This window comes from Pseudonocardia adelaidensis, assembly GCF_039543345.1.
GTDB lineage: Bacteria > Actinomycetota > Actinomycetes > Mycobacteriales > Pseudonocardiaceae > Pseudonocardia > Pseudonocardia adelaidensis.
Window position 1 is genome coordinate 1 of record NZ_BAABJO010000044.1, and the last position, 55,719, is coordinate 55,719.

56 protein-coding genes and 1 pseudogene (1 of these 57 only partly in view) are annotated in these 55,719 nt (G+C 73.8%); 28 read left to right on the forward strand and 29 right to left on the reverse strand.

What is annotated here, in order from left to right; translation table 11 throughout:
- Nucleotides 1–131 precede the first annotated feature (131 nt).
- The 7 genes from ABEA81_RS37640 to ABEA81_RS37670 all read right to left on the reverse strand — a co-directional run bounded on the left by ABEA81_RS37640 (nt 132) and on the right by ABEA81_RS37670 (nt 6,308).
- Nucleotides 132–530, reverse strand: a complete 399-nt coding sequence (locus ABEA81_RS37640) for a VOC family protein (protein ID WP_345612065.1) — start codon at nt 528–530, stop codon at nt 132–134.
- Between the two features lie 188 nt (nt 531–718).
- Nucleotides 719–1,762: an NAD(P)/FAD-dependent oxidoreductase gene (locus ABEA81_RS37645; RefSeq protein ID WP_345612067.1), complete on the reverse strand. Its 1,044-nt coding sequence runs from the start codon at nt 1,760–1,762 to the stop codon at nt 719–721.
- On the reverse strand, nt 1,759–2,343 hold the full coding sequence (locus ABEA81_RS37650) for an LURP-one-related/scramblase family protein (RefSeq protein ID WP_345612069.1): 585 nt from the start codon (nt 2,341–2,343) through the stop codon (nt 1,759–1,761). Before ABEA81_RS37650 ends, ABEA81_RS37645 begins: the two co-directional genes overlap by 4 nt.
- Before the next feature lie 173 nt (nt 2,344–2,516).
- Nucleotides 2,517–3,107, reverse strand: a complete 591-nt coding sequence (locus ABEA81_RS37655) for a hypothetical protein (protein ID WP_345612070.1) — start codon at nt 3,105–3,107, stop codon at nt 2,517–2,519.
- On the reverse strand, nt 3,104–4,009 hold the full coding sequence (locus ABEA81_RS37660; protein ID WP_345612072.1) for a carbohydrate ABC transporter permease: 906 nt from the start codon (nt 4,007–4,009) through the stop codon (nt 3,104–3,106). Before ABEA81_RS37660 ends, ABEA81_RS37655 begins: the two co-directional genes overlap by 4 nt.
- On the reverse strand, nt 4,009–4,881 hold the full coding sequence (locus ABEA81_RS37665) for a carbohydrate ABC transporter permease (protein WP_345612074.1): 873 nt from the start codon (nt 4,879–4,881) through the stop codon (nt 4,009–4,011). The genes ABEA81_RS37660 and ABEA81_RS37665 overlap by 1 nt, the downstream gene beginning before the upstream one ends.
- A 95-nt stretch (nt 4,882–4,976) precedes the next feature.
- A complete protein-coding gene (locus tag ABEA81_RS37670) occupies nt 4,977–6,308 on the reverse strand; it encodes an ABC transporter substrate-binding protein (RefSeq protein ID WP_345612076.1) in 1,332 nt (443 codons plus the stop codon).
- Between the two features lie 249 nt (nt 6,309–6,557).
- On the opposite strand from ABEA81_RS37670, the gene ABEA81_RS37675 reads away from it, so the two are divergent.
- Together ABEA81_RS37675 and uxaC are read left to right on the forward strand one after the other, a co-directional pair.
- On the forward strand, nt 6,558–7,907 hold the full coding sequence (locus ABEA81_RS37675; RefSeq protein ID WP_345612078.1) for a Gfo/Idh/MocA family oxidoreductase: 1,350 nt from the start codon (nt 6,558–6,560) through the stop codon (nt 7,905–7,907).
- Between the two features lies 1 nt (nt 7,908).
- Nucleotides 7,909–9,330, forward strand: a complete 1,422-nt coding sequence (gene uxaC / locus ABEA81_RS37680) for a glucuronate isomerase (RefSeq protein ID WP_345612080.1) — start codon at nt 7,909–7,911, stop codon at nt 9,328–9,330.
- 75 nt (nt 9,331–9,405) lie between these two features.
- Here the strand turns inward: uxaC and ABEA81_RS37685 are convergent, their stop codons facing one another.
- From ABEA81_RS37685 to ABEA81_RS37700, 4 genes are read right to left on the reverse strand one after another with little or no spacing between them, the layout of a single operon-like run.
- Complete coding sequence (locus tag ABEA81_RS37685; RefSeq protein WP_345612082.1) at nt 9,406–9,912, reverse strand: hypothetical protein; 507 nt, start codon at nt 9,910–9,912, stop codon at nt 9,406–9,408.
- 40 nt (nt 9,913–9,952) lie between these two features.
- Nucleotides 9,953–11,410 (reverse strand): mannitol dehydrogenase family protein, encoded by a 1,458-nt coding sequence (locus ABEA81_RS37690; protein WP_345612085.1) that lies wholly within the window; start codon nt 11,408–11,410, stop codon nt 9,953–9,955.
- Nucleotides 11,410–12,429 carry a LacI family DNA-binding transcriptional regulator gene (locus tag ABEA81_RS37695; protein ID WP_345612087.1) on the reverse strand — a complete coding sequence of 340 codons (1,020 nt, stop codon included), beginning with the start codon at nt 12,427–12,429 and terminating at the stop codon, nt 11,410–11,412. The genes ABEA81_RS37690 and ABEA81_RS37695 overlap by 1 nt, the downstream gene beginning before the upstream one ends.
- 51 nt (nt 12,430–12,480) lie before the next feature.
- Entirely contained in the window at nt 12,481–14,241 is a 1,761-nt protein-coding gene (locus ABEA81_RS37700) for a choline dehydrogenase (RefSeq protein ID WP_345612089.1), read from the reverse strand.
- Nucleotides 14,242–14,483: 242 nt separating this feature from the next.
- Here ABEA81_RS37700 and ABEA81_RS37705 point away from each other — a divergent pair, with 242 nt between their 5' ends.
- Nucleotides 14,484–14,687, forward strand: a complete 204-nt coding sequence (locus ABEA81_RS37705; protein WP_345612090.1) for a hypothetical protein — start codon at nt 14,484–14,486, stop codon at nt 14,685–14,687.
- Nucleotides 14,688–14,849: 162 nt separating this feature from the next.
- Here the strand turns inward: ABEA81_RS37705 and ABEA81_RS37710 are convergent, their stop codons facing one another.
- A complete protein-coding gene (locus ABEA81_RS37710; RefSeq protein WP_345612091.1) occupies nt 14,850–15,038 on the reverse strand; it encodes a hypothetical protein in 189 nt (62 codons plus the stop codon).
- A 192-nt stretch (nt 15,039–15,230) separates the two neighbouring features.
- On the opposite strand from ABEA81_RS37710, the gene ABEA81_RS37715 reads away from it, so the two are divergent.
- Both ABEA81_RS37715 and ABEA81_RS37720 read left to right on the forward strand, forming a co-directional pair.
- Nucleotides 15,231–16,067: a sugar phosphate isomerase/epimerase family protein gene (locus ABEA81_RS37715; protein ID WP_345612093.1), complete on the forward strand. Its 837-nt coding sequence runs from the start codon at nt 15,231–15,233 to the stop codon at nt 16,065–16,067.
- Between the two features lie 297 nt (nt 16,068–16,364).
- Entirely contained in the window at nt 16,365–17,009 is a 645-nt protein-coding gene (locus ABEA81_RS37720) for a universal stress protein (RefSeq protein ID WP_345612094.1), read from the forward strand.
- Nucleotides 17,010–17,262: 253 nt separating this feature from the next.
- On the opposite strand, the gene ABEA81_RS37725 is transcribed toward ABEA81_RS37720, so the two are convergent.
- Nucleotides 17,263–17,403 carry a ribbon-helix-helix protein, CopG family gene (locus tag ABEA81_RS37725; RefSeq protein ID WP_345612096.1) on the reverse strand — a complete coding sequence of 47 codons (141 nt, stop codon included), beginning with the start codon at nt 17,401–17,403 and terminating at the stop codon, nt 17,263–17,265.
- A gap of 49 nt (nt 17,404–17,452) precedes the next feature.
- On the reverse strand, nt 17,453–18,322 hold the full coding sequence (locus ABEA81_RS37730) for a MurR/RpiR family transcriptional regulator (protein WP_345612098.1): 870 nt from the start codon (nt 18,320–18,322) through the stop codon (nt 17,453–17,455).
- A 183-nt stretch (nt 18,323–18,505) separates the two neighbouring features.
- Here ABEA81_RS37730 and ABEA81_RS37735 point away from each other — a divergent pair, with 183 nt between their 5' ends.
- From ABEA81_RS37735 to ABEA81_RS37770, 8 genes are read left to right on the forward strand one after another with little or no spacing between them, the layout of a single operon-like run.
- A complete protein-coding gene (locus ABEA81_RS37735; protein ID WP_345612099.1) occupies nt 18,506–20,029 on the forward strand; it encodes an ABC transporter substrate-binding protein in 1,524 nt (507 codons plus the stop codon).
- Nucleotides 20,026–20,988, forward strand: coding sequence for an ABC transporter permease (locus ABEA81_RS37740; protein ID WP_345612102.1), 963 nt, complete (start codon nt 20,026–20,028; stop codon nt 20,986–20,988). The genes ABEA81_RS37735 and ABEA81_RS37740 overlap by 4 nt, the downstream gene beginning before the upstream one ends.
- Nucleotides 20,985–21,863, forward strand: a complete 879-nt coding sequence (locus tag ABEA81_RS37745) for an ABC transporter permease (RefSeq protein WP_345612105.1) — start codon at nt 20,985–20,987, stop codon at nt 21,861–21,863. The genes ABEA81_RS37740 and ABEA81_RS37745 overlap by 4 nt, the downstream gene beginning before the upstream one ends.
- The gene (gene murQ / locus ABEA81_RS37750; protein WP_345612107.1) at nt 21,860–22,834 is read left to right on the forward strand and encodes an N-acetylmuramic acid 6-phosphate etherase; all 975 of its coding nucleotides are present in this window, start codon (nt 21,860–21,862) and stop codon (nt 22,832–22,834) included. Before ABEA81_RS37745 ends, murQ begins: the two co-directional genes overlap by 4 nt.
- Entirely contained in the window at nt 22,831–23,970 is a 1,140-nt protein-coding gene (locus ABEA81_RS37755) for an anhydro-N-acetylmuramic acid kinase (protein ID WP_345612108.1), read from the forward strand. The genes murQ and ABEA81_RS37755 overlap by 4 nt, the downstream gene beginning before the upstream one ends.
- Nucleotides 23,967–24,926 (forward strand): ABC transporter ATP-binding protein, encoded by a 960-nt coding sequence (locus ABEA81_RS37760; RefSeq protein ID WP_345612109.1) that lies wholly within the window; start codon nt 23,967–23,969, stop codon nt 24,924–24,926. The genes ABEA81_RS37755 and ABEA81_RS37760 overlap by 4 nt, the downstream gene beginning before the upstream one ends.
- Nucleotides 24,926–25,876: an ABC transporter ATP-binding protein gene (locus ABEA81_RS37765; RefSeq protein ID WP_345612112.1), complete on the forward strand. Its 951-nt coding sequence runs from the start codon at nt 24,926–24,928 to the stop codon at nt 25,874–25,876. The genes ABEA81_RS37760 and ABEA81_RS37765 overlap by 1 nt, the downstream gene beginning before the upstream one ends.
- Nucleotides 25,873–26,937: a serine hydrolase domain-containing protein gene (locus ABEA81_RS37770; protein ID WP_345612113.1), complete on the forward strand. Its 1,065-nt coding sequence runs from the start codon at nt 25,873–25,875 to the stop codon at nt 26,935–26,937. Before ABEA81_RS37765 ends, ABEA81_RS37770 begins: the two co-directional genes overlap by 4 nt.
- Before the next feature lie 102 nt (nt 26,938–27,039).
- Here the strand turns inward: ABEA81_RS37770 and paaE are convergent, their stop codons facing one another.
- From paaE to ABEA81_RS37805, 7 genes are all read right to left on the reverse strand, one after another.
- Nucleotides 27,040–28,131, reverse strand: coding sequence for a 1,2-phenylacetyl-CoA epoxidase subunit PaaE (paaE, locus tag ABEA81_RS37775; RefSeq protein ID WP_345612114.1), 1,092 nt, complete (start codon nt 28,129–28,131; stop codon nt 27,040–27,042).
- Nucleotides 28,131–28,661, reverse strand: coding sequence for a 1,2-phenylacetyl-CoA epoxidase subunit PaaD (paaD, locus tag ABEA81_RS37780; protein ID WP_425570831.1), 531 nt, complete (start codon nt 28,659–28,661; stop codon nt 28,131–28,133). Before paaD ends, paaE begins: the two co-directional genes overlap by 1 nt.
- Before the next feature lie 11 nt (nt 28,662–28,672).
- Complete coding sequence (paaC, locus tag ABEA81_RS37785) at nt 28,673–29,575, reverse strand: 1,2-phenylacetyl-CoA epoxidase subunit PaaC (RefSeq protein WP_345612116.1); 903 nt, start codon at nt 29,573–29,575, stop codon at nt 28,673–28,675.
- Entirely contained in the window at nt 29,572–29,877 is a 306-nt protein-coding gene (paaB, locus tag ABEA81_RS37790) for a 1,2-phenylacetyl-CoA epoxidase subunit PaaB (RefSeq protein ID WP_345612196.1), read from the reverse strand. Before paaB ends, paaC begins: the two co-directional genes overlap by 4 nt.
- Before the next feature lie 50 nt (nt 29,878–29,927).
- A complete protein-coding gene (paaA, locus tag ABEA81_RS37795; protein ID WP_345612118.1) occupies nt 29,928–30,869 on the reverse strand; it encodes a 1,2-phenylacetyl-CoA epoxidase subunit PaaA in 942 nt (313 codons plus the stop codon).
- Between the two features lie 70 nt (nt 30,870–30,939).
- Entirely contained in the window at nt 30,940–31,539 is a 600-nt protein-coding gene (locus ABEA81_RS37800; protein ID WP_345612120.1) for a TetR/AcrR family transcriptional regulator, read from the reverse strand.
- 5 nt (nt 31,540–31,544) lie between these two features.
- Nucleotides 31,545–32,339, reverse strand: coding sequence for an enoyl-CoA hydratase/isomerase family protein (locus ABEA81_RS37805; RefSeq protein WP_345612121.1), 795 nt, complete (start codon nt 32,337–32,339; stop codon nt 31,545–31,547).
- Nucleotides 32,340–32,535: 196 nt separating this feature from the next.
- On the opposite strand from ABEA81_RS37805, the gene paaZ reads away from it, so the two are divergent.
- The 8 genes from paaZ to ABEA81_RS37845 all read left to right on the forward strand — a co-directional run bounded on the left by paaZ (nt 32,536) and on the right by ABEA81_RS37845 (nt 40,423).
- Nucleotides 32,536–34,587, forward strand: a complete 2,052-nt coding sequence (paaZ, locus tag ABEA81_RS37810) for a phenylacetic acid degradation bifunctional protein PaaZ (RefSeq protein WP_345612123.1) — start codon at nt 32,536–32,538, stop codon at nt 34,585–34,587.
- A gap of 62 nt (nt 34,588–34,649) precedes the next feature.
- Complete coding sequence (gene paaK / locus ABEA81_RS37815; RefSeq protein ID WP_345612198.1) at nt 34,650–35,909, forward strand: phenylacetate--CoA ligase PaaK; 1,260 nt, start codon at nt 34,650–34,652, stop codon at nt 35,907–35,909.
- A 209-nt stretch (nt 35,910–36,118) separates the two neighbouring features.
- Nucleotides 36,119–36,322 carry a cold-shock protein gene (locus ABEA81_RS37820; RefSeq protein ID WP_075955100.1) on the forward strand — a complete coding sequence of 68 codons (204 nt, stop codon included), beginning with the start codon at nt 36,119–36,121 and terminating at the stop codon, nt 36,320–36,322.
- A 114-nt stretch (nt 36,323–36,436) separates the two neighbouring features.
- Entirely contained in the window at nt 36,437–37,414 is a 978-nt protein-coding gene (locus ABEA81_RS37825; protein WP_345612127.1) for an alpha/beta fold hydrolase, read from the forward strand.
- 33 nt (nt 37,415–37,447) lie between these two features.
- Nucleotides 37,448–37,762, forward strand: a complete 315-nt coding sequence (locus ABEA81_RS37830) for a hypothetical protein (protein WP_345612129.1) — start codon at nt 37,448–37,450, stop codon at nt 37,760–37,762.
- A gap of 39 nt (nt 37,763–37,801) precedes the next feature.
- The gene (locus ABEA81_RS37835) at nt 37,802–38,893 is read left to right on the forward strand and encodes an NYN domain-containing protein (protein ID WP_345612131.1); all 1,092 of its coding nucleotides are present in this window, start codon (nt 37,802–37,804) and stop codon (nt 38,891–38,893) included.
- Nucleotides 38,894–38,962: 69 nt separating this feature from the next.
- Nucleotides 38,963–39,814 (forward strand): hypothetical protein, encoded by an 852-nt coding sequence (locus ABEA81_RS37840; protein ID WP_345612133.1) that lies wholly within the window; start codon nt 38,963–38,965, stop codon nt 39,812–39,814.
- Between the two features lie 3 nt (nt 39,815–39,817).
- On the forward strand, nt 39,818–40,423 hold the full coding sequence (locus ABEA81_RS37845; RefSeq protein ID WP_345612135.1) for a hypothetical protein: 606 nt from the start codon (nt 39,818–39,820) through the stop codon (nt 40,421–40,423).
- A 4-nt stretch (nt 40,424–40,427) separates the two neighbouring features.
- On the opposite strand, the gene trxA is transcribed toward ABEA81_RS37845, so the two are convergent.
- Together trxA and ABEA81_RS37855 are read right to left on the reverse strand one after the other, a co-directional pair.
- Nucleotides 40,428–40,844, reverse strand: a complete 417-nt coding sequence (trxA, locus tag ABEA81_RS37850) for a thioredoxin (protein ID WP_345612137.1) — start codon at nt 40,842–40,844, stop codon at nt 40,428–40,430.
- Nucleotides 40,845–40,898: 54 nt separating this feature from the next.
- The gene (locus ABEA81_RS37855; RefSeq protein WP_345612139.1) at nt 40,899–41,606 is read right to left on the reverse strand and encodes an ornithine cyclodeaminase family protein; all 708 of its coding nucleotides are present in this window, start codon (nt 41,604–41,606) and stop codon (nt 40,899–40,901) included.
- Nucleotides 41,607–41,704: 98 nt separating this feature from the next.
- Between ABEA81_RS37855 and ABEA81_RS37860 the strand changes: the two genes are divergently transcribed.
- On the forward strand, nt 41,705–43,024 hold the full coding sequence (locus ABEA81_RS37860) for an IS481 family transposase (protein WP_345612140.1): 1,320 nt from the start codon (nt 41,705–41,707) through the stop codon (nt 43,022–43,024).
- A gap of 106 nt (nt 43,025–43,130) precedes the next feature.
- On the opposite strand, the pseudogene ABEA81_RS42840 reads toward ABEA81_RS37860, so the two are convergent.
- Nucleotides 43,131–43,409 (reverse strand): annotated as a pseudogene (locus tag ABEA81_RS42840) (hypothetical protein); the annotation flags it as partial.
- Between the two features lie 118 nt (nt 43,410–43,527).
- Nucleotides 43,528–44,175: a class I SAM-dependent methyltransferase gene (locus ABEA81_RS37865; RefSeq protein ID WP_345612142.1), complete on the reverse strand. Its 648-nt coding sequence runs from the start codon at nt 44,173–44,175 to the stop codon at nt 43,528–43,530.
- A gap of 108 nt (nt 44,176–44,283) precedes the next feature.
- Here ABEA81_RS37865 and ABEA81_RS37870 point away from each other — a divergent pair, with 108 nt between their 5' ends.
- A complete protein-coding gene (locus ABEA81_RS37870) occupies nt 44,284–45,834 on the forward strand; it encodes an FAD-dependent oxidoreductase (protein ID WP_345612144.1) in 1,551 nt (516 codons plus the stop codon).
- A gap of 28 nt (nt 45,835–45,862) precedes the next feature.
- Here the strand turns inward: ABEA81_RS37870 and ABEA81_RS37875 are convergent, their stop codons facing one another.
- Entirely contained in the window at nt 45,863–48,622 is a 2,760-nt protein-coding gene (locus ABEA81_RS37875) for an ATP-binding protein (protein WP_345612146.1), read from the reverse strand.
- A gap of 72 nt (nt 48,623–48,694) precedes the next feature.
- Here ABEA81_RS37875 and ABEA81_RS37880 point away from each other — a divergent pair, with 72 nt between their 5' ends.
- The gene (locus tag ABEA81_RS37880) at nt 48,695–49,762 is read left to right on the forward strand and encodes a zinc-binding dehydrogenase (RefSeq protein ID WP_345612148.1); all 1,068 of its coding nucleotides are present in this window, start codon (nt 48,695–48,697) and stop codon (nt 49,760–49,762) included.
- A gap of 7 nt (nt 49,763–49,769) precedes the next feature.
- Here the strand turns inward: ABEA81_RS37880 and ABEA81_RS37885 are convergent, their stop codons facing one another.
- From ABEA81_RS37885 to ABEA81_RS37895, 3 genes are all read right to left on the reverse strand, one after another.
- Entirely contained in the window at nt 49,770–50,804 is a 1,035-nt protein-coding gene (locus tag ABEA81_RS37885) for an arabinan endo-1,5-alpha-L-arabinosidase (protein ID WP_345612150.1), read from the reverse strand.
- A 185-nt stretch (nt 50,805–50,989) separates the two neighbouring features.
- Complete coding sequence (locus ABEA81_RS37890; protein ID WP_345612152.1) at nt 50,990–51,832, reverse strand: isocitrate lyase/PEP mutase family protein; 843 nt, start codon at nt 51,830–51,832, stop codon at nt 50,990–50,992.
- A gap of 47 nt (nt 51,833–51,879) precedes the next feature.
- Nucleotides 51,880–52,470 carry a sigma-70 family RNA polymerase sigma factor gene (locus ABEA81_RS37895; protein ID WP_345612154.1) on the reverse strand — a complete coding sequence of 197 codons (591 nt, stop codon included), beginning with the start codon at nt 52,468–52,470 and terminating at the stop codon, nt 51,880–51,882.
- Between the two features lie 77 nt (nt 52,471–52,547).
- On the opposite strand from ABEA81_RS37895, the gene ABEA81_RS37900 reads away from it, so the two are divergent.
- From ABEA81_RS37900 to ABEA81_RS37915, 4 genes are all read left to right on the forward strand, one after another.
- Entirely contained in the window at nt 52,548–53,288 is a 741-nt protein-coding gene (locus ABEA81_RS37900) for a zf-HC2 domain-containing protein (RefSeq protein WP_345612155.1), read from the forward strand.
- 202 nt (nt 53,289–53,490) lie between these two features.
- A complete protein-coding gene (locus tag ABEA81_RS37905) occupies nt 53,491–53,970 on the forward strand; it encodes a MauE/DoxX family redox-associated membrane protein (protein ID WP_345612157.1) in 480 nt (159 codons plus the stop codon).
- Nucleotides 53,970–54,632: a DsbA family protein gene (locus ABEA81_RS37910; protein WP_345612159.1), complete on the forward strand. Its 663-nt coding sequence runs from the start codon at nt 53,970–53,972 to the stop codon at nt 54,630–54,632. Before ABEA81_RS37905 ends, ABEA81_RS37910 begins: the two co-directional genes overlap by 1 nt.
- 35 nt (nt 54,633–54,667) lie before the next feature.
- Nucleotides 54,668–55,719 carry the 5' portion of an MFS transporter gene (locus tag ABEA81_RS37915; RefSeq protein ID WP_345612161.1) on the forward strand. Its footprint extends 175 nt past the window's final position, so 1,052 of the gene's 1,227 nt are visible here — the first part of the coding sequence; the start codon lies at nt 54,668–54,670; its stop codon lies off the right edge, out of view.

Genomic DNA, 55,719 nt, shown 5'->3' on the forward strand with positions numbered 1-55,719 from the left:
CCCTCCGGGCCGATCCCTGACCCCAACGCCTCACCCCGGCGCGCCCAAGAACAGGCGGAGGAACCGCAAGAAGAAAGATCACCAACAAGAACAGGGGTTGACCGGCCCCGCTCCTTCAGGGATGACTCCCGTCAGGCCGCGGTGGCGACCTTCCACAGATAGCCGTCCGGGTCGCTGAAGTAGCCGAAATACCCCCACTGCACGGCAGCCGCGGCCTTGACCACCGTGCCGCCCGCGGCCTCCGCGGCCCGCATGACCTCGTCCACCGCATCTCGCGAGTCCGCGATGAAGTGGAACGAGACGCCACGGAACCCGGAACCCTCCGCCGAGACGCCTGCGTCCCGTGCCGCCGCCTCCCGTTCGTAGAGCGCCAGCTTCGACGACCCGTCGCCCAGGCTGTACCTGACGAAGCCGCGATGGTCCTGGTCGATCTCGCAACCCAGGCCATCGGCGTAGAACTTCTTGGCGCGGTCCAGGTCCTCGACGCCCAGCATGATGGCGCTCACCTGCAATGACACGTTCGTAGCCATGGCGGTCACGCTACGAGTGGCCCGGACTCCGGCACTTCTCGATTCCTGACCGATCGGCCCCAGCGCGACGGCAGCGCGTTGATGATCGCCCCGCGCCTCGACCTACCTCGGGAACCGCTCCGGGCGGAAGTCGGCGAGCATCTCCTCCCCCTTCCCGCTGGCGATCTCCGTGGCGAGCAGCCTGCCGATCACCGGACCGAGCGTGATGCCGCTGTGCGTAACGGCCTCGTAGTAGCCCGGCACGGACGGCACCGCTCCCACCGAGGGGAATCCGTCGGCCGGGATGGGCCGTTCGGCCACCCGTGTCTCTGCGATGCCGGAATTGCCGAGCGCGGGAACGACGCGCCGCGCCGATTCGTGGAGCAGCCGTCCGAGTTCCGCCGGTTCTCGCCCGTGTCGATGAGTGCGTCGACGTCGCGGCTGTGGAGGACCACGGAGGTGTCCCCGTCGGGACGGATCTCGACGTGAGGCGCGTGCATGGCGCGGTGAACCGGGACCCGAGCGCAGTCGAGACGGGTGACGGCGCCGGGTTCCCGGCGCATCGGCAGGTGCCGTCCGACGAGCCCGGCGATGCGGGAGGCGCTGGGGCCTGCTGCGTTCACGACGGCGTCGACGTCGAGGCGGCTCCCGTCGGAGAGGGCAACCGTCCGGATGCTCCCGTCGGCACCGGTGCCGATGTCCCGGACCGCGGTGCCGGACCTGTGCTCGGCGCCGGATGCGACGGCCTGGCCGACCAGGCGGCCGACGAGATGGCGTCCGTGCACCCAGGCTTCGTCGGGGTAGAACACCACCGGAACCTCGCCGGGCACCGTGAGGGCGGGTTCGAGGCGGCGGCGCACCTCGGCACCCGTGGACACCTCGACCCGGTAGTCCCAGCCGGCCAGCAGTCCGGCCGTCTCCAGGAGCTTCGCCTCGGCCGCGGGATCATCGGCCCAGCGCAGGTGGCCGCTGGGATACCACCACGAGTCCGACCCGATGGTCCGGGCGAGCTCCCGGTACGCCGCCATGCCCGCGACGTTCAGGTCGAAGTAGGACTTGCGCGCCGTCTTGTTGCCGGCGTTGACCCACGAGAAGGACCAGTTGGTGACCCCTTCGCCCGGCCGGCCCGCGTCGACGAGAACCACGTCGGCGCCGTGCCGGACGAGGTTCCAGCCCACGCTGGCTCCGAGGATGCCGACTCCGATGACGGCAACACGTCCCGGCCGCTTCCCGGACCCGGTCCTCCCGGTCACCGCGACTGCAGCGCGTCGAGCGCCACCGCCATCGACGCGGCCACCCGGAAGTCGACGCGCGGGTCGGGCACGTCGATGACGTAGCGGTCGCGGATCGCCTTGCGCCGCTCGCTGGAGAGCACCGGCTGCCCGGTCGCGGTGTCCACGAAGTCGAAGTGGAAGACGAACGGCACCCAGATGTCGCCGAGGTACGGGATGAAGTCCCACACCCTGCGGACGACGGCCAGGACCGGCCTGCGCTCCTTGCCGACGGCTTCGTAGCCCGGGCCGGCCATGGTCCAGGTCGAGCGCAGGAGGCTCGCGCCGAACTCCTTGCGGAAGTTGCCGATCGCGGTGCCGTGCTCGTCGAGCACGTCGTGCTCGGCGTGCACGTCGAGCCGCTGGCGCGCCTTGAAGGAGAACACCGCCCGCGACCGGGACTCGTCGGCGTAGAAGACGACCTCCTCCCGCAGCTTCATGCGTTTCTGCTGCGCGAACGCGAGGAGCGGGCCCTCCCCGCCGTCCGGGCCCGCGCCCCGGATCTCGTAGCGGTTGACCATCATCGTGATCTTCTGGCGGATGAAGAAGCGCGGGACGTGCATGGGCGCGAGTCTGACACCTGGATCTTTCACCCCGCATCTCCCACTGACACTCTGTGACCATGGCGGTCCTCGCCGCGCGCTACATCCTCCCCGAGGTGTGCGCGGCCACGTGGAGTCCGAAGGTGCGCTCGTCGACGAGGAGGCTCGTCCCTCGCGCTGACGACGACGCAGAGCTACGGACGGGGCGGCACCAGCCTGCGGTGCACGGCATGGAGCGCGAGCACCAGCAGTGCGGGGAGCACCAGCACCACCCCGGGCAGGAGCACCGCCAGCAGCACGGCGACCGCCGTGACGGAGAGGGCTGCGAGTCCGGCGGCGGGGGCGCGCAGCAGGTCGGTCCAGCCGGCTGCCAGCGCGGCCCGCCACGTGCCCCGGCCGGCCAGCCGCGGCACGGCGAGCAGCGCCACGGCGGCCAGGCACGCGACGGCCACCCCGAACAACACCAGCACGCCGCCGCCACCGGGTACCACACCGGCGCGCAGCCAGGCGACCTGCTGGGAGACCACGAACACCGCGAGCACCGCGACCACGCCCACCGGCATCCCGGGCAGCAGCCGCCGCACGAACTCGGCGCCCATCGCCCGCCACGGCGGCAGGTCGTCGTGGTCGGCCCAGTGCCCGACGGCCGTGGACACGGTGGCCACCGCGGCGCCGAGCGTGAGCACCGGGAGGCTCACCAGGACGGCGACGATGCCGAGCAGGGCCAGCTCGCCGACCCGGCGCAGCTGTTCCTTCCAGCCCCCCGCGGACACCGCCGCGGTCATCCCTTGATGCCGCTCGTGTTGATCCCGTCCACGATGAGCCGCTGGAACACCAGGAAGAACAGGAACACCGGCACCAGCGACAGCACCGACATCGCGAACATCGGGGCCACCGCGGCCTGCCCGCTCGAGTCGAGGAACAGCCGCAGCCCGATCGGCACGGTGTAGGACTCGAGGTCGTTGAGGTAGACGAGCTGGGTGAAGAAGTCGTTCCAGGTCCAGATGAACGAGAACACAGCGGTGGTGACGAGCGCGGGCTTGGTGAGCGGCAGCACCACGAAGAAGAACCGCCGGTAGGGGCCGCACCCGTCGATCTCGGCCGCCTCGTCGAGGCTGCGCGGGATGCCGCGCATGAACTGCACCATGAGGAACACGAAGAACGCCTCGGTGGCGAGGAACTTCGGCACGATCAGCGGCAGCGGCGTGTTGATCCACTCCAGGCTGTTGAACAGCACGTACTGCGGCACGATCAGCACGTGGTGCGGCAGCAGCAGGGTGCCGATCATGAGTGTGAACCAGAGGCCGCGCAGCGGGAAACTGAGGCGCGCGAACGCGAACGCGGCGAGCGAGCAGGCCACCACGTTGCCGACGACGACGCCGATGGCGATCACGGCGCTGTTGAGGAAGAACCGGCCGAACGTGATGCCCGGGATGCCCGCCCAGCCGTCCGCGTAGTTGCCGGGGCTGAAATCGCCGGGGAACACGTTGACGTTGTTGAGGATCTCGTCCGGCGCCTTGAACGACGTACCGATCATGTAGGCGATCGGGTAGAGCGTGACGAGCAGGATCGCGATCAGCACGACGTGCGCGGTGGCGCCCTCGTACCAGGGGCCCCGCTTCCGCCCGACCGGGCCCGGCGCCGCCGGGGAGGAGCCGACCGGTGCGACGGCGGTGGTGGTGGCCATCAGCGGTCCCCCTCGTCGGCGTAGTGGACCCAGAGCGAGCCGCTGCGGAAGACGATCGCGGTGATGATCCCGAGCGCCACGAGGAACACCCAGGCCATCGCCGAGGCGTAGCCCATCTGGAAGTCGCCGAAGCCGCGCAGGTACAGGTAGAGCGTGTAGAGCAACGTGGAGTCGGCCGGGCCGCCGATGCCGCCGCTGATGACGAACGCCGCGGTGAAGCTCTGGAACCCGGCGATCGTCTCCAGCACCAGGTTGAAGAACAGCACCGGGGACAGCAGCGGCAGCGTGACGTGCCAGAACTGCGTGAACCGACCGGCGCCGTCGAGCGCGGCGGCCTCGAACATCTCCGCCGGGATCTGCTTGAGCCCGGCCAGGAAGATCACCATGGGGGCACCGAACTGCCAGGCCGCGAGGAGCACGAGCGTGCCCAGGGCGGTGGCCGGGTCGGCGATCCAGGCCCGGCCCTCGACGCCGAAGAAGGCGAGCACCGCGTTGATCGCGCCCTGGCCGCCGAACAGCGTCTGCCACACGATCGCGATCGCGACGCTGCCGCCCAGGAGCGACGGCACGTAGTACAGCGAGCGGTAGAGCCCGACGCCGCGGCGGCTGCGGTACAGCAGCAGCGCGACGCCGAGCGCGACGGCGAGCTTGAGCGGCACCGACGTGACCGCGAACAGCAGGGTGACCTTCACCGAGCTCCAGAACTGCGGGTCGCCGGTGAACATCCGCTCGTAGTTCTCCAGGCCCACCCACTCCGGGTCCTGCAGCAGGTCGTAGTCGGTGAAGCTCAGGTAGAGCGAGTAGAGCATCGGCAGCAGCGTGATGCCGAAGAGGCCGAGCAGCCACGGACCGAGGAAGACGTAGCCCGCCACGGCCTCCTTCCGACGTACCCGCCATCCACGGGGAGCGCTTTCCGGTCGGGCGGTGGACGTCTCGGATACTGCCGTCACCATCGGCGCAACTCCCGTCAGCTGGCCGCGCGCTCGAGCTCGGCCGTGGCCTGTGCGACGAACTCCGCGGCCCCGTCGGCCGGGGACTGGCGGCCGAACCCGACGTTCTCCGCCGAGGCCTGCAGCAGCCGGGTCATCTGCGAGTCGCCCTGGGCCGGCACCGGCGGGGTGGGACCGGCCTGGGCCGTGACCCGCTCGTCGAACGCGAGCACGCCCTTCAGCTGGTCGTCGAACTTCGGCGAGATCGCGTCGCGCACCTGCTTGTTGGGTGGCAGGCCGCGCTCGGTGCCGAGGATCGCGCCGGCCTCCGGGTCGCTGACGAAGAAGTTGATGACGTCGACGGCGGTGGCGGCGTTGTCGCCCTTCGCGTAGGCCGTGAAGAACTGCGACGGCCGGGCGTACGCGCCGGTCTGCGAGCCGGGCATCGGCACCAGCACCAGCTGGTGGTCGGTGCCCTTGGCGATCTCGGTGAGCTGGTTGTCGTAGCTGAACGTGCCCGCGGTCTGCTTGGTGAGGACGGTGTTCTTCGAGATGTCACCGCCGTTGGCGGGCTGGGCGACCTCGGCGGGCGACGCCCCGCCGCTCGCGCGGAACCCGGCCCACATCTCGAACCACTTCGTGACGTCCTCGGTGGTGAATCCGGGCTTCTGGCCGTCGTAGAGCTCCTTGCCCTGCTGGCGCAGCCAGAACTCGAACACCGACATGCTCGCGCTCTCGTCCCGGAAGGCCCACGGCGCCTGGCCGGTGGCCTGGGTGACCTTCGCGGCCCAGCTGCCGAACTCGTCCCACGACGCCCAGCCGGTCTCCGGGGGCAGCAGGCCGAGCGGTTCCACCACCGTCTTGTCCACGACGAAGGCGCCCGTGTTGGCGGCGAGCGGGACGGCGTAGAGCTTGCCGTCGACCTTGCCGGTGTCCATCAGCTTGGGGTCGATGCCGTCGACCTGCAGCGTGTTGCCGACCCACGCGTCGAGCGGAGCGATCAGCCCCTTGTTCGCGTACTCGCGCAGCACGCGGTTGTCGATCTGGATGATGTCGGCCGCGTTGCGGCCCGCAGCGGTGGTGTTGACCTTGTCGTAGTAGCCCGAGTAGCCCTGCCACTGCGTGGTGAACGTGACGTTCGGGTGCTTCTGCGTGTAGAGGTCGAGCACCTTCTGCGTGAGCTCTGCCCGCGCGGGGCCGCCCCACCAGGTGACCGCCAGCTGCACCGGCTGCTCGCGCTCGGGCGGGCCGCCCGCCTGCTGGTCGCTCGAACGCGACCCGCCGCCGCACGCCGCGGTGGCGAGGACCGTGAGCGCCGCGGCGCCCGCCAGCAGGGCGCGCAGGGATCGGGCGGACCCGATGATGGCCATGGGAGCTCCTTCGATCACACTGGCCCGGTTCGGCCACCCCTGTGGCGGCGAGCACAGGGCCTGGCTCGTCGGGCAATTAGTTCAGAGCCGGGGGCGCGACGTCAACAACGTCTTGCGGTTTTTTTCAGCCGTTTGCATCATGGGTCCGGCAGCCGCCTCGGCAGCGGTTCCCACAACGCCGTGAGCTGCCCGCTCAGCCGAACCGCCGCCTTGCAACCCTTTGCAGGCGGCTACCGCAAGGGAGTGTGCATGTCCCCCAGCGCCGCGAGCTCGCCGCGCCCCCGCTACGCGATCGTCGGCCTCGGCGGCCGCGCCCAGATGTTCGTCGACGCGCTCACCCGCGCGCACGTCGACACGGCGCAGCTCGTCGCATTCTGCGACGTCAACCAGACCCGCATGGACGTGCACAACCGCACCGTCGTCGAGCGCGGCCTGCCGGCCGTCGCGACCTACCGCGCCCAGGACTTCGGCCGGATGCTGGACGCGGAGCGCGTCGACACCGTGATCGTCACCTCGATCGACCGCACCCACGACGAGTACATCGTCGCCGCGCTGCGCGCCGGCCGGGACGTGATCACCGAGAAGCCGATGACCACCGACGCGCAGCGCTGCCGGCGGATCCTCGACGTGCAGGCCGAGACCGGCCGCAAGATCACCGTCACCTTCAACTACCGCTACAACCCGCTGCACGCGCGGGTCCGCGAGGTGATCGCGGCGGGCGCGATCGGCGAGATCGGCTCCGTGCACTTCGAGTGGCTGCTCGACACCCGCCACGGCGCCGACTACTTCCGCCGCTGGCACCGCGACAAGGCCAACTCCGGCGGGCTCATGGTCCACAAGGCCACCCACCACTTCGACCTGGTCAACTGGTGGATCGCCTCCTCCCCCGAGGTCGTCTACGGGCTCGGGCGGCTGTTCTTCTACGGCGACGAGAACGGCAACCGCCGCGGCATCGCCCGGCCCTACGCCCGCGCTCACGGCGCACCCGAGGCCGCCGACGACCCGTTCGCGCTGAAGCTCGCCGACAACCCGACGATGACCGCGCTCTACCTGGACGCCGAGCACGAGGACGGCTACCACCGCGACCAGAACGTCTTCGGGCCCGGCATCACGATCGAGGACGACATGGCCGTTGCCGTCCGCTACCGCAGCGGCGCCACGATGAGCTACCACCTCACGGCCTACTCGCCGTGGGAGGGCTACCGGGTGGGGTTCAACGGCAGCGCCGGACGCCTCGAGCTCGACGTCATGGAGAACTCGTTCGTCGACCCCGGCACCGCGGGCACGGTCGCGGGGGAGGCCCTGCACGGGCGGCCCGGCACGGAGGTCCGGCCCGAGCCGGAGCGCGGCGCCCGGCTCACCCTGCGCAAGCACTGGGAGAAGCCCGAGGACCTCGATCTGCCCGACACCAGCGGCGGCCACGGCGGCGGCGACGAGCGGATGCTGTCCGACATCTTCGGCGGGCAGCCCGTCGAGGACCCGCTCGGGCGCGCGTCCACCCACCGCGACGGCGCACTGTCGCTGCTCACCGGCCTCGCCGCCAACCGCTCGTTCGAGACCGGCCTGCCGGTCCGGGCCGATGACATCCTGGAGCTCTGACATGCCCGCTCGACCGCTGGAACTCGACGACGACCGCATCCTGCCCACCGACCCGGGCGTGCGGGCCGTCGCCCGCGAGATCTTCGCCGCCGTCCGCGACCTGCCGCTGATCAGCATGCACGGCCACGTCGAGGCGTCCGTGCTCGCCGACGACGAACCGTTCCCGGACCCCGCGCAGCTGCTCGTCGTGCCCGACCACTACGTCACCCGCATGCTCGTCTCCCAGGGCGTCCGGCCCGAGGAGCTCGGCGTGCCCCGTCGCGACGGCGGCCCCGTCGAGACCGACGGCCGGGCGATCTGGCGCCGGTTCTGCGCCGGGTGGCACCTGTTCCGCGGGACGCCGTCGCGGTTCTGGCTCGAGCAGGAGCTGCACGACGTGTTCGGGGTGGACGTGCAGCCGTCCGCCGAGACCGCCGACGCGATCTACGACCGGATCGCCTCCTGCATCGCCCGCCCCGAGTTCCGGCCCCGGTCGCTGTTCGACCGGTTCAACCTGGAGGTCCTCGCCACCACCGACGCGCCCGCCAGCAGCCTCGACGCGCACGCCGCGATCGCCGCGAGCGACTGGGACGGGCGCGTCGTGCCGACCTTCCGCCCCGACGCGCTGGTGCACCTGCACCGGCCCACCTGGAAGCGGGACGTCGAGGAGCTCGGGGAGGCCGCCGGCACCGCCGTCGACACCTACGCCGGCTACCTCGCGGCCCTGGAGCAGCGCCGCGAGCACTTCCGCAGGCTCGGGGCGCTCGCCACCGACCACGGCCACACCACCGCCGACACCACCCCGCTCGACCGCGCCGACGCCGAGCGGATCTACGCCGCGGCCCTCGCCGGGTCCGTGGAGCCCGCGGCCGCCGACGCGTTCGCCGCGCACATGCTCTTCGAGATGGCCCGGATGAGCCGCGACGACGGCCTCGTCATGCAAATCCACCCCGGCGTCCTGCGCAACCACCACCCGGACGTCCACGACCGCTTCGGCACGGACAAGGGCTTCGACATCCCGCTGCCCGTCGACTTCACCCGCGGGCTGCGCCCGATGCTCTCCGCCTTCGGCACCGACCCCGGCTTCCGGTGCGTCGTCTTCACCATCGACGAGACCACCTACTCCCGCGAGCTCGCGCCACTGGCCGGCGTGTACCCGTCGATGCGCCTGGGCGTGCCGTGGTGGTTCCTGGACAGCCCGCACGCCATGCGGCGCTTCCGCGAGGCCGTCACCGAGACCGCGGGCTTCTACAACACGGCCGGCTTCGTCGACGACACGCGAGCCTTCGCCTCCATCCCCGCGCGCCACGACCTGGCGAGGCGCGTCGACAGCGGCTACCTCGCCCAACTGGTGGCGAACGGCCAGCTCTCCCTGGACGAGGCCCTGGAAACAGCGGTGGACCTGAGCACGACGATCCCGAGGGAGGCCTACGCCCCCCGCTAACGCACTCCGCACATCCAGCACCGACTTCGCACAAGGCCGGCCTTGTGCGAAGTCGGCAGCGGGTGTGCGGAGTGGTCAGATCGGGCGGAAGCGGGAACGGATCCGCTTCGCCGTGGGACCGAAATTCGACAGGTCCGACCAGATCCAGCGGACCACGCCGAGGTCCTCGTCGCGCAGCGCGTCCTCCCGCATCTTCTCGGCGACCAGGACCTCGGCCACGTCCTGCCCGGGACGCAGCGTCCGCCCGTACTTGACGAGGCCGTCGAACTCGCCGACGGTGCGCAGCTCGGGCCGGCCGACGTCCACGCGTCCGATGAACGCGCCCGTGGCCGAGGCGCGGACCTCCCACTGCAGCACCGGCACGGGCAGGCCCGCGGCGGCGATCGCCACCCGGCTGCGGGACTCCCCGACGCTCTCACCGAGGCCGTTGGAGAACTCGATCGCGCGTCTCGCCGACCGCGTGCCCGGCCGGCGAGGGACGGCCTCCAGCACGTCGATGAGGTCACTCAGCTCCACGCGATCCGGGCGCTTGTAGAACATCGCGGAGTCGGCCACCACCACGGCCAGCTCGAACGGGAGCATCCGCGCGAGGTCGGCGGCCGTACATGCGAGCGGAGTGGGCTCAGAGGGCTGTCGCCGCGGGGACGCCGCCCTTCGTCAGGGCCTCCAGCGCGTCCGTCACCAGGGCGCGGAAGCGCTCGTTCGCCGGCAGCTCATCGCCGAAGACCTCCCTGAGCGACAGGAGGGCCTCCACCACCGCCTCCGGGGTCGCGGCGTGGCCAGTGAGCTCCTTCAGGCGGTGGGCCATGGGGTCGTCCACGGTGTCCGCGGTGCAGACGTAGCGCATCCAGGCCGCCACGCCCAGGCAGGCGAAGCGGGGCTCGGCGCCTGCCGCGAGTCGGTCGGCGATCGTGCCGAGCAGGCGCTGCGGGAGCTTCTGCGTGCCGTCCATCGCGATCTGGACGGTGCGGTGGCGCAGCGCCGGGTTGTGGAAGCGCTCGATCAGCTCCCGCTGGTAGGCGGCCACGTCGTACCCGTCGGGGACGGCGAGGGTGGGCTCGACGTCGTCGGCCATGAGGTGGGCGACGACGCCGGCGATGCACGGGTCGGCCATGGCGTCGGCGACGTGGGTATGCCCGGCCAGTGCGCCGAGGTAGGCGAGGGTGGAGTGGCTGCCGTTGAGCAGCCGCAGCTTCATCGCCTCGTACGGCGCGACGTCCGCGGTGAGCACGGCACCGGCGCGCTCCCACGCCGGGCGGCCCGCGGCGAACCGGTCCTCCACCACCCAGTGCCGGAACGGCTCGGTGACGACGACGCCCCGGTCCTCGTAACCGAGCAGGCGGGCGGCCTCGGCGCGGTCCTCGTCGGTGGTGGCCGGGACGATCCGGTCGACCATCGACGACGGGAACGCCACCGACTCGGCGACCCAGGCCGCGAGGGACCCGCCGTCGGGGAGCGCCTCGCAGAACTCCGTCACGAGCCCGCGCAGCACCTCGCCGTTGGCCGGCAGGTTGTCGCAGGACAGCAGCGTGATCGGGCCGGCGTCGGCGGCCCGGCGGGCCTGCAGGCCGCGCACCAGCTGCCCCACGACCGTGCGGGGCAGGCCCTGCCCGGCGAGGTCGGCGACGACGTCGGGATCGGCGCGGCGCAGCCTGCCGGTGGCCGGATCGTGCCGGTAGCCCTTCTCGGTGACGGTGAGCGTGACCAGACGCGTGGTCGGCGCGGCGAGCAGGGTCTGCAGCCGCTCCCCCTCCTCGGCGGCGAACAGCAGGTCGCGCACGGCGCCGGCCACCCGCAGCGAGGTGCTCTCACCCCGGACGAGCACCGAGTAGAGGCCGTCCTGGGGCTGCAGCTGGTCGAGCACGCCGCGGCTGCGCTGGGTGACCCCGCAGATCCCCCAGTCACCGCCCGCGGCCGCGACCGCCTCCTCGGTGAAGACCGCCTGGTGGGCACGGTGGAAGGCGCCGATGCCGAGGTGCACGACGCCGGTGCCGAGCGAGCGCGGGTCGACCAGCGGGCGCTGCGCGGCGGGCAGGTCGGAGAGCGCGGCGAACCCGAGACGATTCGAGCGACGCGCCATCACCGGCCCGCCAGCACGTGGGCGGAGCCGGAATCCTGCCGAGGTGGCGCCGTGGTGGACCGCACCATGAGCTGTGTGGGGAGCCACCGGTGCGTGGCCTGCTGCTCGTCCGGCGCGTCGAGCCCGTCGAGCAGCAGGTCGACGGCCGCGCGGCCGGCCGTCTCCACCGGCATCCGCACCGTGGTGAGCGGCTCGGTGGTCATGGACGACATCTCGATGTCGTCGAACCCGACCACGCTGAGGTCCCGCGGCACGGCCACACCGCGGGCGGCGAGCCGGTTGAGCACGCCCACCGCCATCAGGTCGTTGAAGGCGAGGATCGCGGTGACGCCGCGGGCCAGCGCGAGGTCGGCGGCCTGCACCCCGCCCTGGAACGTGGGCGGGAACGGGCCGAGCTCGACCACCTCGACATCGCACGCGGGGGCCGCGGCGCGCAGGCCGCGCAGCCGCTGCTGCCCCGCCCACGACGCCGGCGGCCCGCCGAGGTGGGCGACGCGCCGGTGGCCGAGCGCGGCGAGGTGTTCGACGGCCTGGCGCGCGCCGTCGGCGGAGTCCATGAGCACCGCGGGCAGGCCCGCCTCGTCGCTGTTGACCAGCACCAGCGGCGTGGACCCGACCAGCCGCTCGAGCTGGGAGGGCTGCATCCGCGGGGAGCAGAGCACGACCCCGTCCACCTGCTTCGCCATCGCGCCGACGACCTCGGCCTCCACGCGCGGGTCCTCCGCGGCGTCGGCGAGGAAGACCACGTGCCGCACCTCGCGCGCCCGTGCGGTGCAGCCCTTGAGCATGGCCGAGAAGAACGGGTTGGCGACGTCGGGCACGACCACCCCGATGTTGCCGGTCTTGCCGGTGACGAGCCCGCGCGCCGCGCGGTTGGGCTGGTAGCCGAGCTCCTCGGCCACCTGCAGCACCTTGCGGCGCGTCGCGGCGTTCACCATGTCGGGCATCGTGAACGCCCGGGACACGGTGGACACCGACACGTCGGCACGCCTCGCCACCTGGTGGATCGTGACCGCCATGCTGCTCCCGTTCGCCGGCTGACCACAGCCTGCAAACCATTGCAGCAAGTGTCAAGAACGGAAAGCGCTTACGTTCGCACCCGGGTCGGCGAAGAGCGACGCGCCGGACGGCAGCGCCGACGACGCAGGCGACGACGGCGGCACGATCGGCGTCTCGGGGCGCGGCACGAGGCGCGGGCGCTCCGGCAGCCGGGGCGGGAGCGGGGCCTTGCCCGCGATGATGTCGGCCGCCTTCTCGGCGATCATCATCGTGGGCGCGAGGGTGTTGGCGTTCGTCAGCGACGGCATGATCGACGCGTCGACCACCCGCAGCCCGTCCAGGCCGTGCACCCGCAGGGTGTCGGGGTCGACCACCGCCATCTCGCCGCGCCCCATCGCCGCGGTGCACGAGGGGTGGTAGCCCACGCGGCCGGTGCGCCGCACCCAGGCCATGACCTCCTCGCCGCTGCGCACGTGCGGCCCGGGGATCGTCTCGCCCCCGTCGAGGTCGCGGAACGCCGGCTGCCCGAGCAGGTGGCGGGCCCGCTCGATGGCGTTGATCCACCGGTCCCGGTCCTTCGGGTCGGACAGGAAGTTCACCAGGATCTTCGGGTGCACCGCCGGAATCGGCGAGGCGATCTTCACCGAGCCGCGAGCCTCCGACCGCATCACCCCGACGTGCATCTGGTAGCCGTGCGCGCTGACCTCGACGGACTCGTCGGAGCTGTTCATGGCGAGCGGCGCGAGCAGGAACATGAGGTCCGGCTCGCCGCCCTCGGCGAAGTCGCTGCAGACGAAGCCGCCCGCCTGCATCGGGTTGCGGGCGCCCGGCCCCTTGCCGAACACCAGCGCGTCGAGGACGACGCCCGGCCACTTCGACTTGTTGCGGATCGCCGACATCGAGACGGGCTGGGTGCACCGGTGCTGGACGTGCACGGCGAGGTGCTCCTGCAGCGACTCGCCCACCCCGGGCAGGTGGTGGACCACCGGGATGCCGAGGCCGCGCAGGTGCTCGCCGTCGCCGACGCCGGAGAGCTGCAGGATCTGCGGGGTGGCGATCGCGCCCGCGGACAGGATCGTCTCGGAGGCCCGGACATCGTGCGTCTGGCCGTTGCGGTCCCGGTAGCGGACGCCCACGGCCCGCGTGCCCTCGAAGAGGACCTTGCTGACCGTCGCGTGGCACTCCACGTCGACGTTCGGCCTGTTCTCCACCGGGTGCAGGTACGAGACCGCAGCCGACGCGCGCTTCCCGTTCCGGACCGCCTGGTCCAGCGCGGAGAACCCCTCCTGCGCGTCGTCGTTCACGTCGGGGACGACCTTGTAGCCCGCCTGCTGCGCCGCCTCGAAGAAGGCGTCGAAGATCGGGCCCTCCGCGGGGCCGCGGTTCAGCGCCTGCGGGCCGCTGCGGCCCCGGCCGGTGCCGCGCGGCTCGTCCACGCAGCCCTCCAGGCGGCGGAAGTACGGCTCGCAGTGCGCGTAGTCCCACGCCTCCGAACCGGCCTCGCGGGCCCACCGGTCGTAGCTCGCCCGGTGGCCGCGCTCGTAGAGCATCCCGTTGATGCTGCTGGAGCCGCCGAGGACCTTCCCGCGCGGGTGGTGCAGGCGCCGCATCCCCAGCCCGGGCTCCGGCTCGGACTCGTAGCGCCAGTCGAAGGTGCGGTTGCCGACCGGGAAGCCCATCGCCAGCGGCAGCTGGATCCGCAGGTCCCACCAGTGGTCGGGCCCGCCCGCCTCGAGGAGCAGCACCCGCACCGACGGGTCGGCGCTCAAGCGGTTGGCCAGGATGCAGCCGGCGGGCCCACCACCGACGATCACGACGTCATAGCCGGTCACAGAGTCATAGCCGGTCACTGGCACTCGCCCCTCACGTCCTCTCCCCCTCGGACACCCGCCCGGGAGCCACCCGGCTATCGAGCGCGTAGCGACGGACGTTAGCCGGATCGAGTGGCGCCCGATCCGGCCGGGGGTGGTCAGCGCCCACCCCCGAACGAGCGGACGGACCAGGAGTTCGCCCGGCCGGTGCAGAATGGCAAGGTGCTGTTCACCGAAAGGTCACCGGAAGCCGGACCGGCATCGTGAGCGGGAGCCCGCTCGAGGTCACCCGGCTCCTGCAGAACCCCCTCGGCCATCCCGCACCGGAGGGCGAGCGCGGCGACATCGTCCGCGTCAGCGACGGGACGCGCGCCATCTACCTCACGCCGCGCGAGTACGACGAGGCCACTGAGCAGCAGCTGCGCTACCGGCTGGCGGCGGAGGGCCGCACCCGGTTCAGCGCCTAGGAGGGTCCTGAACGACTCCGGCCGAGCGAGCGGCGTCCAGGTGGTGTCATCGCAAGGCGGACGTTCGCGCCGATACCGCTGTTGTACCGGTGCGGACGTCCAACGCGGCGAGGGCGCCGCCCGGGCGCCGCGCAGTAGGCCCGAGTTGTTCAGGGCGCTCCCCTAGCTGCCTCCCTCGTGGGCGGAGTCGTAGCCGAGGTCTCCGTGCAGGTCGACCGTGACCGACCCCGCGGTCCCGGCCACCACGGTGGTCTGCGGTGCGACCCGTGGCCGTGGGAGGTCCAGCGCGGCGTGCACCTCGTGTGCGAGGTCGTACCCGTAGTCACCGCCGTACTCCTGATCGGCCGACACGACGCCTCCCTCCTCGGGCCGCCCCACGGCCCGAAACTGACGCTGCGCGACCACGTGCATCCGGTCGGTGTCGCCGATCATCGCTCGCCGGAGTGGCGCCCGCAAGGGGCGAGCGGCCCGGCCCCGCGGGCCGCCTGTGACCGACGTCTCGGGCGCCGCAGCGACGAGAGCCGCGGTGCGAGACTCGCGGACATGAAGATCGCCGTCTGCACCGTGAGCCTGCCGGAGTGGACGCCCGACGAGGCCGTCGGCGAGGTGGCGGCGCTGGGGTTCGACGGGATCGAGTGGCGCGTGGCCGACGACCCGGCCACCGACGACCCGCCCGGCTTCTGGCGCGGCAACCGCTGCACGCTGCCCGCGTCGAGCTTCCCGGACGACGCGCCGCGGATCGGGGAGCTCACCCGCGCCGCGGGCCTCGAGATCCCCGCTGTCGGGCCCTATGCGCGCTGCGACGACCTCGACGAAGTGGAGCGCCTCATGCGCGGGGCCGCGGCGCTGGGGGCGCCCCGGATGCGCGTGCAGGTCGGCGCGCCCGGGCCGGAGGGCTACCGGGAGACGTTCGCCCGCCGTCGTGAGGAGTACCGGGCAGTCGCCGAGCTCGCGTTGCGGCACGGCGTACAGGCGCTGCTCGAGCTGCACCACCAGTCGATCGTCTCCAGCGCGTCCGCCGCGGCCCGCTTCCTCGACGGCGTCGACCCGCGCGCCGTCGGCGTGATCCACGACGTCGGGAACATGGTGCGCGAGGGCTACGAGTTCGACCCGTGGAGCCTGGAGATCCTCGGCGACCACCTCGCCCACGTGCACGTGAAGAACGCGGTGCTGCGGCCCGCGCCGGACGCGTCGCCGCCGTGGCGCTGGGAGTGGGCACCCATGCGCACGGGCGCCGCCCCGCTGCAGCGGCTCTTCGACGCGCTCGCGGGCGTCGGCTACCAGGGCTGGGTGTCGCTGGAGGACTTCTCCACCGAGGCCCCGCTGCGCGAGCGGCTGCGCGACGGGATCGCGTACGTCCGGGAGCTGGCAAAGGCCTAGGAGGTCCTGAACAACTCCGGCCGTAGCGAGCGGCGTCCAGGTGGTGTCATCGCAAGGCGGACGTTCGCGCCGATACCGCTGTTGTATCGGCGCGGACGTCCAACGCGGCGAGGGCGCCGCCCGGGCGTCGCGCAGGAGGCCCGAGTTGTTCAGGGCGCTCTCGGACCCTTATCGATCGACGGGCACCCTTCCGGGTGAAGTCGGGCGAGTGGTCTGGCCCAGCGGGAACAAGGGGAGCACCGTCGCTCACCGGAACACGCACCCGCGAGCGACCAGCCGCCGAGAGGGAGCCCCTGGATGAGCCAGCGCACGTCCGCGCTCGCGCCGCCAACAGCCCCGTACCGCCCCGCCGGGGACCTGGTCGTCATGGCTCACGAGCCGGACGTGCCGGACTGGGTGGCGCGCGCCTGCCGGCGGTCCGGGCGCCAGGTCCGGATCGAACCCGCACCGGGCGCAGCCGAGGACCGGCTCCTCACCGTGGCCGCGCTCGCCGGGCGCAGCGTCCTCGTCATCGGCCCGGACGACGGGCACCGCCCGCCCACGGGACGGGTGGTGGCCGCGATCCGCGACGTCCCGTCCGACGCCGCCGTCCTCGCGGAGGCGGCCGTCGCCGCCGCGGTGCTCGACGCCGATGTCGTGCCCGTCCACGCCGTGCCGCTCTCCTTCGGAGAACGCAGCGTCGGGCTCACCGACGCGCTGGCCCGCGGGCACGAGATCCTCGACGCGGCCGTCGAGCAGCTCACGGCCGAGACCCCGGGCCTCGGCGTCGTCCCCCGGCTGCTGAGGGTGCACCCGCACGAGCTCGTGGGCGAAGGGCTCGACGCCGACCTGCTCGTGCTCGGCGGACCCCGCCACCGCATCCCGGCCCGCGTCGGGCTGGTGGGCTGCAGCGCCGTCCAGCACGCCCCCTGCCCGGTGCTGCTGGCGCCCCGGCCCGCGTGAGCCCTCCGAACTCGCCGTCGAGAACTCCTCGCCGAGGACGACGAGGTTGGCCGCGGTTGCAGCGGGCACGGCCGACAGCGCCACCGACCGGTCGAACGTGACGAATCGGCCGCCATGGTGCGTGGCGAGCGCCAGCAGGTACGCATCGGTCACCTGACGGGGACCGTGCACCCGGCTCCGGTCGGCGGCCTTCTCCTCCAGCAGGGAGATGTCACACGGCCAGAACGCGCGGTGCTCGGTGGAGCAGGCCTGCTCACCTCTGCGCGGGGACCCCCTCGGTGAGCGCCTGACGAGCCAGTTCCGAGAGGACCTCGCCCACGCTGCGGCGTTCCCGCCGTGCGCGCTCCTGCACCGCCAGAAGGACGTCGTCATCGAGGTTCACGGTGGTGCGCACGCATCTGATGCTCTGCATCGCAGCGCCAACCCGTGGCTGAGCAGCAGCCTCAGCCCGGGGCCTCCCCCGTGAGCCGGCGGGAGCGCACCGCCCGGTACGTGCGGTTCAGCGCGGTCGTCGTCCGGTCGTACGAGCGTTGCGCCACGCCGACGAACAGGCAGTCGATCACGGCCAGCTGCGCGATCCTGCTCGCCATCGCCCCGGAACGGAAGGTCGTCTCCCGGGCGGCGGTGGTGAGCACGAGGTCGGCGTGCGCGGTCAGCGGGGACGGCACGAAGTTCGTGATCGCGATCGTGCGCGCGCCGGACTCCCGGGCGGCGCGCAGCGCGTCGACGGTGTCGACGGTGGACCCGGTGTGGGAGATGCCGATCGCGACGCAGCCGGCGTCCAGCAGGGCGGCGGAGGTGAGCGCGGCGTGCGGATCGGGCCACGCGAACGCCAGCAACCCGATGCGGTGCAGCTTCTGGTGGAGGTCCTGCCCGACGAAACCGCTCGCCCCGATGCCGTAGACGTCGATCCGCCGCGCCGTCGCCACGGCATCGACGGCCGCGGCGAGGGCGTCCAGGTCAAGGTTGGCGGCCGTGTCCTGCACGGCTGCCGCGTCGCTGAACGCGATCTTCGCCACGACGTCGGCGAGCGAGTCGTCGCGGTCGATGTCCGGCGAGAGCACGGGGCCGTCGCCCGCGGCCTCCCTCCCGGTCTCACGCGCGAGCGCGAGCCGCAGCTCGGGATAGCCCTGGAAGCCCGCCGACCGGCAGAACCGCATCACCGTGGCCGCCGACGTCGCGCACCGCTGCGCGAGCCGCCCGATCGGCAGCTCCGCGGTGCCGGCGGGGTCCCGCAGCACCGCATCGGCCACCCGGCGCTGTGCCGGGCGCAGCGACGGCGCGACGGAACGGATCCGCACGAGAACGCTCACCGCCCGCCCTCGCTGACGCTCGGACGACCGCTTCGCGGACGCGCTGTGCTGATGGTTCGCTCGCTCCGCAAGCTCCGCTCGCTCACGGGGCGCAGTATCCACGTCGCCGGCAATTTGTTACATCAGCATCGCCGTTCACGGAAACTCTTGACCTCCCGCGGGCGCTGTGATCCGGTAGCCGCCATGCGCGGACGGCTGGGTGCGGTGGTCGTGGCGGGAGCGGTGCTGCTCACCGCCTGCTCCGGGGGCGGGGGCGCGCCGTCCGGCGGCGGGCCGAGCGGTCTGGTGGTCGGGGCGACGTCCGACCCGGACACCCTCTTCCCCTGGAAGGCCACCCAGTTCCAGGCCGTGCAGGTCCTCGAGCAGCTCTACGGCACCCTGACCGAGCTGGACGCGAACCTCGAGGTCGTGCCGGGTCTCGCCGAGTCGTGGCAGGTGTCCGCGGACGGGAAGACGATCACGATGGCGCTGCGCCACGGCGTCACGTTCGCCGACGGGAGCGCCTTCGACTCCACCGACGCGAAGGCATCGCTCGACCGGATCCGCGACGAGGCGACCGGAGCCGTCTCGGCCGCGAGCCTCGCCGCCGTCACCTCCGTGGAGGCGCCGGACCCGGCCACGCTCGTGCTCACGCTCTCCGGCCCGGACGCCGGCATCCTCGCCGCCCTGGCCTCGGTGAACCTCGCCATGCTGCCCAGCGACGCCAGCGAGCAGGCCCTCGAGGAGTCACCGAACGGCACGGGCCCGTTCACCCTGACCCAGCGCACGCCGAACCAGTCGATCGCCCTCTCTCCCAACCAGGGCTACTGGGGCGGCGCACCCCGCGTCCCGTCGCTGGAGTTCCGGGTGATCCCCGACGAGACGTCGATCGTGTCGGCGATGCAGTCCGGCAACGTCGACTTCGCGGTGTTCGACGACCCGCTCATGGCGCAGAGCGCCGAGGGGTCGGGCCTCACCGTGACCGAGACGCCGCAGCTCTCCTACCACGTGCTGCAGCTGAACGCCCGCCAGGCGCCGCTCGACAACCTCGACGTGCGACTGGCGATCCAGTGCGCCATCGACCGCCAGCAGGTGCTGGACACGGCGGCGCTGGGCGAGGGGGAGGTGACCGGACCGATCACCTCCCCCGCCTACCGCTCCGACCCCGCCGCGCGCCCGTGCCCGCAGCGCGACGTCGAGGCGGCCAAGCGCCACCTCGCCGCCGCCGGGCACCCGGGCGGCCTCACGTTGTCGGCGATCGTGTCGCAGGGCGAGTACGCCACCTCGGTGAACGAGGCCACGAACATCCAGGCCCAGCTGGCCGAGGCCGGCATCACCCTGAACCTGGACGTGCTGGAGTCAGGCGCCTACGTCGACCGCTGGGTGGCGGCCGACTTCCAGACCGCGGTGGCGCTCAACGGCGGCCGTCCCGACCCGGACGGCATGTACGGGCGGTACTTCACCAGCACCGGCAACTTCAACAAGGTCGCCGGCTACTCCTCCCCCACCCTCGACGCGCTCTTCGCGCAGGGCAAGGCCACCGCCGACCCCGAAGCGCGCAAGGCGATCTACCGGCAGGTGTCGGCCGAGCTGGAGGACAACGCGGCCTGGGTCTGGCTCTTCACCAGCTTCACCTACACCGTCACGGGCGCCGACGTCAGCGGCTTCACGCCGATGGCCAACGGCTCGCTGAAGTACCTGCGCGAGACCACCGCCGGCGGGTCATGATCGCCCGACACCCCCTGCTGCGCCGGGTGCTGGAAGCCGTCGCCACCCTTCTCGGCGTGGCCGTCCTGGTCTTCGTGATGCTGCGGGCGATCCCCGGCGACCAGGTCACCGCGAGCCTCGGCACCGAGGCGGCCGCGCTCACCCCGGCGCAGCGGGCCGCGCTCGAGGCGTACTACGGGCTGGACCAGCCGTTGCCCGCCCAGTTCCTGTCCTGGCTCGCCGCCGTCGCCACCGGGAACCTCGGCATGTCGCAGCGCAGCGGCCAGTCGGTGCTGGAGATGACCGCGGCTGCCCTGCCGATCACCCTCGAGCTCGCGGTGCTGTCGCTGGTGATCGGGCTGGTCCTCGGGGTCGCGGCCGCCATGCTGTCCGCGTCGCGCCCCGACTCCGCGCGCGACGCCGCCGGGCAGGCGGTGGGGCTCGCCGGCCTGTCGGTGCCCGCATTCCTGCTGGGATCGGCGCTGCTCGCGCTCTCGGCGCGCTTCCTCGGCTACAACCCGAACGCCGAGCAGTTCGCCGCCCTCACCGCCGACCCGTGGCTGCACCTGCAGCAGCTGCTCATGCCGGCCATCGTCCTCGGCTTCGGCCTGGCCGCCCCGATCATGCGGACCGCGCGCTCCGCGCTGCTGGAGGTGCGCTCCCAGGACTACGTGCGCACGGCGCGCGGCAAGGGCGTCGGGCCGCGGCGGCTCGCGCTGCGGCACGTCCTGCCGGGCGCCCTCGTCCCGATCGTGACGATGACCGGCCTGCAGTTCGGCTACCTGCTCGGCGGCGCCGTCGTCGTCGAGCAGATCTTCTCGGTGCCCGGGATCGGGCGGCAGGTGCTGCTGGGGATCCAGCAGAAGGAGTACGCCGTGGTGCAGAGCACGGTGCTCGTCATCGCGCTGACGTTCGTGCTGGTCAACCTGGGCACCGACCTGCTGTACCGGGTGATCGACCCCCGGGTGCGGGCCTCGTGACCGCCACGATCACGACGACCGGGCTCCCGGCCGCCGGGCGGCGCGGGCTGGTGCGGCGCACCCTCGGGAGCCGTAGCGGCGCGGTCGGCGCGGTGCTCGTCGGCGTCGTCGTACTGGGCGCGCTGGCCGCGACGCTGGGACTGCTGCCCGACCCGCTGGCCCAGGCACCCGCGCAGCGGCTCTCCGCGCCGTCGGCCGCACACTGGTTCGGCACCGACCAGTTCGGCCGCGACGTCTTCGCCCGCTCCACGGCGGGGGCGGCCGCGTCGCTCTCGATCGCGCTGGTCGCGGTGGCGATCGCCGCCGTGGCGGGCACGGCGGCCGGAGTCGCCGCCGGGTACTTCCGCGGCTGGTCGGACCGCTCCGTCCTCGGCGTCACCAACGTGCTCTTCGCGTTCCCACCGCTCCTGCTCGCGCTCGCACTGGCGTCGGCGTTCACCCGGACCTGGCTGACGGTGGCCGTCGCCATCGCGATCGTCTACACGCCGATCTTCGTGCGCGTCGCGCGCGGGCCGGTGCTGTCCCTGCGGGAGGCCGACTTCGTGCGCGCCACCACCGTGCTGGGGTTCTCCCCGCTGCGCACCCTGGCCCGGCACGTGCTGCCGAACATCGCACCGATCGTGATCGTGCAGGTCACGCTGTCGCTGTCGTGGGCGGTGCTCACCGAGGCGTCGCTGTCGTTCCTCGGGCTCGGCGCCCCGCCGCCCGCCCCGTCGCTCGGCGCGATGGTCCTGGAAGCGCGGGTGCTCGTGAACGTCGCGTGGTGGACCATGGCCGCGCCCGGCGCCGTGATCGTCGCCCTGGTGGTGGGGCTGAACCTGCTGGGCGACGGGTTGCGCGACGCCCTGGACCCGCGGAACGGGAGTGGCCGATGACCGGCTCCGACGGACGTCAGCAAAGTGGCTTTGCTGACGCCTCGTGGCATGAAAGTGGCTTTGCTGACACTCCTGAGAGGCTCGGAGGGCTGGAGACCGAGCGCGTCGATCCGCGGTACGCCGCCATCGACCGGGCGAGCGTGGCCGAGCTCGCCGCGCTCATGAACGAGGCCGACGCGTCCGTTCCCGCCGCCGTGCGGGCGGCGCTGCCGCAGGTCGTGCCGGCCATCGAGGCGGTCGCGCAGCGGATGCGCGACGGGGGCCGGCTGCTCTACGTCGGCGCGGGGACGCCGGGGCGGCTGGGCGTGCTGGACGCGTCCGAGTGCCCGCCCACGTTCGGCACGCCGCCGGGCCTCGTCCGCGGCCTGATCGCCGGCGGTGAGGCGGCGATGTTCGCCGCGCAGGAGGGAGTGGAGGACGACGCGGACGCCGGCCGGGCGGTCATCGCAGCGGCGGGCGTGGGGCCCACCGACTCCGTCGTCGGGATCACCGCGAGCGGGCGCACGCCGTACGTCCTCGGCGCCGTCGCCGAGGCGCGCGGGCGGGGCGCGCTCACGGTCGGGGTCTCGTGCAACACGGGCACCGCGCTCTCGGCCGCCGCGGATCACGCGGTCGAGGTGGTGGTGGGGCCCGAGGTGGTGGCCGGATCCACCCGGCTCAAGGCGGGCACCGCCCAGAAGCTCGTGCTCAACATGTTCTCGACGATCGCGATGGTGCGGCTGGGCAAGACCTACGGCAACCTCATGGTCGACCTCGGCGCCACCAACGCGAAGCTGCGGGAGCGGGCGATCCGGATGGTCCGCACGGTCACCGGCGCCCCCCGGGAACGGGCCGAGGAGGCGCTCGAGGCGTCGGGGATGCGGGTGAAGCTCGCGATCCTGCACCTCGAACGCGGGCTGGACCCGGCCGAGGCGAGCGCGCGGCTGGCCGCCGCCGGAGGGCGGCTCCGGGACGTCCTGGAGGAGCGGTGAGGGTCCTCGGGCTGATCTCCGGCACCTCCCACGACGGCATCGACGCGGCCGTCGTCGACTTCGCGCTGCAGGGTGGCGTGCTGCACGGCCACGTGCTCGCGGTCGGCACCACGCCGTACGACCCCGCGCTCCGGGCGCGGATCCGCGCGGCGCTGCCCCCGGGCGCCACCACGCTCGCCGAGGTCTGCGCGTTGGACACGCTGATCGGGCAGGCGTTCGCCGAGGCAGCGGCCTCCGCGCCGCCGGTCGACGCGGTCTGCTCGCACGGCCAGACCGTCTACCACTGGGTCGAGGGGACCCGGGCCCTCGGCACCCTCCAGATCGGGCAGCCCGCCTGGATCGCCGAGCGCCTCGGCGTGCCGGTCGTGGCCGACGTCCGGATCCGTGACATCACCGCAGGCGGCCAGGGCGCCCCGCTCGTCTCGTACCTCGACACGCTCCTGCTCGCCGGGCTGCCGGGCCGCCCGGCCGCCCTGAACCTGGGCGGGATCGCGAACGTCACCCTCCCTGGAGAGCTCGCCTGGGACACCGGCCCGGCGAACGCGCTGATCGACGCCGCCGTCCTGCGGACCGGCGCCCACCCGGCCGGCTTCGACGTCGACGGTGCGCTGGGCGCCCGCGGCCGCGTCGACGAGGGCCTGCTCACCGAGCTGCTCGCGGAGCCCTACTACCGGCTGCCGCCGCCCAAGACCACCGGCAAGGAGCTCTTCCACGACGGCTATCTCGAGCCCTTCCTCGGGATCGAGCCCGCTGACCTGATCGCGACGCTCACCGCGCTCACCGCGCGCACGGTGGCCGACGCGGTGCGCGCCGCGGGGGTCGACACGCTCGTCGTCTCCGGCGGCGGCGCCGCCAACCCGACCCTCGTGGGGATGCTCGGCTTCGAGCTGCCCGGCGTCCGGCTCGTGCCGTCGGACGAGCTGGGCGCGCCCCGGGACGCGAAGGAGGCGATCGCGTTCGCGCTGATCGGCTGGCAGACGCTGCACGGCCTGCCGGCCACCCTGCCGAGCTGCACCGGCGCGAGCGGCGCCCGCGTCCTGGGCACGATCACGCCGGGTGCCGGCCCCCTGCAGCTGCCACCCCGGGCGGACGCCCCGCAGGCACTGCGCCTGACGGTGGCGGAGGGGGCGGCGTGAGCGCGCCCCTGCTGGAGGTGCGGGACCTCGCCGTGGGCGCCCGCGGCCTCGAGATCGTGCACGGGGTCGACCTCGTGCTGCGCCCCGGGGAGACCGTCGGGGTGGTCGGCGAGAGCGGGTCGGGCAAGTCGGTGACGATGCTCGCGCTCATGCGGCTGCTCGGCGAGCCGCTGCGGATCACCCGCGGGACCGTCCGCTTCGACGGCCGGGACCTCGCGACCCTGTCCGAGGAGGAGATGCGGGCGCTGCGCGGGCGCGAGATCGCGATGGTCTACCAGGACCCCATGACCTCGCTGCACCCGCTGATCCGGGTGGGCGACCAGGTCGCCGAGGTCATGCACGTGCACGGTGTGGAGGCCGCCGCGGCCCGGGAGCGCACGCTCGAGCTGTTCGCGCGCGTCGGCATCCCGGACCCGGCCCGGACCGTCCGCGCGTACCCCCACGAGTTCTCCGGCGGCATGCGCCAGCGCGTCGTGATCGCGATGGCGCTCGCGCTGCGCCCCACCCTGTTGATCGCCGACGAACCGACCACCGCCCTCGACGTCACCATCCAGCAGCAGATCCTCGGGCTGGTCGCCGAGCTGCAGCGGGAGCTGGGTATGACCACGGTCTGGGTCACCCACGACCTGGGCGTGGTCGCGCGGCTCGTGGAGCGGGTGGTCGTGATGTACGGCGGGCACGTCGTCGAGGACGCCCCCGTGCGCGAGATCTTCGCCGCGCCGCGGCACCCGTACACCGCACGGCTGCTCGCGTCGCTGCCCAACCCCGCCGACGACGCCCGCCCCCCGCTCGCGCAGATCCCCGGCCGGCCGCCGCTGCCCACCGAGCGGGTCGAGGGCTGCCCGTTCCGCCCGCGCTGCCTCCAGGCCCGTGACGTCTGCGCGGAACGGCCCCCGCTGCTGGACCGGGGCGCGGGCCGGGCGGCGTGCTGGGTGCCCGTCGAGGAGTGGACGTAGTGCTGGAAGCGATCGACCTCGTCAAGCGGTTCCCGGTCCGCGGCACCGACGCGGAGGTGCACGCGCTCAACGGCGTCTCCTTCACCCTCGGGCCGGGCGAGACGCTCGGCATCGTCGGCGAGTCCGGCTGCGGCAAGTCGACGCTCGCCCGGGTGCTGGTGCGGCTCGAGGACCCGACCCGGGGCCGGGTCCTGCTCGACGGCGTCGACCTCATGGCGCTGCGCGGCAGACGCCTGCGCGCGCATCGCAGGCACATCCAGATGGTCTTCCAGGACCCGTTCTCCTCGCTGGACCCACGGCAACCCGTCGGCGCCGCCCTCGACGAGGTGCTCGCCGTGCACGGCCTGCGCCGCCCCGGCCGGGTCGGGGAGCTCCTGGACCTCGTCGGCCTGCCCGCCGAGTTCGCGGCGCGGCTGCCGCACGAGATGTCGGGCGGTCAGCGCCAGCGCGTCGGGATCGCTCGTGCCCTCGCACCGGAGCCGCGGGTGCTGCTGCTCGACGAGCCGGTGTCCGCGCTCGACGTGTCGGTGCGGGCCGAGGTGATGAACCTGCTCGCGCACCTGCGCACCGAGCTGGGCCTTGCCCAGGTGTTCATCAGCCACGACATGGCGATGGTGCGCCAGATCAGCGACCGCGTCGCCGTCATGTACTTCGGGAGGATCGTCGAGGAGGGCGGCTGGCGGCAGGTGCTCTCCGATCCGCTGCACCCCTACACCGCCGGGTTGCGCGCCGCCGTTCCCGTCCCGGACCCGACGCTCGACCAGCCGCTGACCCCCACCGTGGTGGGCGAGGTGCCCGACCCCGTCCGGCCGCCCGCCGGGTGCCCGTTCCACCCCCGCTGCCCTCAGGTGGAGGACGTGTGCCGCGCGGAGCTGCCGCCGCTGGCCGAGATCCGGCCGGGCCACCGGGCGGCCTGCCACGTGGCGGCCCGGGTGGAGGCGGTGCGGTGACCCTCGAGAGGATCGTGGACGCGCTCGTCGCCTCGGAGGGTGGTCCGCCGGGCGCCTGCCTCGCCGTACGGGCGCCGGACGTCGACGCGCTCGCGGTCACCGGGCACCGGCAGGTGCTCGGGGTGGCCGAGCCGCTGCCGATGACCCCGACGACCTGCCTGGACCTCGCCTCGATCACGAAGGCGTTCACCACCACCGCGCTCGCCGCCCTGGACGTCGCTCCGGCCGACCCGCTGCGCCGCTACCTGCCCGACGCTCCCCCGGTCACGGTGGACGACCTGCTACTGCACCGCGGCGGGCTGTGGGAGTGGTGGCCGACGTACTGCGACGCCGCCGGCCCCGAGGAGGGTGGCCGGCTCGCGCGGACGTTGCCGCTGCGCTACGCCCCCGGCGGCGGGCGGCACTACTCGGACCTCGGGTTCATGATTCTCGGGCAGGTCGTCGAGGTCGTGGCGGGTGCGCCGCTCCCCGACGCCCTGCGGGAGCTGGTTCTCGAACCCTCCGGGCTGAGGTGGACGGCCCACGCCCGGCCGGTCGGGGCGGAGGTCGCCGCGAGCGGCACCGGCGACGGGATCGAGCAGCGGATGCTCGACACCGGCGAGCCCTACCCGGTGCCCCGCTCCCCCGCCGACTTCACCGGCTGGCGCCACCACGTGATCGCCGGCGAGGTGGCCGACGGCAATGCCTTCCACACGTTCGGCGGCGTGTCGGGGCACGCGGGGCTGTTCTCGACGGTCGAGGACCTGTTGCGGCTCGGCACCGCCCTGTGCGCGTCCGCGGCCGGCGACGGGCCGTGGCGTGCCCTCGGCGGCTATCTGGTGCCCGGGCCAGATCCGGGTCAGTCGCGCGGCTTCCGCTCGTGGACCACGGCGGTGGGCGGCTGCACGACCACCGCGTACGGGCACCCCGGCTTCACCGGCACGACCCTCGCCGTCCTGCCGCGGCACCGGGCGAGCGTCGTGCTCGCCACCAACCGCCTGCAGGTGCCCGGCGAGCCGGTGCCGAACGAGGAGATGTGGCTGCCCGCCCTGCGCGCCGCACACCAGCTGCTGGACGAGTAGGGACGGCTCACACACGAACGGTGGTGCCGGCACACCAACTGCAGTTGCTGTGCGAGCGTCGATGTTGGTGTGCGAGCGGCAGCGGCGCGGCCGCCCGGAGTGTTAGCTGTCGTAGTCCACCGTGACCGCGTCCGTGTCGGGCCGCGACTGGCAGGTCAGGACGAACCCCGCCTCGACCTCCTCGTCCTCCAGCGCGAAGTTGCGCCGCATCGTCACCTCACCGTCGGTGACCTTCGCCCGGCACGTGCCGCAGACTCCGCCCTTGCAGGCGAAGGGGAGGTCGGCGCGCACCTTCTGCGCGGCGTCGAGCACGCTCTCGGCCCGGGGCAGGGTCATGGTGGTGGAGCGCCCGTTCAGCACGACCGTGACCTCGCTGGTGGCACCCTCGATCGCCGGGTCCGGGCGATGCAGCTCGGGCGGGGGCTCGTCGACGTAGAACAGCTCGCGGTGCACGCGCCTGCGGTCCACGCCGAACCCGGTGAGCACCTCGACGGCGGCCTCGGTCATCCCGAGCGGCCCGCAGAGCCACCAGTGGTCGACGTCGCCGACGTCGACGAGAGCGCCCAGCAGGAGGCGCAGCTTCACGGCGTCCAGGCGGCCGGTGAAGATCTCGGCCTCCATCGGCTCCCGGGAGAGCACGTGCAGCAGGTGCAGCCGCGGGCCGTGGGCGTTCTTGAGGTCGGCGAGCTCCTCGGTGAACATCACGGTGTCGGTGCGCCGGTTGCCGTAGAGCAGGGTGACGCGGGTGTCCGGGTGGGCGGCCAGCACGGACGCGGCGATCGACAGCACCGGCGTGATCCCCGACCCGGCCGCGACCAGTCCGTGGTGCGTGCCCGGCTCGAGCTCGGGGGTGAACGAGCCCGCCGGCGGGGCCACCTCGATCGCGTCACCGGGCGCGACCCGGTCGACCAGCCACTCGGAGAACAGCCCGCCGTCGACGCGGCGCACGCCGACCTTGGGCAGCGCCCCGGCCGGCGAGCAGATCGAGTACGACCGCCGCTCCTCGGTCCCGTCGCGGTGCAACCGCAGCGTGAGGTACTGCCCCGGGCGGAACGCGAAGACGTCCTGCAGGTCGGTGGGCACGTCGAACGTGACGGCCACGGCATCGGCGCACAGCCGCTCGACGTCGGCCACCCGCAGCAGGTGGAAGCCGCTCGTGCGCGGCACGGGCAGGTCCGTCTGCGGGGCCGCCACTAGTGCTCCTTCATGTGCTCGAACGGCTCCCGGCAGGCGGTGCACCGACGCAGGGCCGTGCACGAGGTCGGGCCGAACCGGGAGAGCTCCTCCGTGGCGGCCGAGCCGCAGCGTGGGCAGCGCACGACCGCGGCCGGCGGGGCGAGCGTCAGCGGAACGGGGCCCGCGCCGCGGGGACCCACGCGGTCGGGCGGGGCCACGCCGTGCTCGGCGAGCTTGCGGCGCCCAACCGGTGAGATCCAGTCCGTGCTCCACGGCGGCGAGAGCACCGTGCGCACCTCGACCCGCGCGTACCCGGCCGCGCTGAGCCGGGCGCGCAGGTCGTCGCGCATCACCTCGAGCGCGGGGCACCCGGAGTAGGTCGGCGTGATCGTCACGGTGACGGCGTCGCCGTCGGCCTCGACGGCGCGGACCACGCCGAGGTCGTCGAGAGTGAGCATCGGCATCTCGGGGTCGAGGACCTGGGAGACGACGTCGCGCGCATCCGGTCGTGAGTGGATACGAGTGCTGGAGCACTCGTCTCCACTCACGGGTCGGGGGGTCACCACGTCGCCCCCGGGTGCTGACGGGCCAGGCTCTGCATCTCGGCCAGCACGTGGCCGAGGTACTCGGTGTGCAGGCCCTGCCGGCCGCCGCCCCCGTTGACCGGGCCGGCCGGCGGGGCCGTCGGGCGCGTCAGGGTGGCCCGGCCGAGCACCTCGTCCAGCACGGCGTCGACCTCCCCGCGGACCTCGGCCGGATCCACCGCCACCCCGGCGGCGACGAGGCGGCGCTCCACGTCGGAGGTGCGGTACAGCTCCTCGGCGTACGGCCACAGCGCGTCGAGCGCGGCCTGCATCCGCCGGTGCGACTCCGGCGTGCCGTCGCCGAGGCGCAGGGTCCAGCGGGCGGCGTGGTCGCGGTGGTAGGTCAGCTCCTTGACGCCCTTCCCGGCGACCGCGGCGACCACCGGGTCCCGGGAGCCGAGCAGCCGCTGCAGCAGCGCGAGCCGCCACGTCGAGAACAGCAGGAGCCGGGCGATCGCACGGGCGAAGTCGCGCTCGTCGGGCACCTCGGCGAGCGCGACGCCCAGGAACTCCGGTTCTGTGCGCAGGAAGGCGAGCGCGTCCTCATCCCGCCCTCGTCCTTCGACGTGGCCCGCGCGCGCCAGCAGCACCCGGGCCTGGCCGAGCAGGTCGAGCGCGGTGTTGGCCAGCGCGACCTCCTCCTCCAGCTCCGGCGCGTTCGTCACCCACTCCGTGAGCCGGTGGCTGCAGATCAACGCGTCGTCACCGAGCATCAGGCAGTACGCGGCGAGGTCGGCCGGGTCGACGCCGTCGGGCACGGGCGAGGTGATCTCCGCCTGCACGTCCTCCACACCGGTGCCGAACGCCCAGCGCGGGTCGTCGTGCCCCAGCGTCTCGACGAGTGACTGGTAAGCGTTGGTCGCGTCTTCGTCCGTCACAGGTGCGGCACGTCCTCGGGGATCGCGTAGAACGTCGGGTGGCGGTAGACCTTGTCCGCGGACGGGCCGAAGAACGGGTCCTTCTCGTCCGGGCTCGACGCCGTGATGTCGGCGGCCTTCACCACCCAGATCGACACGCCCTCGTTGCGGCGGGTGTAGAGGTCACGGGCGTTGTGCAGCGCCATCTCCGCGTCGGGGGCGTGCAACGACCCGACGTGCACGTGGTTCAGGCCCCGCTTGCCGCGCACGAACACCTCGTACAGCGGCCAGCCGCCCCGCGGCGCGCCGCTGCCCGTCTCCACGCCGTCGGTCGGCACCGCGCCGTGGCCGCCCTCGGCGGTGTAGCCCCCGTTCACGCGGCCACCTCCCCGCGGGCGTGCTTCCGGGCGTACGCCTGCGCGGCCTCGCGCACCCACGCGCCCTCCTCGTGCGCCCGGCGCCGCTGCGCCAGCCGCTGCGCGTTGCACGGCCCCGAGCCGGAGATCACGGCCTTGAACTCGGACCAGTCCGGCTCGCTGAAGTCGTAGTGGCCGCATCCGGCGTTCCAGCGCAGGCCGGGGTCGGGCAGCGTGACGCCCAGCGCCTCGGCCTGCGGCACGGTCATGTCGACGAAGCGCTGCCGCAACTCGTCGTTGGTGTGCCGCTTGATCCCCCACGCCATCGACTGCTGGGTGTTGGGCGAGTCGCCGTCCGGCGGGCCGAACATCATCAGCGACGGCCACCAGAACCGGTTGGTGGACTCCTGCACCATCTCCCGCTGCGCGTCGGTGCCGTTCACCATCGCGAGAAGCAGCTCGTAGCCCTGCCGCTGGTGGAACGACTCCTCCTTGCAGATCCGCACCATCGCGCGGGCGTAGGGGCCGTACGAGCAGCGGCACAGCGGTACCTGGTTGCAGATCGCCGCCCCGTCGACGAGCCAGCCGATCACCCCGACATCGGCGTAGGACAGCGTGGGGTAGTTGAAGATCGAGGAGTACTTCTGCTTGTTCGCGATGAGCTTCTCGGTGAGCTCCTCGCGGTCGACCCCGAGCGTCTCGGCGGCGGCGTAGAGGTACATGCCGTGCCCGGCCTCGTCCTGCACCTTGGCCAGCAGGATCGCCTTGCGCCGCAGGCTCGGGGCGCGCCGGATCCAGTTGCCCTCCGGCTGCATCCCGATGATCTCCGAGTGCGCGTGCTGGGCGATCTGGCGGACCAGCGTCCTGCGGTACGCCTCGGGCATCCAGTCCCGCGGCTCGATCCGCTGGTCGTCGGCGATCGTCGCGTCGAAGTGCGCGGCCAGGGCCGTCTCGTCCATGCCTAGCCTCCGTACCGAATGTTCGTTCGGTTCATGGTGGCGCACCGGCGGCGAGCGCGCAAGGCGGGCGTCAGCCGCGGGCCGGGAGAATGCCGTCGAACGCGGCCCGCGCGACGACGTCGGGCAGTGTGCCGGGGTCGCGGCCGGGCCGGGCCCACTCGACCACGGAGTTCACGAGCCCGGACAGCAGTCGCGCCGCGAGCGCGGGATCCACCTCCTCGCGCAGCTCCCCCGCCTCCACGGCCTGCCGCACCAGCTCCGCGACGCGCGCGTCGAACTCGCGGCGGCGCTCGAGGGCCCACCGCTCCGACTCGGTGTTGCCGCGCACCCGCAGCAGCACGGTGACGTACGGCAGCTCGGCGACGAGCACGGCGACCTGCTCCCGGACGATGTGGCGCAGCCGTTCGAGCGGGGTGCCGGTACGCGCCCCGTCTGAGTCGAGGATCGCGAACAGCCCGTCCAGCGCGCGCTCGAGGGCCGCCCGCAGCAGCGCCTCCTTGCCGCTGAAGTGGTGGTAGAACGACGACTTGGTGATCCCCGCGGCGCGGGAGAGGTCCTCCATCGAGGTGGCGTCGTAGCCGCGGGTGAGGAACTCCCCCACCGCCACCTCCAGCAGCGACCCCGGCCCGTGGCTCGGCCGCCGTACCCGCCCCCCGACCTGCGTGCTCACGCCGCTCACCGGCCCTCGAACGTCGGGCGCCGCTTCTCCACGAACGCGGCGACGGCCTGCACGTGGTCGGACGTGGCGGCGAGCCGGGCCTGCGCGAGGGCCTCCGCGGCGAGCACGTCGTCCAGTGCCGCGGTGGCTCCGTACCGCACCGCCCGCCGGACCTCGGCGTACGCCCGGGTGGGGCCCGCCGCGAGCCGGCGGGCCAGCTCCAGCGCGCTGTCGAGCACCTCGCCGGCCGGCACGACCGTGCGCACCAGGCCCCAGTCCCGGGCGTCCTCCGCGGTGAAGCTCTCGCCGAGCAGCAGCAGCTCGAGCGCCCGCGGGACCCCGACGGCGTGGGCGAGGCTCGCCGAGAGCCCGGAGTCGGCCGTGAGCCCGATCCCGGTGAACGCCGTGGAGAACGACGTCCCGGCCGCGGCGACGCGCAGGTCGCATGCCAGCGCGAAGCCCAGCCCCGCCCCGACGCACGGGCCGTTGATCGCGGCGACCACCGGGAACGGGAGGTCGACCAGGCCGCGGACGATCGGGTTGTAATGCTCGGTGACGGTGTCGAACGCCGTGGCCCGGTCGCCCCGCAGCGCCTCGGCGTGCTCGCCGAGGTCCTGCCCCACGCAGAACGCCTTGCCCGCGCCGGTGAGCACCAGCGCACGCACGTCCTCGGCGGCGGCGAGCTCGGCCAGCGCGGCGAGCAGCGCGTTCTTCAGCTCCACCGTGAGGGCGTTGTAGCGCGCGGGCCGCTGCAGGGTGAGCACGGCGACGGCCCCGTCCCGATCGAGGCGGACGGCCGGATCATCGGTCATCGCGCCAGCGTAACGGCCGACCGAACGATCGGTCGAACACCGGCGGGCACGGTTGTAGCAAAGCCACTTTGCCGCAACGTGGTGGCAGGAAAGTGGCTGTGCTGCAACCCGGCCGACCCCTGGGAGCATCCCCGTCCGCGTGCTAGCGTCGCCCCGAACGAACGGTCGGTTGAGTGGATCCAACGGAGGCCCGCCGATGGCGCCCGTCCTGCGCAGCTACGTGAGCGGTGGGTGGCACCGCCCGACCGAGGAGGGCCGGCCGCTGCACGACGCGGTGACCGGTGCCGAGGTCGCCCGCATCTCGTCGGCAGGCGTCGACTTCGCCGCCGCGCTCGAGCACGGCAGGCGCGTCGGCGGCCCCGCGCTGCGGGAGCTGACCTTCCACCAGCGCGCGGCCCTGCTCAAGGCGCTCGGCCAGCACCTGCGCGCGCACCGGGAGCGCCTCTACGCCGTGTCCGCGCAGACCGGCGCCACGCTCGGCGACTCGAAGTTCGACGTGGACGGCGGCATCGGCGTGCTGCTCGCGTACGCCTCGAAGGGCCGCCGGGAGCTGCCCAACGACACGGTCTACGTCGACGGCGCCGTCGAGCCGCTCGGGCGTGGCGGCACGTTCGTCGGCCAGCACCTCTGCACGTCGCTGCACGGGGTCGCGGTGCAGATCAACGCGTTCAACTTCCCGGTGTGGGGGCCGCTCGAGAAGCTCGCGCCCGCGTTCCTCGCCGGTGTGCCGTCGCTGATCAAGCCGGCCAGCCCCACCGCCTTCCTCACGGCCGCGCTCGTGGAGCTGATCGTCGAGTCCGGGTTGCTGCCGGAGGGCTCGCTGCAGTTCGTGGCCGGCGGCACGGGTGACCTCCTCGACCACCTCACCGAGCAGGACCTCGTCTCGTTCACCGGCTCGGCGTCGACCGCTGCGACGTTGCGCACCCATCCCACCGTCGTGCGGCGCGCGGTGCGCTTCACCGCCGAGGCCGACTCGCTCAACCTGTCCGCGCTGGGCCCCGACGCGGCGCCGGGCACGCCCGGGTTCGACCTGTACGTGACGGGCCTCGTCGCCGAGATGACGGTCAAGGCCGGGCAGAAGTGCACCGCCATCCGCCGTGCGTTCGTCCCCGCGCAGCACGTGGACGCCGTCGTCGAGGCCGTGTCGGCGCGGCTGGCGCGCACCACGATCGGCAACCCGGCGAGCGAGGGCGTGCGGATGGGCGCGCTGGCCGGCCTGGAGCAGCGCGAGGAGGTGCGCCGCAGCGTCAAGGCGCTCGCCGACGCCGGGCGGATCGTCTTCGGCGACCCGGAGAAGGTCGAGGTGGTCGACGCCGACCCCGAGCGGGGGGCGTTCATCTCCCCCATCCTGCTGGTCGGCGACCCGGACCGCGCCGAGCCGCACGAGGTCGAGGCGTTCGGCCCGGTCTCCACCGTGCTGCCCTACGCGAGCACCGATCAGCTGATCGACTACGCGGCGCGCGGGCAGGGCAGCCTCGCCGGCTCGGTCGTCACGTCCGACCCGGCGTTCGCGCGCGACGTCGTGCTCGGCGTCGCCCCGTGGCACGGGCGGCTGCTCGTGCTGAACGAGCAGGACGCCGAGGAGTCGACGGGGCACGGTTCCCCGCTGCCGGCGCTCGTCCACGGCGGCCCGGGCCGCGCAGGCGGCGGTGCGGAGATGGGCGGCATCCGCGGCGTGCTGCACCACATGCAGCGCACGGCCGTGCAGGCCGACCCGGACACCCTCACCGCGATCACCGGCCGGTGGGTGCCCGGCTCGCGGCGGACGGTCACCGACGTGCACCCGTTCCGCAAGCACCTGGAGGAGCTGCGGGTGGGCGACACGATCGTCGCCGGGCCGCGCCGGGTCACCCAGGAGGACGTGGAGCACTTCGCCGAGTTCACCGGCGACACCTTCTACGCCCACATGGACGCCGAGGCGGCCGCCGCCAACCCCCTCTTCGGCGAGCGGGTGGCCCACGGCTACCTCGTGGTGTCGCTCGCCGCGGGCCTGTTCGTCGACCCCGATCCCGGCCCGGTGCTGGCCAACTTCGGCGTCGACGGCCTGCGGTTCCTCACCCCCGTGAAGTTCGGCGACGAGCTGACCGTCACGCTCACGTGCAAGCAGCTGACCCCGCGGGACACGGCGGGGTACGGCGAGGTGCGCTGGGACGCGGACGTCACCCGGCAGGACGGCGAGTCGGTGGCGCGCTACGACGTGCTGACGCTGGTGGCCAAGAAGTCGACCCAGGAGGAGGGGCAGCGGTGACCACGACCGAACGGCGGCTCGGGGAGGCGCCGCCCGCGGATCTGCTCGACCCGGCCGAGCGCATGTCCGTGGACGAGCTGCGGGCGCTGCAGCTGGAACGGCTCCGCTGGACCCTCCGCCACGCCTACGACAACGTGCCGTTCTACCGGGCGAAGTTCGACGCAGCCGGGGTGCACCCCGACGACTGCGGGGAGCTGGCCGACCTCGCGAAGTTCCCCACCACCTCCAAGGCCGACCTGCGCGACAACTACCCGTTCGGCATGTTCGCGGTCCCGCAGGACCAGGTGCGGCGCATCCACGCCTCCTCGGGGACCACGGGCAAGCCGACGGTGGTGGGCTACACCGAGCGCGACATCGACACCTGGGCCGCCCTCATGGCCCGCTCGATCCGCGCGGCGGGCGGGCGGCCCGGGCACAAGGTGCACGTCGCGTACGGGTACGGCCTCTTCACCGGCGGCCTGGGCGCGCACTACGGCGCGGAGAAGCTGGGGGCCACCGTCATCCCGGTCTCCGGGGGCATGACCCCGCGGCAGGTCCAGCTGATCCAGGACTTCCGGCCCGAGATCATCATGGTCACCCCGTCGTACATGCTCACGATCATCGACGAGTTCGAGAAGCAGGGCATCGACCCGGCCTCCTCCTCGCTGCGGGTCGGGATCTTCGGCGCGGAGCCGTGGACCGAGCAGATGCGCGGCGAGATCGAGCACCGGACGGGCATGCACGCCGTCGACATCTACGGCCTGTCCGAGGTGATGGGCCCCGGTGTCTCGCAGGAGTGCGTGGAGAGCAAGGACGGCCTGCACGTGTGGGAGGACCACTTCCTGCCCGAGGTCGTCGACCCGCTGGACGGCGTGCCGCTGCGCGACGGCGACGAGGGTGAGCTGCTGTTCACCTCGCTCACGAAGCAGGCGCTGCCGATCATCCGCTACCGCACGCGCGACCTCACCCGGCTGCTGCCGGGCACCGCGCGCCCGGCCATGCGCCGGATGCAGAAGATCACCGGGCGCAGCGACGACATGATCATCCTGCGCGGGGTGAACGTCTTCCCCACCCAGATCGAGGAGGTCGTGCTGCGCATCGCGGGCCTCGCACCGCACTTCCAGCTCGTCCTGACGACGGAGGGACGGCTCGACGCGATGACCGTCCGCGTCGAGGCGAGGCCGGACTGCCCGGCCGGACGCCGCGCCGCGGCGTCCGCGGAGCTGGTGACCGCCGTCAAGGACACGGTGGGGGTCAACGTCCGCTGCGAGGTGGTCGACCCGGAGACGCTCGAACGGTCGGTGGGCAAGCTCCAGCGGCTCAAGGACCAGCGCCTGCAGTGATCGGAAGATCTTCCCGCGGGACCGGAACATTTCCCGGCCCCGGGGAGTTGTAGGGGGCAGGTCGTCAGTTTCGGTGCTCGTGTTCTGCACGCCCGCAGGAACAAGTCGGTGGTTCGGTTCCGGTGTCACGAGGACGCCGGCACCCCCGCCGTGGCCGGCCGGTCCCCGCACAGTGCGGAGGCCAACTGACCTGCGAGGAGCAGCAGTACATGGCACAGGGAACCGTCAAGTGGTTCAACGGCGAGAAGGGCTTCGGCTTCATCAGCCAGGACGGCGGAGGCGCTGACGTCTTCGTGCACTACTCCGAGATCGACGCCGGCGGGTTCCGCAGCCTCGACGAGGGGCAGCGCGTGGAGTTCACGATCGGCCAGGGCGCCAAGGGCCCCCAGGCAACGGGCGTCCGCGTCCTCTGATCCACCGCTCGATCCAGGAGCCCGCCTCCCCCGTGGAGGCGGGCTCCTGCATTCGCGGGACCCGGTTCCCGCACCCAGGGCCATCGGCCCGCCGAACCCATCGGGAGCCCTTCCATGTCGACGATCTCGGCGTCCGGCCCGCTCCACCCTCCCCGCCGACCCGTCGCCGAGCGGGAGGTCCTCCTGCACGGCCGCCGGGTCGCCTTCCTCGAAGCGGGCGCCGACAGCGGCGGGCCCGTCGTGGTGCTGCTGCACGGCCTGGCCAGCAGCTCGCAGACCTGGTCGGCGGTGCTGCCGCACCTGGGCCGGCACGCCCACGTCATCGCGCTCGACCTGCTCGGCCACGGGCGGTCCGACAAGCCGCGCAGCGGCGACTACTCCCTGGGGGCGTACGCGGCCGGGCTGCGGGATCTGCTGATCACCCTCGAACTGGACCGCGCCACGGTGGTCGGGCACTCCTTCGGCGGCGGTGTGGCGATGCAGTTCGCCTACCAGTTCCCGGAGCTGGCCGAGCGTCTGGTCCTGGTCGCCAGCGGGGGGCTCGGCAAGGGTGTCAACGTCGCGCTGCGGGCGGCGACCCTGCCCGGCACCCCGTGGGTCCTGCGGGCGCTGCCGGCGGTCACCCCGCCCTGGCTGACGCGGCTCGCCGGCCGGATGGTGCCGGCGCTCGATCGTCCCGACCTCGTCGAGATGACCACGGCCGTCGCCTCCTTCACCGATCGGGGCGCTCGAGGCGCGTTCGCCCAGACCGTGCGCGGTGCCCTGAACTGGTCGGGCCAGCGCCTGGAGGGCACCGAGCGGCTCTACCTGCTCGCCGACGTCCCGGTGCTGCTCGTGGGCGGCAGCAGGGACTCGGTGATCCCGGTCGAGCACACGGTGGGCGCCCACGACCTGCTCCCCGGCAGCCGCCTGGAGATCTTCGACGGCGCCGGGCACTTCCCGCACGTCGAGCAGCCGGGCCGGTTCGCCGCCCTGCTGGTGCGTTTCCTCACCGGCACCAGCGCCGCACGAGCGGACCTGGCGTCGCTGCGCCGTCACCTGCAGGCCGCGCCGACCCCTGTCGTCCGCTCACCCCAGCAAGCCGGGAGTTGACCTCGAGTCGACTCGAGGGTGCCCACTGGTCGCATGCACGACGTGTTGGACGAGACCTACCAGCGGCTGCACCGCACCGGCCCGGAGTTCGTCGGCTGGCTGAGCAACCACGGCCCGATGGCGGCCGACGCCCTGATCCGACTCGGCAGCGCGTACCGGCCGCACGATGCCGGACCGGCCCACGGATCGACGACGCCCGACCCCGACGAGATGATCGACCGGGCCGTCGCCACCCGCGACGAGCACGCGATCAAGTTCGTCGAGGTCGCCCGAGGGTCGCACGGGCGCGGCAACCCGTACGCGCTCGCGGCCGGCGACCGCGCGGCGCGGCTGCTCCGGCCCACCTGATCTAGGCTGCGTCACGACCGAGCAGCCGGAGCCGCCACCGTGATCAACGACGACGAACGCATCGCCCTCTTCCTCGACTACGAGAACCTGGCGATCGGGGCGCGCGACGGCCTCGGCGTGGCCCCGTTCGACTTCGGGCCGGTGGCCGACGCGCTCGCCGAGCGGGGGCGGGTGGTGGCCCGGCGGGCGTACGCAGACTGGTCCGCCTTCGACGAGGACCGCAGGCTGCTGGCCAGGGCGCAGGTGGAGCTCATCGAGATCCCGCAGCGCGTCGGCGGCTCCCGCAAGAACGCGGCCGACATCAAGATGGCCGTCGACGCGATCGAGCTCGCCTTCGCGCGCGGGTTCATCACCACGTTCGCGATCGGCACCGGCGACTCCGACTTCACCCCGCTGGTCCACAAGCTCCGGGAGCTCGACAAGCGGGTGATCGGGATCGGCGTGCAGTCCTCGACGTCGGCGCTCCTGCCGCCGGCATGCGACGAGTTCCTGTTCTACGACCGCCTGCCCGGGGTCGAGCCCGGCCAGCCGACCCGCCGCGGCCGCACCCGCGCCCGCCCCCAGGCAGTGCCCATCGAGCAGCCGACCGAGCAGCCGACCGAGCAGCCGACCGAGCAGCCGACCGAGGAGGCGGCGCAGGCCGACGACGGGGATGCCGCACAGCTCATCACCCGCACCCTCGCCGGCCTGCAGCGCCACGCCGACGGACCGGTGCTCGCGTCCCGCCTGAAGCGCGCCGTGCTGCGCAAGGACCCCACGTTCGACGAGGCAGAGCTCGGGTTCCGCGGGTTCGGTGAGCTCCTGCGGCACCTGGAGGGCGAGCACGTCCTCCAACTGAGCCCCGGATCGGCGCAGGGCGACCCCGAGGTGGGCTTCCCCGAGGACGGGTCGGAGGTCGACGACGCCTTCGCGCTGCTCGTCGACGTCGTCCGGCAACTCCAGGCGCTGGGGTCCCCGCCGCAGCTCAGCGGGCTCAAGGACCAGCTGCGCAAGCGGCGGCCCGGCTTCAGCGAGAAGCGCTACGGCTTCAACACCTTCCTGTCCTTCGCCAAGGCCGCCCGCGCCCGCAACCTGATCACCATGCGCTGGGATGCGGCCGCGAACGAGTACCTGCTGCACGTCCCCGACTGAGTTCGCCGAACAGCCGTATCAACGGCGCCCTTCCGGCCTCACCATTGCAGGCATCGGGGGGAGGCGCTCATGGTGGGGCTCGCCGGGCTGCTCGTGGCACTGGTCGTCCCGATCCTGCCGGCGTCGCCGCCCGACCGCCCGGAGCTGGAGCTGAGCACCCATGAGGCCGCACCGGGCGACGACGTCGGCGTCGTGGGACGTGGCTACGCGGGATGCGTCCCGCAGGAGCCCACCGACACCGCCGAGCCGCAGCCCGAGAACATCGTCATCGATCCGCCCCCGGCCGAGCCGCCGCCGGTGGTCCTGCGGTGGGAGTCGGAGCAGGACCCGCAGCCGCTCGGCGAGGCCACGCTCGACACCGCCGGCTCGTTCACCGCCACGGTCACCGTGCCCGCCGGTGCCGGCGCCGAACCCTTCTACCTCGTGAGCGCCTCCTGCCGTCGGGGGCCGGCGTTCGACGAGATCTCCGAGTCCGCCGTGATCGTCGTGGTCGCGCCGCCCCCGCCGACCACCACGACCCCGCCCCCGACCTCCGATCCGCCGCCGACCTCCGCTCCGCCGCCGTCGTCCGAGGCACCACCGCCCTCCGAAGCACCACCGACCGGGACCGCGGCGGCGGCCGCCCCGACCGCGGGGCCGGTCGGCTCCGCGGCACCCGAGGTCACGTCCACCGGTTCCGACGCCCTGCTCGCCGCACTCGTCGCCGCACTCGCGACGGGGCTCGGGCTGCTCCTGCTCATCCGGGCAGTCCGACGGCGGTCCCGCCCGCACAACCGCCCGCCGTCCGTCTCGGCGGTCGCGGCGCAGGCACCGCCAGGGGTGCTCGCCATCCGCCCTCGCGGGCAGCAGCACACCGTCGCGCTGCGCGTGGTCGTCCGCGCCGAACCCGGCGTCCCCTCCGTGCACCGACCGAAGGAGTGACCAGTGGACATGCCGTGGGCGGTCGCCGCGCTGCTCGGTGAGTCCGACCCGCGCTGGATGGAACACGCGCTCGGCACCGCGCACGTCGGCCGGCGCGCCCTCGCGAACCTCGGGCAGCTCGCGGCTGCGACGTACCCGACGCTCGAGCAACGGGTCGGGGAGGTCCTGCGCGCGGCGCTCCAGGTCGACCTCGGTGGGCTCGCGCTGGCCGCGTGGAGCAGCTACCGGGAGCTCGTCGAGGCGGCGGAGCGCACCCGCGACGCCCCCGGTGCACCCGAGGACGTCGTGCTCGCCGAACACGAGATCACCTGGTCGCAACGGCTCGCGGTCGAGGTGATCGTCAACGGCACCCTCCGGACGACCCTGCAGTTCGACCTCGCCGTCTCCCTCACGATGCGGGGCGTCGTCGCCGTGGTCGGCGCGGGGATGCTCGCCGGGCTGCGCGTCGGCGACGTCCTCGCCGGGGCCCGCCTCGCGCTGTGGGAGCAGGAGCTCGCCGCCCGCGAGGTCACGTGCCTCGTCGGAGCGCTCGTCCGGCTCGGCGACGGGGTCCCGCTCGTGGCGGGCGCCGGCGCCCCCTCCCCCACCGCGCTGCACGTCCCCGGGTGACGGGTCAGGACTGCGAGCCCTCCTGCTGTGCCGCCTCCTGCTGTGCCGCCTCCTGCTGTGCCGCCTCCTGCTGGGCGACCTCGCGCCGCACCGCGTCCATGTCGACGGCGCGGACCTGCCCGATGAGGTCCTCGAGTGCCGCAGCGGGCAGCGCGCCCGGCTGGGCGTAGAGCACCACGCCGTCGCGCACCGCCATCAGCGTGGGAATCGACGAGATGCCGAACGCCTGCGCCAGCGCCGTCTGCGCCTCGGTGTCGACCTTGCCGAAGGTGATGTCCTCGTGGGTCTCGGACGCCTGCTCGAACACCGGGGCGAACTGATGGCACGGACCGCACCAGGACGCCCAGAAGTCGACGAGCACGGTGCCGTCGCCACCGACCACGTCGTTGAAGTTCTCGGTGGTCAGCTCGATTGTCGCCATGGGTCGTCCAACGGCACCCGCCTGCGGCGTGTTCCCCGAGCCTCGTGAGGCCGACTACAGCGGGACCTCCGTGCCGACGCCCCGCTCGCGCGCGGCGCGCAGGACCAGCGCCGCCGCGGCGGCGTCCTGCACGGCGACGCCCACCGACTTGTAGAGGGTGATCTGCTCGTCCGACGTACGCCCGGGCCGGGTGCCTGCCACCAGCTCACCCAGCTCGGAGTGCAGGTGCGCCTCGCCGATCACGCCGGCCCGGAGGGGCTCGACCAGGTCGACGGTGCCCGCGGGGAACGGGGCCAGTGCCGCGCGCCGGCTCTCGACGCACACCAGCGCCTCCGCAACGGTCGCGTCGTCGAGCTCGCGGCCGACGGCACGCACGGACGTGACGTGCACGCCCGGCGCGAGCCACGGCCGCTGGACCGCCGGTTCACCGTCGGCGGTGGTGGCGCAGGCGATCTCGGCTCCCTCCAGCGCTTCGGCGTAGGAACCGGCGCCTTCCGCCGCCACGCCCAGCTCGGCCCCCAGCTCGTCGGCGAGGGCCGCCGACCGCGCGGGGTCGCGCCCCGCGACGCGGATCTCCCGGATCGGCCGGACACGGCAGATGGCCCGCGCGTGCGAGCGCGCCTGCACGCCGGTGCCGAGGATCGCGAGCACCGCCGCGTCGGCGCGGGCGAGCAGCCGTGCCGAGAGCGCCGACGTCGCGCCGGTGCGCACGGCGGTGATCACCGTGCCGTCCAGGAGCGCGTCCGGATGTCCGGTTGCCAAGTCCGGACACATCGGTGACAAGGATGTCTCGGGACATCGGTGACAGTTGACCTGGTCGCGGTCGAGGGTGTTCGGCCGTGGCCGGAAGGGTTGTCCCGATGGAGACGCGGCTGGCGATGGTGCTCGCCGGTAGCTGTGATGCGGTGTCGGTGACCGCGCTGTGCGCGGAGTTGGAGATCTCTCGGCAGACCTACTACCGGCTGCGCCGCCGGTACCTGGCCGAGGGTCGGGCCGGGTTGGCGCCGCGGTCGCGGCGTCCGCATTCCTGCCCGGGGGCGGTGGATGCGGCGCTGGAGTTGGAGATCATCCGGTTGCGCACCGACGAGGGCTGGCCGGACCCGCCGCGGGGCGCGGCCTCGATCGCCGACGAGCTGCGCCGGGCCGGGCTGGCGTGCCCGGCGGTGTCGACGATCCACCGGGTGCTGGTGCGCAACGGGCTGGTGACCCCGCAGCCGCAGAAACGCCCACGGGCCAGCTACACCCGGTTCACCTATCCGGACCCGAACGGCTGCTGGCAGATCGATGCCACCCGCTGGGAACTGACCGATGGCGGCCCGGACGGTGCCGAGGTCTGGGTGATGGATGTGCTCGACGACCATTCCCGAGTGGTGGTGGCCGCGCACGCCTGCCCGGCCCCGACCACCGCCGCCGCGCAGGCCGCGGTGCACGCCGCCGGCCAGCGGTGGGGGCTGCCGGCGCGGGTCCTGTCCGACAACGGGCCCTGCTTTGGCGGAGTGAGCCGCAGCGGGGACTTCGTCGAGGGGCTAGCCGCGCTGGGCATCCACGCCATCCACGCCCGCCCGTTCCACCCGCAAACCTGCGGGAAGATCGAACGGTTCCACCAGACGCTGAAACGCTGGCTACGCACCCAGCCCCGGCCGGTGAGCCTGGCCCAGCTGCAGGCCCAGTTGGACTGGTTCGTCGAGTTCTACAACCACCGCCGCCCGCACCGGGCGCTGCGCGGCGCCACCCCGGCCCAAGCGTGGGCCGCGCGCACCCCGGCCGGACCGGCCCAGGAGCCGATCGTTGTCGGCAGGCCAGCCCGGGTCACGCTCTCCCGGCACACCGTCACCCGCGGTGGCGTGATCTACCTGGGCCGTACCAGCATCGGGCTGGGCACTCGACTGGCCGGCACCCAGATCACCGCGGTGCGTTACGGCCGCCGGCTGCTGCTGCTCGACGGTGGCCACCCGGTCCGCGCGCTCACCCTCCTACCCGGGCAGCGCTACTACCGCCAACCCAGCCAACCCCTGCTCGAGCCCACTCGGCGAGCCGAGCAGGACGCCCCGCGCACACCCGGGGCAGGCCATCCGCCTGCCCCTGCCCGCCAGCCCGGGGCGGCCGAGGCTCACCGCTCAAGGGTGGCCCGCAGCACCATCGCCGGAGGCGACGCCCGACAGGGCGCCCTTGAACTGTGAGCAGCGGCCCCACACACTGCGGGGCGTCCTGCTCACCACTGTCACCGATCTCCCAAGACACCGGTATCACCGATGTGGTCGGACATGACACGTCCGGATGTCCGGTCTCCGGGTCGCAGGCGACGATCACGGCCTGGTGCGTCGGCAGGGCCGTTCCCGCGTTGCGGTGGTAGAGCGTCACCAGCTTGGTCATCAGCACGCCGGCCGATGGGACGTATCCGGGCATCGCGGCGAGGATGCCCTCGTGCTCGGGCACGACGGCGCCGATCCGGTCGGGCGCCGACGCCCGCCCCGCGCTCAGGTCGGCCATGGCCGCGCCGAGGGCGTCGATGAGCTCGTCGAGGTCGAGCAGCTCCTCCACCTGCATACCGGTGAGCACGAGCATCCCGCACCTCCAGCTCCTCGCGTCCGGTGACCGGGCGATCCACTCGGTACGAGCGCCCGTCTGCCGGGACGACGACCGAGGCGTTGCTCGCCCGAGGTCGGCGAAAAACCGGTAGCCGTTACCGATTCGGGTGGCGTCGCTCGGCGGACGATGGGGCGATGCCGCACCCCGCCTGCGTCCCTGCACTCGCCCGACCGCTCGAGCCGACCGGTCCCGAGCTGCGCGCGCTGCTGCACGCGGCCGTCGAGCACGTGGTCGAGCAGGTCGACCGGGTGCGGACCGCGGCGGCCATCGACCGCAGCGGAGTGGCCGATCTGCTCGCCGACCCCGCGGTGCGCCGGCCACCGCCCGAGCAGGGCCGGGCCGTCGACGAGCTGCTCGCCGTGCTGGAGCGGGCCGCCGCGAAGGGCATCAACAGTGCCAGCGGCGGGGTGTTCGCGTACGTCCCAGGCAGCGGGCTCGTCAGCGCGGCGGTCGCCGACCTGGCCCGGGCCATGATCATCGCCCCCGACAGGTCGATCCCCGTCGCGGAGCCGTGCTCCGCCCGCCGGGCGGCCTCGCGGGTGGTGGAGCCGGTGCCGCACCCGACGTCGAGGACCTGGTCGCCGGGGCGGATCGCGGCCGCCGCGAAGAACGCGGCGTCGTAGCCGCCCAGTGCCCGTTCGAATGCGTGCGCGTTGGCAGCCCAGTAGTCGCCCTCGGCGCCGTCCCACGCCTGCAGCCGGCGGGCGTTCGAGGGGTCGATGCGAACCACGGTGGAAGTCATACGCCGAAGCGTCCGCTCGCGGGAGGAGGGCCGGATCCGTACCGGCTACCGATAATTCGGTATCCGCTACCGATCCCGCGAGCGGCGCGGGTGACCAGGCTCCCGGCCATGCATTCACGCACCACCGACGTGCTCGTCGTCGGCGCCGGCCCGGCCGGCCTCGCCACCGCGCTCACCGCGCTGCGCCACGGCGCCCGCGTCCTCGTCGTCGAGCGGCGGGCCGGGACCTCGACCGTGCCGCGCGCCACCGGGGTCAGCACGCGGACGATGGAGCTCTTCCGGTTCTGGGGCGTCGACCGCGCGATCCGGGACGGCGGCGTCGACTGCGACCCGCGCGTCGCCGTCACGCACACGCTGGCCGCGGAACCGGACGAGCTGGTGCGGTTCGCCTACCCCTCGATCCGGGAGGCGCTGGCCGTCAGCCCGGCCTACCCGGCGATCTGCGCGCAGGACCACATCGAGCCCGTCCTCGCCGCCGAGGTGCGCCGGCGCGGCGGCGAGATCCGGTTCGGCACGGCGTTGACGGCCCTGCGCGCCACACCGGACGGCGTGCGGGCCACGCTCGGCCCCGCCGGCACGGTGCGGGCCCGGTACGTGGTGGGCGCGGACGGCCCGCGCAGCGCGGTGCGCACCGCCGCCGGGATCGGCTGGGACCACCTGGGCTCGCTCGGGGAGTTCGTCAACGTCCTCTTCCGCCCGGATCTCGCCGCGCTGCTGGGCAGGCGGCTGCCGGGGATCGTCTTCGTGAAGCACCCCGACGCGGAGTGCGTGCTGGTGCCGGTCGGCGCGGGCCGCTGGACCGCGACGCGGCGGTGGGACCCCGAGCGCGGCGAAAGCGCCGCGGAGTACACACCGACCCGCTGGACGGAGCTGCTGCGCACCGCCACCGGGATCCCCGGGCTGCGTCCCGAGCTCCTCGCCACCGGCGCGTTCACCATGGCCGCGGACGTGGCGACGGCCGTCCGGTCCGGTCCGGTCTTCGTGGTCGGCGACGCGGCGCACCGGATGACGCCGATGGGCGGGATCGGCATGAACACCGCGATCCACGACGGCCACGAGCTGGGCTGGCGGCTCGCGTGGGCCGTCCGCGGCCTCGCGGGCGACGACCTGTTGGAGAGCTACGGGACCGAGCGCGAACCGCTCGGCCGGGCGTTGGCCGCCCGCTCGCTGCTCCAGGAGCGGCAGCCGGACGACGGCCTGCCCACCGACCTGGGTCGCACCTACCGCTCCCCGGTCATCATCGACGACGGCGCCACGCCCGCGCAGGGGCACTTCCGCACGGCGCGGCCCGGCGAGCGCGCCCCGCACGTGTGGGTGCGCCGGCACGGACGGCGGGCTAGCACGCTCGACCTGTTCGAGGACCGGATGACCGTGCTGACCAGACCGGGCGGCGCGGGCTGGGCGGGTGCGGCGCGGGGGCACGGCGCCGTCCCGGTGCAGGTGCTGGTGGCCTGCCGGGACCTCCCCGACCCGCGCGGCACCCTGCGCGCCGCGTACCGGCTGGGCCCGGCCTCGGCCGTGCTGGTGCGCCCCGACGGGATCGTGTCCTGGCGGCACGACGGGCCGTGCGACGACCCCGCTGGGACCCTCACGCGCGCGCTCGACAGCGCACTCGGCGGGGTTGCAGCAAAGCCACTTTCCTGCAAGCGGGTTGCGTGAACGTGGCGTTCCAGCCCCAGCACCCGGGTCAGGCCGGGTCGACCCACCGGCCCAGCTCGCGGCGGCTCGCGGCGCCCGTCTTCGCGAGCAGGCTGGCGACGTGGGTCTCGACGGTGCGGCGGGAGAGCACGAGCCGCTCGGCGACCTCGGCGTTGGTCAGCCCGCGGACGACGAACGCCAGCACCTCGGCCTCCCGCCCGGTGACGCCGAGCGCGGCGAGCCGCGGTGGCACGACGGTGTCGCCGCGGCGGCGGGTGGGTGCCCCGGCGCGGCGGAGCAGGTCGCGGCACGCCCGTTCGAGGTGGGTGTCCCCCGCCTCGTGGTGCGCGGCCAGGTCGGCGCGCAGCCCGGCGACCGGGTCACCCCAGCCGTCGGCGACCGCGCACTCCCACACCACGAGCCGCAGCAACCGGCGCCACCACGGCCGGCCGGCCAGTGCGGCGTCCGCCGCGTTCAGGTGGGCGACCGCGTCCACCAGGCGGCCGGAGCGCCCGGCCAGCACCGCGTCGGCGTAGTCGAGGCTCGCGCGGATCGTGCGCGACAGCCCGCCCGAGACGGCGCCGAGCTGGGCGCGGGCCTCAGCGCCACGGTCGTCCGACGCGGTGCGCAGGAGGACCCAGAGCCCGACCGGGGTGAGCAGCACGATCCCCCGGTCCCGCCGCACGAGCGGCACGGTGGGGTCCATCTCCACGACCGCACGTTGCAGGTCGTGCTCCAGCAGCGCGCCCATCGCGGTCGCGAAGCCGCGGAACGGGTTGGCGCCCGAAGCCCCCGCGCCGGTCGCCGCGAGGACCTCGGCCGCCCCGGTCACGTCACCGGCCGCGGCCCGGTAGGCCGCCACCTGCACCAGCGCCTGTGCCCGCAGCTGGGGCAGGCGGAGCCGCTCGGCGGCATCCGCGGCCCGGCCGGCCAGCTCCCCCGCCGGGCCCGGCCCGCGGGTGTGGAGGACGTGGTCGGACTCGATGAGCTCGATCGACGCGAGCTGGGCCAGCATCCCCGCGTCGGTGGCGAGCTCGCGGGCGCGGCGCAGCGTCGGGATCTCGTCGCCGTCCAGCGCCTCGAGCATCCCGACGCCGAACAGCGCCGTGACGCGCCACGGCGTGAGCCCGTGCTCCGCGGCCACCTGCGCGGCCCGGCGGAAGGCCGCCGCGGTCGCCGCGAGGTCCGTCTGCCACGTGGTGCGCGCGGCGACGCCCAGCGCCTCGCAGAGCACGGCCGGTGCGTCCGCCCGCTCCGCCGCGACGATCGCCTCGGCCGCCAGCGCGGCCGCCTCGTCCGGCCGCCCGGCTCCGAACGCGGCGTCGGCACGCAGCACGGTGGAGCGCGGGTCACGCGGCCGCCCGGCCCGTTCGACGTACCCCTCGGCCGCGGTCCAGCGGGCCGCGGTCACGGCCGTGCGCGCGAGCCGCAGGCACAGCTCGGCGTGGGCATCGCCGGTGAGCGAGTCCAGCCGGGCGTCGCCGAGCGCGAGCGCCTCGTCGGCCCGGCCGGCCAGCGTCAGCACGCTCACCCGCTCCCCGACGATCTCCGCGATGGTCTCGGGCCCCGCTGCCGAGCCCGCGGCGCGGGCGAGCAGCGCGTCCGCCGAGTGCAACGCACCCCGCCCCGCCGCCCGGCGGGCCAGCCGGAGCAACACGGCCGCAGCGTCCCGCGGGCGGCCCGCCTCGGCGTAGAGCTCCGCGGCCCTCGGCTCGTCGTCGGGACCGGCTCGCCCGGCCAGCACGTCCGCGGCCCGGGCGGCGAGGCCGGCCCGTTCCGGCGGCAGCAGGGTGGCGAGCACGGCGTCGCGGGCGAGCGCGTGCGGCCACCGGAGGCCGGCCGGGTTCGCCCGGACGACCAGCCCGACGTCGACGGCGCGGCGCAGTGCGGCGACGACATCGGCGTCCGGCACACCGCTGACCGGCGCGAGCAGCCGCCAGTCCGGGTCGGGTCCGAGGACGGCGGCGGCGTGCAGCACCGTGCGCCCGGCCGCGTCGAGGGCCTCGAGCCGGGCCGCGACCAGCGCCGCGAGGGACGGGGGTACCTCCCGGTCGGATCCGGCCAGGAGCTCCTCGGCGAGGAACGGCAGGCCGGCCGAGCGCGCGTACAGGTCCCGGCGGTCCTCGGGCAGCAACGGCCGTCCGCCCCGGCAGGCCGCCGCGAGCGCGGCGACATCGGCCTCACCCAACCGGCGCAGGTGCACCGTGGTGGTCCCGGGCAGCGTGCGCAGCCGCGCGGTCACCGCCGCCTCCGCCGGCTCGTCCCGGCACGACACGGCGACGAGCACGGGGCGGTCCACGACGGCGGCCGCGAGGTAGCCGACGATCGCGAGCGTGTCCTCGTCGGCCCAGTGCAGGTCCTCGAGCCGCAGCAGACATCCGGTGTGCGCTTCCGCGAGCGCGCGCACGACGCGCAGCACGCCCTCCCCGAGCACCACCGCGGGGTCGGCGGCGGGCACCCCGGCCGCCGGGCCCGCACCCCCGGTGACGAGGGCGTCGAGGGCGGGGAGGTAGGGCCGGACGGCGGCGGACCCCCGGGCGGCGGGGGCGTCGAGCCGCCCGACGACCGCCTCCGCGATCGCCCGGTAGCTGCCTCCGCCCTGCACCGCCCGGCCGCCGAGCACCAGCAGCCCGGCATCGGCCGCCGCGGCTGCGGCCGCGTCGAGCAGCCGGGTCTTGCCCACCCCGGCCTCGCCGAGCACGGCCAGCACGCCCCCGCGGCCGGACGCGGCGGCGGCCACCAGCCGGCGCACCTGGGCCAGCTCACCCGCCCGCCCCACGACCACCGGGCAGCGCAGCACCGACGTCACGCCATCAGTACACCGGAAGTTCCGCGGCCCGGGCACCGGTGGAAGCGGCGGCGCGGTCCTTATCGTGACGGGGTGCGAGGGGTATGGGTGGAGAAGGTCGGTGCACCGTGGGCGGTCCGGGAGGTCCCCGACCCGCAGGTGCGGCCCGGCGGCGTGGTCGTCGACGTCGTGGCGGTGCGCGTGCCGTCCTACACGCGCCAGGTGCTCGACGGCGAGCTGGGCTACGACCTGCCCACCCCGCTGGTTCCCGGGCCGACGTGCGTCGGGCGGGTGCGGGCGGTGGGAGAGGACGTCTTCGCGCACCGCCCGGGGGACGTGGTGCTGTGCAACTCGCTCCACTCCTCGGGCGATGCGGTCGGTTCACCGGACGAGATCCTGATCGGCTGGACCGGCACCGGGAGCGCGCGCTCGGCACGGATGCAGCAGGTGTGGCGGCACGGAAGCTTCGCCGAGCGCGCCTGCTACCCCGCCTCGTGCCTGACCACCCTGCCCGGCGGCGCGGAGTGGTCCCGCCCCGAACTGCTGCCGTTCCTGGCCTCGCTGGCGATCGCCGACGGCGGGCTGCGCCGGGGCGGGCTGCGCGGCGGGCAGACCGTCCTCGTCAACGGCGCCACCGGGAACCTCGGCGGCGCCGGCACGCTCGCCGCGCTGGCGCGGGGCGCCGTCCGGGTGATCGTGACGGGACGCCGGGCCGACGCGCTCGCCGCGCTCGCGGCGCTCGACCCGCGCGTGCGCCCGGTGCCGCTGTCCGGCGACCGCGCCTCGGACACCGCGGCGATCCTGGAGGAGACCGACGACGGCGCCGACCTCCTGCTCGACGTCATCGCCCACACACCCACGACGGACCCGACGCTCGCCTGCGTCGACGCACTGCGCCTGCGCGGCACCGCCGTGCTCGTCGGCGGCGTGCGCCACGACCTGGCCCTGCCCTACCAGCGGATCCAGCGCAGGCAGCTGACCGTCGCGGGGTCGTTCATGTTCGACTCGGCCACGGCCCTCGAGGTGTGGCAGCTCGTCCGCTCCGGGGCGATCGACCTGGACCCGGTGCGGGCCCACGTGTTCGACCTCGACCGGTTCGAGGCCGCGCTGGACCGGGCGGCGTCGCTCACCGGCCTGGAGTACGCGGTCCTCGAACCCTGAGCACGGCTCAGTCCTTGTTCTGCAGCTCCGGCCAGCCGTCGTCGTCCCACACCAGCGGTTGGATGGCCAGCCTGGTGGCCCCGTTCGCCGACTTGTCGTAGTAGTGGTAGGCGATGATGTCGTCGGAGGCGGACTGGCCGCCCGGACCGACGCGGTTGCCCTGGTCGACGAGCACCGTGGTGCCGCCCCCCTCGAGCAGCTTGCGACCGTCCCGGTCGACGTAGGGACCGGTCACCTTCTTCGAGCGCCCGACCATGATCTTGTAGTCGCTGTCGGAGCCCTGGCAGCACTGGCCCCACGACGTGAACAGGTAGTAGTAGCCGTCGTTCTTCACGATGTAGGCCGCCTCGATGGCGTTGGGCGAGGCCTTGCGGTCGGCGATGCGGAGCGGTTCCTGGTCGGGGTCGGCGACCTTCCCCGACGGCCAGTCCAGCTGCACCATCCGGATCCCGCTCCAGTACGAGCCGAACGCCATCCACGGCGTGCCCGACCCGTCCTCGACGATGCCCGGGTCGATGGCGTTGTAGTCGTCGTCCGGCTGGGAGCCGATGACCTCGCCGCGGTCGACCCACTCGTAGGCCGGGTCGGCCGGATCGAGCGTCTCGTTCGTGGCGAGCCCGATCACCGACCTGTTGTGCCCCCACGTCGACGCCGCGTAGTACAGGTAGTACATGCCGTTGGCCTCGTAGACCTCCGGCGCCCAGAGGTTCTTCACACCCGGTACCGCGTCCTTGACCCACTTCGGGATCTCGTCCCAGACCGTGCCCTCGTAGGTCCACTTGTGCCCGTCCGGCGAGGAGCGGATCTGGATGTTCCCGGCGCCCTTGCTCTCCTCGCCCGTGGCGAACACGTACCAGTTGTCGCCCCCGCCGCCGACGACCAGCCCCGGGTCGTGCGCGGCGAGGTCGCCGCTGAGCCGCCACGGTTCCTCCGGCTGCGCCGGTGCGGGGGGCGCCGCCTCGGCCGGCGGCGCCACGACTCCCGTGAGCCCGATCACTGCAGCGACGACGGTGAGGAGCGGCGCGAGTCGCACGGGCGTCATCCGTTCTGCGAGAGGGACAGTTCGCCCGCGACGACCCGGCGAGCAAGATCGTCGAGAGGCGGCGATCAGCGTATGCGCGACCGGGCGGTGAACAACGATCTGACACCCGCGAAATCACCCGAGAGTGAGCCGCATCACTCGAACGCGCCGATGCCGGTGCTGGATATAGTGATTTCTAACCAGCTCTAGTGCAGTCGAAATGCTTTCGTCGTCAGCTCGCGCCCCTCCCGGGCGAGCTCGAAGAAGCCGTACGTGCCGTGTTCCTTCAGCTCGCGCGCGGCACGGGCGAGCGCGCCGAACGCGACGGCGCTGAACGTGCCTCCCACCGAGATGCGGGCCACGCCCGCCTCGGCCAGCTCCGCGACCGGCACCATCCCCGGCATGAGCAGCACGTTCACCGGCCGGTCGACCGACGACACCACGCTGCGGATGTCGGTGAGCTCCACCAGGCCCGGCGCGTACAGCACCTCGGCGCCCGCCTCCTGGTAGGCCTGCAGCCGTTCGATCGTGTCGCCCAGGTCGGGGTTGCCGCGGATGAAGTTCTCGGCGCGCGCGGTGAGCACGAGCCCGCGACCTTCCTTCGCGGCGTCCGCGGCCGCCGCGATCCGCTCGGCGGCCAGCCCGACGTCGTGGATCTCCGGGTCGGCACCCGCGCTGTAGTCCTCGATCGAGCAGCCCGCCAGGCCGCTCGCCACGGCCTCGGCGACCGTGCTGGCCACCTCGCCCGGGTCGTCGCCCCACCCGTCCTCCAGGTCGGCGTTGACCGGGACGTCCACGCACAGGGCCATCGCCGCGGCGTGCTGCAGCGTGTCGACAGCGCCCACCGCACCGTCGACGAGGCCGGCGGTGGCGGCGAACCCGCTGCTCGTGGTGGCCAGCGCCGCGAACCCGAGGGTGGCGAGCGCCTTCGCCGACCCCTCGTCCCACGGGTTGGGCATCAGCAACGGATCGCCCGGCACGTGCAGGGCCCGGAACCGGGCGGTCATGTCGGTACCGGTCAGGTCACTGCTGGTCAGCCTCGTCGACACGGTCCCGACCGTACCGAGCCGCGCCACCGGAACACGCGGGGCACGGGTCAGGCCTCGCGGCGCCGCCCGCCGTCGATCGCGCCGCCGTCGAGGGCCCGCACCAGGTCCTCGCGGGCCCGCGCCACCCGGGACCGGATCGTGCCCACCGGGCAGCCGCACACCTCGGCGGCCTCGGCGTAGCTCAGGTCGAGCACCTGCGTGAGCACGAACGCCTCGTGCCGGTCCGGGTGCAGGGCCGCGACCAGCTGCCCCAGCACCACGGCCTCGTCACCGGGCCGACGGGCCACCCCCGTGCGCTCGGCCACCGCATCCCTGGCGACCGCGTCCCAGTCGGCGACGGCCGTGGTGCGCGGCCGCCTGCCCGCAGCGCGCACCGCGTCGGCCGCCACGCGCCGGGCGATCGACAGCAGCCAGGTGCGTGCCGAGGCGGCGCCCTCGAACCGCGGCAGCGCCCCCACGGCGCGCAGGTAGGTCTCCTGCGCGAGGTCCTCCGCCTGCCCGGCGTCGGCCAGGTGCGACACGAACCGCAACACGTCGCGCTGGGTGGAGCGCACGAACGCCGAGAGCGCATCGCGATCACCGCGCCCGGCCGCGAGCGCCCACGCCGTGATCTGCTCGTCGTCCGCTCGCTGGGCCACGGCGCCCAGCCTATCCACCGCGGCTACCGACGGCCCGCGCCGGGAACCACGGGGCGCCCGCCAGCGACCATAGGCACATGCGGTGCGAGGACTGCCGGGACGCGATCTCCGCGCGGATGGACGGGGAGGACCCCGGCGTGGACGTCGAGGCGCTCGAACGCCACGTCGAGGACTGCGCCGCCTGCCGCGCCTTCTCCGACCGGGCCACGCACGTCACGCGGCTGGCCCGGCTGCGCCCCGCCGAGGACCTCCCCGACGTGCTGCCCGGCCTCCTCGCCGCGCTCGACGCGGGCGAGTCCCGCCCGGCGCCGCGGCGGACGTGGCGCTCGCTCGCCCGGGACGCCGTCCGCGCCGCCCTCGCTGTGCTCGCCGTCGGGCAGCTGGCGCTCGCGCTGAGCGGGATCGTCGCCGCGGCCGGGGCAGGCCCCGGCGAGCTGGCGGGGGCGAGCATGGCGCACTTCTCGCACGAGAGCGCAGCCTGGAACCTTGCCCTCGGCGTCGCGTTCGCGTGGGCCGCCACCGGGGCGCGCCGCGCGGGCGGCCTGGTGCCGGTGATCGGCGCGTTCGTCGCGCTGCTGGTGGCCCTCAGCGCGATGGACCTGCTCGCCGGGCACGTCGAGATCGGCCGGCTCGCCGGGCACGTGCCCGTGATCGTCGGCCTCGTCCTCCTGCTGCTGCACGCCCGGCTCGGGCGGCGCGGCGGCGGGACGGCTGCCGAGGCCGTCTCCGAACCCGTTGCCGGACACGACGGGGGAGTGGACGGAGAAGGCTTCGCCGGAGGCGGCCTGCAACCGACAGCCCACCACAAAGCCGCATAGGGCGTCGTGGACCCACCGTGCTGTTTCCGAAGGCGCTGTTTCCCGACGCGCTGTTCCCACGCGCTGCTCCCACGCGCTGTTTCCCGACGCGCTGTTTCCGACGCGCTGTTTCCCGACGCGCTGTTTCCCAAGGCCGCGAACAGCACCATGGATCCACGGTGCTCGGGAACCCGGTGCCCTTTCAGGGCGACCACCTCGGGTGATGCCTTCCATCACCTCCTCCCGATCCGCGCTGCTCCCGTGGCTCGCCACCGCGGCGCGGCTGCTGCTCGGCGCCGTGTGGCTGGTCGCGGGCGCCTCGAAGATCACCGATTTGGACGCCTCCGTACGCGCGGTGCGCGCCTACCGGCTCCTCCCCGAGACGGCCGCGCAGGTCGTCGGCGCGGGCCTGCCGGTCGTGGAGCTGCTGCTGGGCGTGCTGCTCGTGGTCGGGGCCGGGGTCCGGGCGGCCGCCGCGGTCTCGGCCGTGCTGATGCTCGCGTTCGGCGTCGGGATCGCGGCGGCCTGGGCACGCGGGCTGCGGATCGACTGCGGCTGCTTCGGCTCGGGCGGCGAGCTCGCCGCCGGGCAGGACCCGACGTACGCGCTCGAGCTCGCCCGCGACGCCGCGCTGACGGTGCTCGCCGTCCTCCTCGCCCGGTGGCCGGGCGGTCGCCTCGCACTCATGAAGGAGCCATCCTGATGCCTCGCACCCCCACCGTCCGGCGCGGTGGCCCGTCGACCTTCACGCTCGTCGCGGTCGTCGTGCTGGTGCTGTTCGCAGGCGCCGTCGGGTTCGGCGTCTACCGCGCGCAGGCCGGCGCGGGCGGCGACCTGCCTGCGGGCGCCACCGCGGCCGGGGTCGCCGTCGGCGACCCGAACGCGCCGGCGACCATCGACCTGTACCTGGACTTCCAGTGCCCGGCCTGCCGCCAGTACGAGCAGCAGGTGGGTTCCACGATCGACCAGCTCGTCACGTCCGGGCAGGCGCGGGTCGTCTACCACCCGGTGGCGTACCTGAACCGCTTCTCCAGCACGCAGTACTCCAGCCGCTCGTCGGCGGCCGCGGGCTGCGCCGCCGACGCCGGCGTCCTCCCCCGGTTCGCGCAGCTGCTGTACGCGAACCAGCCCGCCGAGGGCGCAGCGGGCCTGCCCGACGACCAGCTCGTGGCGCTCGGCAGGCAGGCGGGCGCGGGGGACGAGTTCGCCGGCTGCGTGCAGGAGGGCACGTACGCGGGCTGGACGCGCTCGGTCACCGATGCCGCATCCCAGGCCGGCGTCACCGCGACGCCCACCGTGCTGGTGAACGGGCGGGAGGTCGATCACACCGCGGACGCCTTGCGCGCCGCGGTCGCCGGGGGCTGAGACGTATCCTCCTTCCCGAGGGGTGAAGGGGGACGATGACGTCGTGCGGGCGCGCCGATCCGTCGGATCGGGTGTCGGCCGGTTGGGTCGTCCGGTTCGCGCTGGCCTGGGTCGGGCTGTACGCGGGGCTGTTCGGGCCGCTGCAGGTGCTGCTGCCCCAGCAGGTCGCGGCGCTCGCCCCCACCGACAAGGAGGCCGTGCTCGCGCTGGTGCTCGGGGCGGGCGCCGCGTGCTCGCTCGTGGCGAACCCGCTGTTCGGTGCCTTGTCGGACCGCACGCGCTCCCGGTTCGGCCGGCGCAGGCCGTGGATCGCGGTGGGGTTCGCCGGCGGTGCCGTCGCCATCGCGCTGCTCGCCGCGGCGCCGGCCGTCCCGTTCCTGGTCATCGGCTGGTGCGCGGTGCAGACGCTGCTGAACGCCCCCTACGCGGCGCTCAGCGCCGCCGTGCCCGACGAGGTGCCGGCCGCGCAGCGGGGGACCGCGGCCGGGTACCTCGGCCTGGCGCTCGTCGTCGGCGTGGGGGCCGGCACCGGGCTCGCCGTCCTCGGCGGCGTGATCGCCACCGGGTACGTCCTGTGCGCGCTCGCCGCCCTGCTCTGCAGCCTGCCGTACGTCCTCTCGGGGCGGCACGCGCGGGACCGGCCCGGCACGGCGTGGCGGTGGGGCGAGTTCCTGCGCGGGTTCTGGGTCAACCCGGCGCGCCACCCGGACTTCGGCTGGGGCTTCGTCACCCGGTTCCTGGTGAACCTCGGCAACGCGATCGTGCTGCTCTACCTGTTCTTCTTCCTGTCCGACGTGGTGGGCATCGCCGACCCTGCCTCCGGTGTGCTGGTCCTCACGGGGGTCTACTCGGCGGCCATGCTGGGCTCCGTCGTCCTCGCGGGCACCCTGTCGGACCGCACGGGGCGGCGCCGCGTGTTCGTCACCACCGGCGCGCTGATCATGGCCGGCGCCGCGGTGCTGATCTCGGTGTGGCCCACGTGGGCGGGCGCGGTGGCGGCCGCGGTGGCGCTCGGCATCGGCTTCGGCGCCTACAGCGCGGTGGACTTCGCGCTGCTCACGCAGGTGCTCCCCGCCGCCCACGACCG

Excerpts from the sequence above, each read along its gene's own strand:
- ABEA81_RS37865 (WP_345612142.1), bottom strand. The coding sequence starts at position 44,175 with ATGACTTCCACCGTGGTTCGCATCGACCCCTCGAACGCCCGCCGGCTG.
- ABEA81_RS37655 (WP_345612070.1), bottom strand. The coding sequence starts at position 3,107 with ATGACCGCGGCGGTGTCCGCGGGGGGCTGGAAGGAACAGCTGCGCCGG.
- paaA (WP_345612118.1), bottom strand. The coding sequence starts at position 30,869 with ATGGACGAGACGGCCCTGGCCGCGCACTTCGACGCGACGATCGCCGAC.
- trxA (WP_345612137.1), bottom strand. The coding sequence starts at position 40,844 with ATGGCGACAATCGAGCTGACCACCGAGAACTTCAACGACGTGGTCGGT.
- ABEA81_RS37860 (WP_345612140.1), top strand. The coding sequence starts at position 41,705 with ATGGAGACGCGGCTGGCGATGGTGCTCGCCGGTAGCTGTGATGCGGTG.
- ABEA81_RS37885 (WP_345612150.1), bottom strand. The coding sequence starts at position 50,804 with ATGACGCCCGTGCGACTCGCGCCGCTCCTCACCGTCGTCGCTGCAGTG.
- ABEA81_RS37740 (WP_345612102.1), top strand. The coding sequence starts at position 20,026 with ATGATCGCCCGACACCCCCTGCTGCGCCGGGTGCTGGAAGCCGTCGCC.
- ABEA81_RS37685 (WP_345612082.1), bottom strand. The coding sequence starts at position 9,912 with ATGCTCCCGTTCGAGCTGGCCGTGGTGGTGGCCGACTCCGCGATGTTC.
- ABEA81_RS37735 (WP_345612099.1), top strand. The coding sequence starts at position 18,506 with ATGCGCGGACGGCTGGGTGCGGTGGTCGTGGCGGGAGCGGTGCTGCTC.
- paaK (WP_345612198.1), top strand. The coding sequence starts at position 34,650 with ATGTCCGTGGACGAGCTGCGGGCGCTGCAGCTGGAACGGCTCCGCTGG.
- paaZ (WP_345612123.1), top strand. The coding sequence starts at position 32,536 with ATGGCGCCCGTCCTGCGCAGCTACGTGAGCGGTGGGTGGCACCGCCCG.
- uxaC (WP_345612080.1), top strand. The coding sequence starts at position 7,909 with ATGCCCGCTCGACCGCTGGAACTCGACGACGACCGCATCCTGCCCACC.
- ABEA81_RS37715 (WP_345612093.1), top strand. The coding sequence starts at position 15,231 with ATGAAGATCGCCGTCTGCACCGTGAGCCTGCCGGAGTGGACGCCCGAC.
- ABEA81_RS37690 (WP_345612085.1), bottom strand. The coding sequence starts at position 11,410 with ATGGCGCGTCGCTCGAATCGTCTCGGGTTCGCCGCGCTCTCCGACCTG.
- ABEA81_RS37825 (WP_345612127.1), top strand. The coding sequence starts at position 36,437 with ATGTCGACGATCTCGGCGTCCGGCCCGCTCCACCCTCCCCGCCGACCC.
- ABEA81_RS37820 (WP_075955100.1), top strand. The coding sequence starts at position 36,119 with ATGGCACAGGGAACCGTCAAGTGGTTCAACGGCGAGAAGGGCTTCGGC.
- ABEA81_RS37650 (WP_345612069.1), bottom strand. The coding sequence starts at position 2,343 with ATGCACGTCCCGCGCTTCTTCATCCGCCAGAAGATCACGATGATGGTC.
- ABEA81_RS37840 (WP_345612133.1), top strand. The coding sequence starts at position 38,963 with ATGGTGGGGCTCGCCGGGCTGCTCGTGGCACTGGTCGTCCCGATCCTG.
- ABEA81_RS37910 (WP_345612159.1), top strand. The coding sequence starts at position 53,970 with ATGCCTCGCACCCCCACCGTCCGGCGCGGTGGCCCGTCGACCTTCACG.
- ABEA81_RS37675 (WP_345612078.1), top strand. The coding sequence starts at position 6,558 with ATGTCCCCCAGCGCCGCGAGCTCGCCGCGCCCCCGCTACGCGATCGTC.
- ABEA81_RS37900 (WP_345612155.1), top strand. The coding sequence starts at position 52,548 with ATGCGGTGCGAGGACTGCCGGGACGCGATCTCCGCGCGGATGGACGGG.
- ABEA81_RS37640 (WP_345612065.1), bottom strand. The coding sequence starts at position 530 with ATGGCTACGAACGTGTCATTGCAGGTGAGCGCCATCATGCTGGGCGTC.
- ABEA81_RS37905 (WP_345612157.1), top strand. The coding sequence starts at position 53,491 with ATGCCTTCCATCACCTCCTCCCGATCCGCGCTGCTCCCGTGGCTCGCC.
- ABEA81_RS37720 (WP_345612094.1), top strand. The coding sequence starts at position 16,365 with ATGAGCCAGCGCACGTCCGCGCTCGCGCCGCCAACAGCCCCGTACCGC.
- ABEA81_RS37870 (WP_345612144.1), top strand. The coding sequence starts at position 44,284 with ATGCATTCACGCACCACCGACGTGCTCGTCGTCGGCGCCGGCCCGGCC.
- ABEA81_RS37695 (WP_345612087.1), bottom strand. The coding sequence starts at position 12,429 with ATGGCGGTCACGATCCACCAGGTGGCGAGGCGTGCCGACGTGTCGGTG.
- ABEA81_RS37670 (WP_345612076.1), bottom strand. The coding sequence starts at position 6,308 with ATGGCCATCATCGGGTCCGCCCGATCCCTGCGCGCCCTGCTGGCGGGC.
- ABEA81_RS37660 (WP_345612072.1), bottom strand. The coding sequence starts at position 4,009 with ATGGCCACCACCACCGCCGTCGCACCGGTCGGCTCCTCCCCGGCGGCG.
- murQ (WP_345612107.1), top strand. The coding sequence starts at position 21,860 with ATGACCGGCTCCGACGGACGTCAGCAAAGTGGCTTTGCTGACGCCTCG.
- ABEA81_RS37830 (WP_345612129.1), top strand. The coding sequence starts at position 37,448 with ATGCACGACGTGTTGGACGAGACCTACCAGCGGCTGCACCGCACCGGC.
- ABEA81_RS37805 (WP_345612121.1), bottom strand. The coding sequence starts at position 32,339 with ATGACCGATGATCCGGCCGTCCGCCTCGATCGGGACGGGGCCGTCGCC.